Below are 55525 nucleotides of genomic sequence, written 5' to 3'. Positions count from 1 at the left end.
GCACGAAGTCCAGATCGCAACCTTCATCCGGGTTATCCAGGTTGATGGTTGGCGGAACAGCCTGATCGCGCAGCGCAAGGATAGAGTAGATAGATTCTACTGCACCCGCTGCACCCAACAGGTGACCGGTCATGGATTTCGTCGAGCTCACCATTACGCGGCTGGCGGATTCACCGAAGATAGACTTAACAGCCTGTGCTTCTGCTTTATCGCCAGCAGGTGTAGAGGTACCGTGGGCATTGACGTAGCCAATCTGAGCTGGAGTGATACCCGCATCGCGGATGGCGTTAGCCATCGCCAGCGCGGCACCAGCACCATCTTCCGGTGGTGACGTCATGTGATAAGCATCGCTGCTCATACCAAAGCCAACGATTTCAGCATAGATTTTGGCGCCACGTTTTTTCGCGTGTTCGTACTCTTCCAGCACGATCATCCCGGCACCGTCACCCAGCACAAAACCATCACGGTCTTTATCCCACGGACGGCTCGCCGCCTGAGGATTTTCGTTACGGGTAGACAGCGCACGCGCTGCACCAAAACCACCAACACCCAGTGGGGTACTGGCTTTTTCAGCACCGCCCGCTACCATCGCATCGGCATCACCATAGGCGATAATGCGCGCAGCCTGACCGATGTTATGCACACCAGAGGTACAGGCGGTAGCAATGGAAATGCTTGGGCCACGGAGCCCGAACATAATGGTCAGGTGACCTGCCACCATGTTAACAATCGTTGACGGAACGAAGAATGGGCTAATCTTACGCGGGCCACCGTTCATCAGAGATGTATGGTTTTCCTCGATTAGGCCAAGACCGCCAATCCCGGAGCCAATAGCGGCACCAATGCGGGTTGCGTTCTCTTCCGTAATGACAAGGCCAGAATCCTGCATGGCCTGAACGCCAGCGACAATTCCATATTGAATGAAGGCATCCATCTTGCGCTGTTCTTTGCGCGAGATGATCTCTTCACAGTTAAAATCCTTTACTAAGCCAGCAAATTTCGTTGCATAGGCGCTAGTATCGAAATGGTCGATTAGGCTGATGCCGCTCTGACCGGCAAGGAGAGCTTTCCAGGTGGACTCTACGGTATTGCCGACAGGAGACAACATGCCAAGTCCGGTCACAACTACACGACGCTTAGACACGTTTGTCCTCCAGGGAGGGATAAAAAGGGATTCGTGGGACTAAAAAAGATAAAACTCAGGCGGTCGAATGACCGCCTGGAGATGTTCACTTACGCCTGGTGACCGTTGATGTAATCAATGGCAGCCTGAACGGTGGTGATTTTCTCAGCTTCTTCGTCCGGAATCTCAGTATCAAACTCTTCTTCCAGAGCCATTACCAGCTCAACGGTGTCAAGAGAATCTGCGCCCAGGTCTTCAACGAAGGAAGCGGAGTTCACAACTTCTTCCTGCTTAACGCCCAGCTGTTCGCCGATAATTTTCTTAACGCGTTCTTCGATAGTGCTCATACTCTTAAATTTCCTATCAAAACTCGCTTTCGCGATGGTTTTCGTAGTGTATAAAATGTTGAAAAATTTGCAACTAAATCCCGGCAGGTCTTACCACGATTTTACGTTATTTTGAGGCCATTTGCCCTAATAACGCAAATATTTTCGATCGTGATTAAACCATGTACATCCCGCCGTTGACGTGGAGGGTCTCACCAGTGATGTAACCCGCTTCGTCAGAGGCTAAAAATGCAACCGCACTGGCAATTTCTTTAGGGTCGCCAAGACGGCCCGCAGGAACTGCTGCCAGTGTACCCGCACGCTGATCATCGGTCAGCGCACGCGTCATGTCCGTTTCAATAAAGCCCGGAGCAACAACGTTTACAGTAATACCGCGGGACGCAACTTCACGTGCCAGCGACTTACTGAAACCGATCAGGCCTGCTTTCGCCGCAGCGTAGTTAGCCTGACCAGCATTTCCCATGGTACCAACCACAGAACCAACAGTGATAATACGACCATGACGCTTTTTCATCATAGCGCGCATTACCGCTTTTGACAGACGGAATACAGATGACAGGTTGGTTTCGATAATATCGTTCCACTCATCATCTTTCATTCGCATCAGCAGGTTGTCGCGAGTGATCCCGGCATTATTTACCAGAATATCCACTTCGCCAAACTCTGCGCGAATATTTTCCAGAACAGATTCGATAGATGCCGGTTCGGTCACATTCAGTACCAGACCTTTACCATTTTCACCCAGATATTCGCTGATGGCTTTAGCGCCATTCTCGCTGGTTGCTGTACCAATCACTTTCGCGCCACGCGCAACCAGTGTTTCAGCAATTGCGCGCCCGATACCGCGGCTTGCGCCGGTGACCAGTGCGATTTTTCCTTCAAAACTCATGGTATTCCTCTTTTATTGCGAGAGTGCCGCTGACATCGCTTCCGGCTCGTTAATCGCCGAGGCAGTCAGGGTGTCAACAATACGTTTTGTCAGACCGGTGAGGACCTTACCAGGACCGACTTCATACAGATGCTCAACGCCCTGTGACGCCATAAACTCAACGGTTTTGGTCCACTGTACTGGGCTATAGAGCTGACGAACCAGCGCATTACGGATAGCGTCCGGTGCCGTTTCGCATTTCACATCGACGTTGTTCACAACGGAAATCGTCGGTGCGTTAAAGGTAATTTTTTCCAGCTCAACCGCCAGTTTGTCGGCAGCTGGCTTCATCAGCGCACAGTGAGACGGCACGCTAACTGGCAGTGGCAGAGCACGTTTCGCGCCCGCAGCTTTACAGGCAGCGCCCGCACGTTCAACCGCTTCTTTATGACCGGCGATAACCACCTGGCCTGGCGAGTTGAAGTTGACCGGAGAAACAACCTGGCCATCAGCTGACTCTTCACATGCTTTAGCGATAGACGCATCATCAAGACCGATAATCGCAGACATACCGCCTGTGCCTTCCGGTACAGCTTCCTGCATGAACTTACCGCGCAGTTCAACCAGACGTACAGCATCAGCAAATGCGATCACGCCTGCACAGACCAGCGCAGAGTATTCACCCAGGCTGTGACCTGCGAGCAGCGCTGGCGCTTTACCGCCCTGCTGCTGCCAGACACGCCACAGCGCGACAGACGCGGTCAGCAGTGCTGGCTGCGTCTGCCAGGTTTTGTTCAGCTCTTCAGCAGGCCCCTGCTGAGTCAACGCCCACAGATCATAACCCAGTGCATCAGAAGCTTCACGGAAAGTCTCTTCGATTACCGGATAGTTTGCTGCCATTTCAGACAACATCCCAACGGTTTGAGAACCCTGTCCCGGGAACACAAAAGCAAATTGCGTCATCTTTTTAATCCTTATACTAGAAACGAACCAGCGCGGAACCCCAGGTGAACCCGCCACCAAAGGCTTCAAGCAAGACCAGCTGGCCCCGTTTGATTCGTCCATCGCGTACCGCTTCATCAAATGCGCAAGGTACCGACGCCGCAGAGGTGTTGCCGTGACGATCCAGGGTCACGACAACGTTATCCATCGACATGCCCAGCTTTTTCGCTGTTGCACTGATAATGCGCAGGTTCGCCTGATGCGGAACCAGCCAGTCGAGCGCGGAGCGTTCAAGATTGTTCGCTTCCAGCGTTTCATCGACAATGTGAGCCAGTTCAGTCACTGCCACTTTGAACACTTCATTACCCGCCATGGTCAGGTAGATGGAGTTGTCCGGGTTAACGCGATCCGCGTTAGGCAGGGTTAACAGCTCGCCGTAGCTACCGTCAGCATGTAAATGTGTGGAGATGATACCCGGTTCTTCGGACTGCCCAAGCAGTACTGCGCCCGCACCATCGCCAAAAATAATAATGGTCCCGCGATCTTCCGGGTTGCAGGTACGTGCCAGCACGTCAGCACCGATAACCAGCGCGTGCTTCACAGCACCGGATTTAACATATTGATCGGCTATGCTCAGTGCATAGGTAAAACCTGCACAGGCTGCGGCAACATCAAACGCCGGGCAACCTTTAATGCCCAGCATGTTTTGAATCTGACATGCGGCACTTGGGAAGGCGTGCGTCGCGGACGTCGTTGCTACCACGATCAAACCAATCTGTTCTTTATCAATGCCAGCCATTTCAAGCGCACGTTGTGCAGCTTCATAGCCCATAGTGGCAACGGTTTCGTCTGGCGCGGCAATACGACGTTCACGGATACCTGTGCGCGTGACAATCCACTCGTCAGACGTATCTACCATTTTTTCCAGATCGGCGTTGGTTCGCACTTGTTTTGGCAGGTAGCTGCCGGTACCTATAATCTTCGTATACATGTACGCTCAGTCACTTTTAGCTAATACAGATTCCAGGCGAGCGGCAATCCGCTGTGGGACTTGTCGCTGCACCGCCTGCACTGCCTGTTCAATCGCGACGGAAAAAGCTCGCTGATTGGCCGCACCGTGACTCTTAATCACAATACCGCGCAATCCTAACAGACAGGCGCCATTATACTGGTCGGGGTTGAGGTGACTGAATCGCCGCGTCAGGCTTTTTTGTAACCAACGCTTCAATAAAATCAGCCACCAGGACCTTTTTTTTCCTTCGCCCTGCGATTTGAGCAGCGAAAGGAACATTCGAACGACCCCTTCCATGGTTTTTAACGTTACGTTACCGGTGAACCCATCGCACACCAGCACATCGGTTTTGCCGGTGAGCAACTCATTGGCTTCGAGATAACCAATATAGTTGATAGAAGGCACCTGTTTTAACAATTCCGCGGCTTCGCGAATGTTATCCAGACCTTTTGTCTCTTCTTCACCAATATTCAGTAACGCAACACGGGGATTGTTGATCCCGACAACTTCTTCTGCCAGCACCGATCCCATGACGGCAAACTGAGCCAGCATTGTACTATCACAATCAACGTTAGCGCCCAGATCCAGCACCACCGTTTTGCCCTTTTGCTGATGCGGTAACACCGTCACCAGCGCCGGACGCTCAATGCCCTCTATCGGCTTGAGCAATAATTTCGACAGCCCCATCAGCGCACCGGTATTCCCGGCACTGACGCAAGCCTGAGCTCGCCCTTCTTTTACCAGCTCCAGCGCCATTCGCATAGAGCTGCCACGGCTATTGCGAATAGCCTGCGATGGCCGGGCATCACTGGCAATAACTGACTGCGCAGGAATAATCTGCAGACGCGAACGTTGTTCGAAGTCAGCTTTTGCAAGTAATGGCGTGATTGTGTCGGGATTACCGACTAAAAGAAGTGTGAGTTGCGAATTAGAATTCAGTGCCTGCAATGCTGCAGGCACTGTCACAGAAGGGCCAAAATCGCCCCCCATGACATCTAACGCCAGGGTTAGACGTGTCAAGGTGTCGTCACTGCCTGGTTTGGTGTTTCCCCAGTTGCCTGGGGAAATCCTCACTAAGCTTCATCACGCTTGCGCGTAATTACTTAGTGATTACCTTGCGGCCACGGTAGAAACCGTCAGCAGTGATGTGGTGACGCAGGTGTTTCTCACCAGAAGTCTTGTCTACAGACAGGCTGGTAACTGCGGTCAGCGCGTCATGGGAACGACGCATGCCACGTTTGGAACGGGTTGGTTTATTCTGTTGTACGGCCATGGACCTTACTCCTCAATTACTTACGCTTTAAGCTGGCTAATACGGCAAATGGGTTTGGTTTTTGCGCTTCATCAGGCAGTTCCCCAAAGACCATGTCCGCCTCGGACACTTCACAGTGTTCAGAATCATGCACCGGAACAACTGGCAAGGAGAGGATGATTTCATCTTCAACCAGAGCCAGAAGATCGATTTCACCGAATTCGTTAACCTCAATCGGCTCATACGCTTCCGGGAGTGCTTCAGCCTGTTCGTCAGAACGAACCGGACTAAAACAATACGTTGTGTGAACATGCTGTACAAACGGTTTCCCGCAACGCTGACACGCGAGCGTTACCGTCACCTTTGCATCACCGGTTAAAACGGCAAGGCGCTGGTTATCGATAGCGAACGACATGGAGCATTCTACATCACTGTCCACACTGACTACGGATTCGGCAATACGCTCTGCCTGATCGGAAGAATAGATTCCTTCGTAATCGAGGCGTTTCTGAGCCGTACGAACCGGATCAAGAGTCAGGGGTAATTTTACCTTTTGCATAGGGCGCGCATATTAACTTTGTAACGTCATATAGTCAAAGAAAAAGGCAACCAGGGCTGCCTTTTGCCAATTATTCGCACACATTGCGGCCTGTAGTTTAAAATGGCTGGCATCGATACGCTATATCTGGTGATAAAAATATGCCAAATCTCGTTCTCGCGTCCACTTCACCCTACCGTCGAATGTTGCTGGAAAAACTCGGTATCCCGTTCGAATGTGCCGCACCGGCCGTTGACGAAACCCCACAATCAGGTGAGTCACCACGGCATCTGGTCACACGTCTGGCGCAGGAGAAAGCCCAGTCTCTGGCTGCTCGTTACCCTGCCCATTTGATTATAGGCTCCGATCAGGTTTGCGTACTTGATGGTGTCATCACCGGAAAACCGCATACCGAAGAGAATGCCATCCAGCAGTTGATGAGCGCACGCGGCAATATCGTTACCTTTTATACGGGCCTGGCGCTGTATAACTCGGCCTCTGGCCATCTGCAAACCGAATGCGAGCCTTTCGATGTGCACTTCCGCCATCTCAGCGAGCAAGAGATTGTGGATTACGTACGTAAAGAACGGCCGCTGAACTGTGCAGGCAGTTTTAAAAGTGAAGGGTTGGGAATTGCGTTGTTCGAAAGACTGGAAGGCCGCGACCCTAACACGCTGGTCGGTTTGCCGTTGATTGCGCTTTGCCAGATGTTGCGGCGTGAGGCGTTAAATCCGCTGAGTGCGTGATTTAACCTTCGCTGCCTGATGCCCTCACCCCGGCCCTCTCCCACAGGGAGAGGGTGCAAACATTAAAAACGACAACTTCGTTGCCGTTTTACTTTTACCTTAGCCGCGCAAAACTTTCAGGCAGCGTTTCAGCTGTTCGTCCAGCGGCGCTTCAACACGCATCACCTCACCCGTCCCCGGATGGGTAAATTTCAGCGCAGCGGCATGAAGGAACAGGCGCGATAACCCGGTGCCTGCCAGCTGTTTGTCGAACTCCCTGTCGCCGTAACGGTCGTCAAACGCGATAGGATGCCCGGCATATTGCGTATGCACGCGGATCTGGTGCGTACGGCCCGTCACCGGGCTACAGCGCACCAGCGTGGCAAACTCAAAACGCTCTTCGACTTTAAAACGCGTCTCAGACGGTTTGCCCTCCTGGTTAACGCGAACAATGCGTTCGCCGCTTTGCAGGATATTTTTCAGCAACGGTGCCTGAACCACTTTCATATGGGACTGCCACTGACCACGCACCAGCGCCAGGTAATCCTTCTGCATTCCTTTATCACGCAACTGCTCGTGCAGGGAACGTAACGCAGAGCGCTTTTTCGCTACCAGCAACACGCCAGAGGTATCACGGTCGAGGCGATGCACCAGCTCAAGGAAACGCGCTTCCGGTCGCAGGGCGCGTAGGCCTTCAATTACGCCAAAACTCAGACCACTGCCGCCGTGTACCGCCGTACCCGATGGCTTGTTCAGCACCAGGATGTGATCGTCTTCATATAAAATCACATCGCTAAGGGCCGCGACTTTCTGCAATTTTGGTGAAACCGCCTCTTCTTCACGCTCGGCTACACGTACCGGTGGAATACGGACTTCATCGCCCGCTTCGAGTTTATATTCAGGTTTCACGCGTTTTTTGTTCACCCGCACCTCGCCCTTACGCAAGATGCGATAAATCATACTCTTTGGTACGCCTTTCAGTTGGGTACGCAAAAAGTTATCGATACGTTGCCCCGCTTCATCATCGGTGATGGCAACCATTTTTACGGCTGGAGTCTCTGTTTTCATGGTTGGCGATTCTAAATATCGTCACGCATTAGCGCCACTCATTTTTCTATGCTTATATTTACTTTTATCCGGCACGCTTTCTTCGTGCGCAATCGTTTTGGTGGATATTAGACCAATCGCTTCGCTGAAGTGGAGAAACTGTGAGTAACCGGGTGATAATTGGTAAAAGTCATCTTGCTATAACCCGGCGAGCAGTGGAATAATGAAGCCGTTTTCCGTGTTAAATCCTGGTTAAGTAAGGATACTGACGGAATGACCAATTTTGTCTGACCGATCATCCACGCAGCAATGGCGTAAGACGTATTGATCTTTCAGGCAGTTAGCGGGCTGCGGGTTGCAGTACTTCCCGGTATAAGGATTGTTCTCTGGAGAGTTTTACCCAGGCAATTCCCCTGATAATTGCGCTGTGTTTCCGTATGAAACACAGGCAACCGACACTCTGCGCCTCTTAAGCGAGCGACAACCGTGAGGTTGGCGACGTGAATAGACACGAGGCCATCGGTTCATACCCCGGAAAGCGTCACCTTGCCCGCAGCTTTGTCGTCAATGTAAGAATAATGAGTAAGTTACGATGAAAAGAATGTTAATCAACGCAACTCAGCAAGAAGAGTTGCGTGTCGCCCTTGTGGATGGGCAGCGCCTGTACGATCTGGATATCGAAAGTCCTGGACACGAACAGAAAAAAGCGAACATTTACAAAGGCAAAATCACCCGCATTGAACCAAGCCTTGAAGCTGCATTCGTCGATTACGGCGCTGAGCGTCACGGTTTCCTTCCTCTTAAAGAAATTGCTCGCGAATACTTCCCTGCCAACTATAACTCCCACGGTCGCCCGAACATCAAAGATGTGCTGCGCGAAGGACAGGAAGTTATTGTTCAGATTGATAAAGAAGAACGCGGCAATAAAGGCGCTGCGCTGACCACCTTTATCAGCCTGGCAGGAAGCTATCTGGTACTGATGCCAAACAACCCGCGTGCGGGTGGTATCTCTCGCCGTATCGAAGGTGACGACCGTACCGAGCTGAAAGAAGCGCTGGCAAGCCTTGAGCTGCCGGATGGCATGGGACTTATCGTTCGTACCGCAGGCGTAGGCAAATCTGCCGAGGCCTTGCAGTGGGACTTAAGCTTCCGCCTGAAGCACTGGGAAGCTATCCAGAAAGCAGCTGAAAGCCGCCCTGCTCCATTCCTGATCCACCAGGAAAGTAACGTTATCGTGCGTGCTTTCCGTGACTATCTGCGTCAGGACATTGGCGAAATTCTGATTGATAACCCGAAAGTGCTTGAGCTGGCTCGCCAGCACATCGCTGCACTGGGTCGTCCGGATTTCACCAGCAAAATCAAACTGTACACCGGTGAAATCCCGCTGTTCAGCCATTATCAGATTGAATCCCAGATCGAGTCCGCCTTCCAGCGTGAAGTGCGCCTGCCATCCGGTGGTTCTATCGTTATCGATACCACTGAAGCGCTGACCGCAATCGACATCAACTCCGCACGTGCAACGCGCGGTGGCGATATCGAAGAAACGGCCTTCAACACCAACCTTGAAGCAGCCGATGAAATCGCCCGCCAGTTGCGCCTGCGCGACCTGGGTGGCCTGATTGTTATCGACTTCATCGACATGACCCCTGTACGCCACCAGCGCGCGGTTGAAAACCGTCTGCGTGAAGCGGTACGTCAGGACCGTGCGCGTATCCAGATTAGCCATATCTCTCGTTTTGGCCTGCTGGAGATGTCACGTCAGCGTCTGAGCCCATCACTGGGTGAGTCCAGCCATCACGTCTGCCCACGCTGTTCTGGTACAGGTACCGTTCGTGACAACGAATCACTGTCCCTGTCGATTCTGCGCCTGATTGAAGAAGAAGCGCTGAAAGAGAACACCAAAGAAGTCCACGCCATTGTTCCGGTGCCGATTGCCTCTTACCTGCTGAACGAAAAACGTGCCGCAGTCAGTGCAATTGAGGCGCGTCAGGGCGGCGTACGCTGCATCATCGTGCCAAACGACCAGATGCAGACCCCGCACTACCACGTGCTGCGCGTCCGCAAAGGCGAAGAAACCTCGACCCTGAGCTACCTGCTGCCTAAGCTGCATGAAGAAGAGATGGCCCTGCCATCTGATGAAGAGCCTGCCGAGCGTAAACTGCCTGAGCAGCCTGCATTAGCGACCTTCATCATGCCGGAAGCACCACCGGAAGCCGCACTGGAAAAACCAGCTGCGAAACCTGCGGTTCAGAAACCTGCACCTGAAGCGGCGAAAGCACAGCCTGCTCAGCCAGGTCTTCTGGGTCGTTTCTTCGGCGCACTGAAAAAGATGTTCGCAGGCGAAGAAGCACAGCCAGAACAGCCGCAGGAAGCACCGAAAGAAGCGAAGCCAGAGCGTCAGCAGGATCGTCGTAAGCGTCAGAACAACCGTCGCGATCGCAATGACCGTAACGATCGTAGCGATCGTAACGAGCGCCGTGATAACCGTTCCGACAACAACGAAGGTCGTGAGCAACGCGAAGACAACCGCCGCAACCGTCGTGAGAAACAACAGCAAAACGTTGAAGATCGCGAAATTCGCCAGCAGGCGGGCGATGAGTCTGAGAAGAGCAAACAACGCGACGAGCAACAGCCTCGCCGTGAGCGTAATCGTCGCCGTAACGACGACAAGCGCCAGGCTCAGCAGGAAGTTAAAAACCTGAACCGCGAAGCCCCTGTTGAACAGCAGGAGACCGAGCAGGAAGAACGTACTCAGGTTATGCCGCGCCGTAAACAGCGTCAGCTGGCTCAGAAAGTTCGTTTCGCGTCAGAGCAAACGGAAGAGACCGCAATTGTCGCGACTGAAACCGTTGCTGAAATCGCGCCGAACACCCAACTGGCTAAAGTAGACCTGCCAGCCGTGGTCGACAACAGCGCAGAGCAGGATGAAAACAGTGAAGGCCGTGATAACGCAGGGATGCCACGTCGCTCCCGTCGTTCTCCGCGTCACCTGCGCGTAAGCGGCCAGCGTCGTCGTCGTTACCGTGATGAACGTTACCCAGGCCAGTCGCCAATGCCGTTAGCCGTAGCCTGTGCTTCCCCGGAAATGGCCTCTGGTAAAGTCTGGATCCGCTATCCGGTTGCACGTCCAGAGCAACTGGTTGAAGAAGCGGTTGTGGCTGAAGAGATCGTTGCTCCAGTTGAAGCCGTAAAGGAAGTGGTAACAGAAGCCGCGACCATTGTTGAGCCTCAGGCTGTTGAGAGTGCTCCTCATGCCGTTGCCGTGGAAACAACCCATCCAGAAGTGATTGCTGCGCCAGTTGCTGACGCTGTACACATCATCGCGGAAGAAGACACTGTGGTTGCTGAGCAGGTAGCAGAAGAAGTTGAACCTGCCGCACCGGTTGAAGAGATCGTTGAAGCGGTCGCTGAAGACGTGGTGACCGAAGCCCCCGTTGCCGTAGAGGTTAACGCTGAACCGGCACCTGTTGTTGCCGAAGCCATCGCGCCAGAAGTGAAGCCTGAACCGGTTGTCGAAGCGGCTGCCCGTGCTCACGTTGCCACTGCGCCAATGACGCGTGCGCCAGCGCCAGAGTACGTGCCAGAAGCACCTCGCCAGAGCGACTGGGTTCGTCCGAACTTTAACTTCGACGGCAAAGGCTCTGCCGGTGGTCACAGTGCAACGCACCAGGCGACTGCACCGGCTACCCGCCCACAGTCTGTCGAGTAAGTCTGCGTAACATAATAAAAGCCGACCTTCGGGTCGGCTTTTTTATGGCTACTGCTCGGGTTTTCTCATGCCGGCGATGTCCGGCATCACCTGGCGCATCATCTCCAGAAAACGCCGCAGACGCGCCGGATAATAGCGTGACCATGGATACACCAGATGCACAGGTAACGCCGCAGGTTGCCAGCCAGGAAGCAAATGCACTAACCGCCCTTCCTGAATATCCTCTTTGACCGTCCAGCTTGAAACAACCGCCACGCCCAGCCCGCTCAGCACGGTATTGCGCGCCACATGCAGGCTGTCGGTACTCAGTCTTGGGGTGATGACAACTCGTGCGGGCAACTCAGAAACGCCATCAAATAACTCGACATGGCGCTGATAAAAAGTGTTGATCGCAATCCACGGCAGCGCAGAGAGATCTTCCGGGGTTTTCACGGGTGCAAACTGAGCCAGCAGCTCCGGCGATGCCACCACACAGCGCGGGACTTCCGCCAGCAGCACAGAAACGGTCGCCGGATCGATTTCAGCACCCACGCGGATGGCGCAGTCAAGATTATCGCTCAGAAAGTCGACCGATTTATCATTCAGCATCCACTCCACGGACAACTGTGGATAGCGCTGCAAAAATTGCGTGAGCGGTTTCAGAAGCTGATCCTGCCCGAAGGCATGGGGCGCACGAACCCGCAGCACGCCAACCGGTTCATCTTCGGTCTGCCCGACTTCATCTTCCAGCGCCAGCCAGCTATCAATCACCCGCCGGGCATGTTGATAACATCGTTCGCCATCATCCGTTAATTTGGTTGCATGGGTGGTACGTAGCAACAACCGGACACCCAGCACGGTTTCCAGAGATTGCAAACGTCGGCTGACTGTCGCCTGCGTTGTGCCAAGCAGCCTTGCTGCCGCCGACAACGAACCCGACTCCACGATGCGCACAAACGTCCGCATCAGCTCAACCCTGTCTATACGCTCAGTTCGCTTCATTATTTTTCTGGTAATACGTTTAACGTATAAGCGTTTTACCACCAGGCCGTCTACCACCACAAGGCTGACTGCGAAAAAATGTCCTCACACTATGACTGAGGAACGTCTTATGAACACAACAACTGCCACCCATGCCGTAAGCCGCTGGGTTATTTTTATGCTGGCGATGGGTGCCGGATTCAGCGTGGCATCCATTTACTATGCCCAGCCTCTGCTACCCCTGATGGGTTCAGACCTGCATCTGAGTATCGAAGGCATGGGTCTGGTACCGACGCTGACCCAGGCAGGCTATGCGCTGGGTATTCTCTTCCTGTTGCCGCTTGGCGATCGCCATGACCGCAGAACGTTAATCCTGATCAAAAGCGCCGCCCTGGCCCTCTTCTTACTGGGCTGTAGCCTGACCGGGCAGTTGCATTCCCTGCTGCTGGCAAGCCTGTTAATCGGGATGGCCGCAACCATGGCGCAGGATATCGTCCCTGCGGCAGCCATTCTTGCGCCGGAAGGCAAACAGGGGAAAACCGTGGGCACAGTCATGACCGGCTTGTTACTGGGTATTTTACTGTCGCGTACCGTCAGCGGCGTGGTGGGTGAAGCCTTTGGCTGGCGCGTTATGTATCAACTGGCCGCCGTCAGTATTGCCATTATCGGCGCGGCGATGTGGGCGGTACTGCCGCGTTTTGCGACCCACTCCACACTCAGCTATCCGGCACTGATGCGCTCAATGGAGCACCTGTGGCGTCGTTATCCGGCTCTGCGCCGTGCGGCGCTGGCTCAGGGTTTCCTTTCAGTGGCGTTCAGTGCGTTCTGGTCAACGCTTGCCGTGATGCTGTTTGAGCGCTATCACCTGGGCAGCGCGGTTGCCGGTGGGTTTGGTATTGCCGGTGCGGCGGGTGCACTTGCTGCACCGCTGGCGGGTGGCCTGGCAGATAAACTGGGCGCAGGTAAAGTCACCCAGCTTGGCGCAGTACTGGTGACCGTCTCTTTTGCTCTGATGTTCCTGATGCCTGCCCTTGGCACACACGGACAATTGTTCCTGATTGCGCTTTCCGCCGTCGGTTTCGACCTTGGCCTGCAATCGAGCCTGGTGGCGCACCAGAACCTGGTCTACAGCCTTGAGCCGCAGGCACGTGGTCGTCTGAACGCCCTGCTGTTTACGGTAGTCTTTATCGGAATGGCGCTGGGTTCAGTGGCGGGCACGAATATCTATTCCCTGGCGGGCTGGTCTGGCGTGGTCGCGCTGGCAACTCTGTGCGGCGCCATTGCACTGGTGATCCGCTTGATTGAAAGCGCCCGTGTGATCTCTGCTCAGGCTGAAGCGTTATAAAAAAATGCCCAATCCAGATACGGATTGGGCAGTCAAAACATGTCCAGTTTCGAGACATGTTCTAAGAGGTCAAGATGTTACTTGTTCAACTGGAACAGAGACATACCCTGCATATCGCTGAACGCTTTATAAGACGCCTGCAATGCCGCCTGCTGCATGGTGTAAGACGAAATCACCGAGTTCCAGTCAACGTCAACCAGGTCGCTCATCTGCTGAGTTTGTCCCAGCGCACGATCCTCGCCCAGCGTATCCAGTTTATCCAGCTCATTCAGCTTCGTACCCAAATCAGCACGCACCATCAGAACGTTATCCAGCGAGTTGCTCAGGCCACGGTTGGCTTTATCAATCGAAGCTGTCACGGCGTCAGCGGCAGTCTGGTCGTCGGTAACCGGGGTATTCAGCGCGGCAATGGCCGAATCCAGGATCTTAAACAGGTTCGTTTCCGGAGTACTGCCGTCAGGCTCTGGTTTTGCGTTGCTGGTGAACGTATCGAAAACTTCAGTGCCGGTATGGCTGATTTGCATGGTACGCGCCGAATCAACCTGCTGGCTGATTGGCGTCGAGCCGCCCTGGTAATCACCGGTCGTCGAATCAAAGGCCGGCGCTTCGGTTTTATAACCGGCAAAGATATAACGGCCATTACCTTCGGTGCTGTTCGCCAGGTTCATCAGTTGATCGCGTATACCCTGCAGGTCAGTTGCCAGCGAAGCGCGGTCGGTATCACTCAGCGTGCCGTTGCCCGCATAGACGACCTTTTCCTGCGCGCTCTGGATAGCCGATGTCACCTGCGACAACACGTTTTCTTCCAGAGAGACTTTGGTCGTGGCAAAGCTACGCGCCAGCGTAAACTGGCTGTTCTGGGCTTGCGCCTGAGACAGGACAACAGCCTGAGACGCGGCAATCGGGTCATCGGATGGGCGGTTTACACGCTTACCGGTAGACATCTGTTCGCCATACCCGAGCCAGAGACTCTGGGAGTTTGTCACTCCACGCATACTCTGCTCATACATCATTTGAGTGCTAATACGCATTTTTGACCCCGGTCTTAGCGAATATTGATTAACGCATCAAAGAGCGTGCTGGCAGTCTGAAGAACCTGCGCATTCGCGAGGTAATACTGCTGATAACGTTGCAGGTTGCCGTACTCTTCGTCCAGATTAACCCCGGAGATAGACTGCTGCTGTTTGGTCAGCTGCGTCACAACGTTGGTCTGCGTTTCGCTACTGGTTTTCAGCGATGCGGTGGTGCTACCTACCGTACTGACCAATGCAGCGTAAGCATCGTTGAAGGTCTTATTGCCACCAACCACTTTGGCGCTTTGCAGATCCAGCAGTTTTTGACCGTTGGTGTTATCGCTATTGCCACTGCCGCTGGCGGACGCCATTGCCAGTTTGGATTCGTCGCTAATCGCCAGGTCCATATTCATGATGACGTCGTTCACCGGCTTCACAACAAAGCTGTCTTTGGTGTTCGCAGAACCGCTGATGTTAACGTTCAGGCCGTCAAACGACAGGTTGCCGCTGCCATCAGGCGTTGCGGAGAAGCTGGTTTTGTCCGCCAGACGGGTTACCGTCCAGTTGGTGCCGTTGTATTCGACTTTGTAGTTAGTCGCCTGCACGGCGGAGCTGTCGGTTACGCTCGCCGTCACAGACGCACTGCCGGTATTTTTGCTGTTGCTCAGCACGGACGGAGAACCATAATCAAACAGTTTGCCGCCCGCATCGCCATTGGCATCAAACCCGGCTTCATGCTGTTTATTCATGGCATCGGCAAACGCCAGCGCCATCTGGTTCAGTGAGTTACGTGCTTTATCCAGATCCTGAGAACGGAAGGTTAACAACCCGCCCAAGGAACCGGTGGTGATCTGTTTTTCCGGGATCTCAACGTTGCCAGCGGCCGCATCCACATACGCAACCGTGATACGCGAAGGATCGGCGCTGGACTGAACCGCCGCCAGCTGATTCGCGGTGCTGCCCTGAACGAGGTTGTAACCGTTCGCGAAGGAGATGTTGTAGGTACCGCTATCCTGCACGGCCACTTCAACACCCACGATCTGGTTCAGGTTATTCACCAGCTGGTCACGCTGATCGAGCAGTTCGTTCGGAGATGAACCTGCCCCCACACCGGTCAGACGCGAAATCTGATCGTTGAGGTTCGCGATTTGTTTCGCGTAGGCGTTAATCTGGTCGACGCTGCTGGAAATAGAGGTATTAACCTGCTTATCCTGATCGCGCAGATACTGGTCGTTAACCTTGAACTGGTTCACCAGGCCATCAGCTTTGCCGAGCACCGTCTGGCGTGCAGCCGGGTCGTCTGCGTTACTGACCAGCGTTTGCAGGCTGGTAAAGAAATCCTGCAACGTCGTGGACAGCGAGTTCGTGGTATCAGACAGCACGTCGTCAATTTTCGACATCTGCTGATAACGCGTTGTCAGCCCGCTGTTCTGGGTATCTGCCGCACGCAGCTGGTTAGTGATGAATGCATCATACTCACGCTGTACACCGGAGACATAAACCCCGTTGCCAACCCAGCCACCGCCTGTCAGCGTGCTGTTAGAGGCTCCCAGAATGGTGTTCTGGCGAGTGTAACCAGCCACGTTGTAGCTTGAAATATTATTACTGACGGTATTGAGTGCCGCCTGTGCAGCACTGAGGCCACTCATGGCGCTGTTAATCAAACTGGACATGGGGGTTCCTTTTATACTTTCAGACACGAGTCCTGATGAAGGTTATCGGCAGCCTCCACCGGGACTTGAGAACTTTCAGAACAGATTTTCGAGATCTGTGCTATAGGCTTTGCTGACTTTCTCGCCCATCGATTTCAGCTGCTGGATCATGCTGGTAAGCTTACGCGCATAGTTTGGATCGGTGGCGTAGCCCGCGTTCTGCAATGCTTGCGCGCCCTGCTCCGGCGTTGCCGCCTGGGTCACCGCGTTATAGCGCGGGTTGCGGCTCAGCACGTTCACGTAATCCGACAGCGCTTCCAGATAAGAGCTGTACACACGGAATTTCGCTTTCACTTTCACGGCGGCGCCGTTTTCGTATTCCGTGGTGGTTATCTCGGTCGTTGGCCCTTTCCAGCTGGAATTGGCCTTAACGCCAAAGATGTTAAAGCTTGGCTCACCGTTTTCTTTACGGATCTGACGTTGTCCCCAGCCCGACTCCAGCGCAGCCTGCGCCAGAATCAGGTGATGAGGTACGCCGCTCTGCTCACTGGCAAGCCGCGCAGGCAGGGAAAGCTGCGCCAGGAAGTCTTTGCTATCACCGGACAGCGGCTCGTCGCTGTTATCAGTCGCCTTCGGCATCGCTTTACGCACCATCTGCGTCAGCGCCTGGTTCTGATAACTGGTCACCGTTTCCAGGTCGAACTTCATCGGCACCTGCTGCGGCTGCTCTTCCTGCGCCTGCACACCCTGTGCGGCTTCGGTCTGTTTCACAATCATGTCAGCCAGACCCAAGCCCTTCCCGGCCGTCATCTGCTGCGCAATCTGCTGGTCATACATGCTGGTATAGAGTCGCGTTGAATCGCTGCTGAAAATCCCGTCTTTCGGCAGGGTTTCACGCATACTTTTCAGCATCATCTGTACAAACATCCCTTCCACCTGGCGGGCGACCGGGCGAATGTTCGCCGACGGATCTTTACCCGCTTTGGTTTTCAGTTCGTTGAGCGACTGGGCATCCCAGGCGGCACTACTCAGCAGTTTGCTATCGGTCAGCATTAGATGATTTCCACTTTGGCACGCAGACAGCCTGCACTTTGCATTGATTGCAGAATGGACATCAGGTCTATCGGCGTTGCGCCCAATGCGTTCAGCGCACGTACCACGCTGTTCAGGTTGGCACTGGAGCGCACGCTTTGCAGCGAACCGCCGCTCTGGCGCATATCAATCTGGGTTTGTGGGGTCACTACCGTCTGGCCGCCACCAAATGGCGTATTCGGCTGACTGACGTTCGCGGAACGATTCACCGTCACCGAGAGGTTGCCCTGCGCCACGGCACAGCTATCCAGCATCACCTCGCGGTTCATGACCACAGAACCCGTACGTGAGTTAATAATGACTTTGGCATCCTGAAGCGGAACGTTCACTTCCATATTCTGGATATCCGCCAGCATCCGCACCTGGTTGCTGCTGCCCGTTGAAGTACGGATCTGCACGGTACGTGCGTCCAGCGCGGTTGCGCTGCCGTAGCCACGGCTGCGGTTGATGGTGTCGGCAATTTGCTGAGCCATCGTGAAGTCTTCATTATTCAGTTGCAGGTTAATGGTGTTACCGGAACCGAACTGGGTTGGCAGTTCACGTTCGATAATCGCCCCGCCGGTAATACGTCCGCCGTTGAGCTGGTTCACCTGCACGCTGCTGCCGCCTGCGGATGCACCCGCCCCGCCGACCAGGATGTTCCCCTGCGCCAGCGCATACACCTGGCTATCAACACCTTTTAATGGCGTCATCAGCAGCGTACCGCCGCGCAGGCTTTTGGCGTTCCCCATCGAGGAAACCACCACGTCAATGGTCTGCCCCTGACGCGCGAACGCCGGGTAGGACGCAGTGACCATCACCGCAGCCACGTTTTTCAGCTGCATGTTGGTGCCCGTCGGTACGGTAATACCGAGCTGGGAGAGCATGTTGTTTAAGCTCTGGGTGGTGAATGGCGTCTGGGTGGTCTGGTCACCCGTGCCGTCCAGCCCCACAACCAGGCCATAGCCAATCAGGGAGTTTTCACGTACGCCCTGGACGCTGGTCAGGTCACGAATACGATCGGCCTGAGCAAAGGTAGCCACCAGAGTCAGCACCGCTGCGAAGAGGAATTTAAACATGAGTCACCTCGCTTACATCGGCGATAAGTTAAGGAAGAAGCGTTGCAGCCAGCCCATATTTTGCGCTTCGTTGATGTAGCCGTTGCCGACGTACTCGATGCGCGCATCCGCTACCTGGGTGGACGGTACGGTATTGGTGCCGCTGATGGTGCGAGGGTTAACCACACCAGAGAAGCGGATGAACTCAGTGCCCTGGTTGATGGCAATCTGTTTTTCACCCACAACGTGTAAGTTGCCGTTAACCAGAACCTGGTCAACCGTCACCGTCAGCGTACCGCTGAAGGTGTTACTTGCGTTGGCGCCACCCTTACCGTTAAAGGTGTTACCGCCAGATGCATCAACATCGGCACGCGCATTGCCAAACAGGCCCTGCAGGTATCGTGGTACGGTGTCGAAGCCAAAATTGGTTTTGCCATCGCGGCTGGCATTCGCCGACGAGCTCTTGCTCGCACTGACGTTTTCCTGCAACACAATGGTCAGGGTATCGCCGACGTTACGTGGGCGACGGTCTTCAAACAGCGGCTGATAACCATAGTTAATCGGCTGCGCAGTCTGGAAAATGGAGCCGTTCACAACTGGCGCAGGGCCAGGAACGGGTTGGGCGGTAGTCGCACCCTCAACCAGTGGTTTAGACGGGATCCAGGCACAGCCGCTGAGAGTGACGGCCAGGACAGTCATAATCGGATAACGAAACGCCGCGTGTTTTTGCATTGCCTTCATCTTCGAAAACAGGGAGCCGGTGCGGCAGTTACCGCACCGGACTACACCTTAGAGTTGCGTCAGTTTTTGCAGCATCTGGTCGGTCGTCGACACTGCTTTACTGTTAATTTCATACGCGCGCTGAACCTGGATCATATTCACCAGTTCTTCCGCAACGTTAACGTTCGAGGTTTCGACATAACCCTGATACAGCAAACCTGCGCCATTCAGGCCAGGCGTGCTTTCATTTGGCGTACCAGAGGATTGCGTTTCGGTGTAGAGGTTCTCACCAATGCTTTCCAGACCGGTATCGTTCATGAAGGTGGTCAGGTTGAGCTGCCCTACCTGCACCGGGTTGGTCTGCCCCTGCTGCGTGACGCTGACCACACCATCACGTCCGATGGTGATGCTCAGGGCGTTTGCCGGGATAGTGATTGCAGGCTGAACCTGGAAACCACCTGCTGTTACCAGCTGGCCGTTCTGATCAACCTGGAAAGAGCCATCGCGGGTATAGGCAGAGGTTCCGTCAGGCAGTTGCACCTGGAAGAAGCCCTGGCCTTTGATCGCCACGTCTTTACTGTTGTTGGTCTGAGACAGGTTGCCCTGGCTGTGCAGACGCTCGGTCGCCACCGGACGAACACCGGTACCGATCTGCAAACCGGACGGCAGCGTGGTTTGTTCAGAAGACTGAGCACCTGGCTGACGAATAGTTTGATAAAGCAAATCTTCGAAAACGGCGCGCTGACGCTTGAAACCATTGGTACTGACGTTTGCCAGGTTGTTGGCAATCACGTCCATATTGGTTTGTTGTGCGTCCAGGCCCGTTTTCGCGATCCATAAAGAACTGATCATAGGAAGTCCTGTTAACTCATAGCCAGAAGTTGGTTAGCTTTGCTCGCGTTTTCATCAACGCTGCTGATAATTTTCATCTGCATTTCAAAACGACGGGCACTGGCGATCATATCGGTCATGGCTTCAACCGGTTTGACGTTACTGCCTTCCAGCACACCAGACATCACACGAATACTCGGATCAGCCTGTAATGTGGCACCGCGCGTGGCTTGCGTTGCCTGGGTCAGACGGAACATCCCGTCATCACCACGCTGCACTTCTTTGCCTTCCGCTTTAACCAGCTTCAGACGACCGACAGGCGCAACGGTGTTTGCCGGGTCACCTGGGTTTAATGCCGAGATGGTCCCGTCAGCAGCGATGGTCAGCTCTGAGCCTTCCGGTACGGTAAGCGGACCAGCTTCACCCATCACCGGGTGTCCCTGGATCGTCAGTTGCCCGGTAGCGCTCACCTGGATATTACCGTTGCGGGTATACCCCTCGCTGCCATCGGCAGTTTGCACGGCCAGCCAGCCGTCCTGCTGAAGTGCAACGTCCAGTGGACGCGAGGTGTAATCCATCTGACCCGGCGTCATATCCGCACCTGGTGTAGAAGCCGTTACCAGCGTACGCGTAGGTAACGACAGCCCTTCTACCGGCACGGCGCGCAGCGCATTAAGCTGCGCACGAAAACCCGGTGTAGAGGCGTTCGCCAGGTTGCTGGCGGTGACCGCCTGCTGATTGAGCGTCTGGCTTGCGGCGCCCATCGCTGTATATATTGCGTGATCCATTGCGCTTTCCTGTTAGCCGCTTAACGCAGGTTAACCAGCGTGTTGAGGATCTGATCCTGAGTTTTGATCGTCTGTGCGTTCGACTGATAGTTACGTTGAGCAACAATCATGTTCACCAGCTCTTTACTCAGGTCAACGTTAGAGGCTTCCAGGGCACCGTTGGTCAGCGTACCGAAGTTACCGGTTCCTGCTGTACCCAGCAGCGCAACGCCGGATGACTGGGTTGCAGACCAGACGTTATCGCCTTCAGACTGCAAGCCTTCGTTGTTGGCGAAGTTTGCCATCACGATCTGACCCAGAACCTGAGTCTGTTCGTTGGAGTAGTTACCCACAACGGTACCGTCATCGTTGATCTGATAGCTCACCAGGTCGCCAGGCTTGTAACCGTTCTGGGTGGTCGCCACAACGTTGTTGGAACCGGTGTTCTGCTGCATGGAGTTCAGGAAGCTCAGGTTGAACGATGCAGGGGTTGCGCCACTGACTGAATCGGTAACGATATTGATAGACGGGGTGGTGTTGGCGGTAGTAGCCAGTGACCAGGTTTCCGGCGTGGTGCCAAGCGCGGTGTAGTTATACACGCCTGCCAGGTTACCGTTGTTGTCAAAACTCATCTGCGCCGCTTTGTTCACGGCTGAGTTAGCAACGCTTGCATCCTGGGTATACAGATCCCATTTGTTATCAGCGGTTTTGACATAGTAAACGCTCATATTATGCTCGTTACCCTGGCTGTCATACACCGTGACCGAACCCTTCTTGTTGTAGCTGTCCGCGTTGGTCGGATCAAATGCCACTGTCGGGATATCGTCCGTGGAGTTCAGGTTGATCTGCTGCGTTGCGGTGGTGGTCGATTTCGCGGCCATCAGGGTATTCGGAATCGAAATAGGCTGTGGGTTCGCACCGGTCTGTACCGATGGTGGCGTACCCGCAACCGGGTAACCGGTCAGTTGCAGACCCTGCATGTTCACCAGGTTACGGTTTTCATCCAGTTTGAACTGGCCGTTACGGCTGTAGAACACGGAACCGTTCGCATCAACCATGCGGAAGAAACCGTTCTGGCTGATAGCCACATCCAGGCCACGACCGGTGTTGGTGGTGGTACCGTCGGTGAAGTCCTGAGTGATGCCAGCAACTTTAACGCCCAGGCCTACTTTGGAACCGGCAAACATATCTGCAAAAGAGGCAGAGCCGGATTTAAAACCGTAGGTCGCGGAGTTGGCGATGTTGTTGCCAATGACATCCAGGTTGGTGGCCGCAGCATTCAGGCCGCTGACCGCTTGAGAAAAGGCCATGACTTACTCCTGATAAGTGTTAAGGCTTAGATAATCTGCCGAACTTCGTCGAGTGTGGTGGTACCTGTGGTACCCAAATCCAGTTTGTTGCCGTCGCTACCTTTAATCACGCCCTGCACCAGCCCAAACTGAAGTGGCTGTGCAACCAGCTGAGTCGTCCCGTTGCTGGCCGCGATTGACACGGTGTAAGAACCGTTCGGCGCCGTAGAGCCATCGGTCACGCTGCCGTCCCAGGTAAAGGTATGAACACCGGCCGACAGTGCACCAATATCGATGGTGCGGACCACGGCTCCGGTGGAGTCTTTAATTGTGGCGGTAACTTTGTCGGCAGCCTGTTGCAGTTCCACGCCAAACGGAGTGGTAGAGGTGGATGTTGTGCCATCGGTGGTAGTGCTGCCAGCAAGCACCGTGGTGCCAGGGATCATGACACCGTGACCAATCAGGTTCGCCGCCTGAAGCGACTGGCTGTTATCGATCTGGCCGGATACTGAGCCCAGCGTGGTGTTGAGCTTTTCAATGCCGCTAACGGTACTGATCTGCGCAAGCTGCGTGGTCAGTTCGTTGTTCTGCATCGGGTTGGTTGGATCCTGGTTCTTCAGCTGTGCCACCAGCAGCGTCAGAAAGCTGCTTTGCAGATCGGAAGCACTGCTTCCCGTCAGGGAGCTGGAGCTGGTCGAGCTGGTACTGGTAACGCCCGAGTTAGTGGTGTCATTCACATTGACGGCGATGGACATGCGTGTCTCCTTTACTGGCCGAGAGTGAGTGTTTTGAGCATCATGCTCTTCACGGTATTAAGCACTTCGACGTTGGCCTGATAGCTACGCGAAGCCGACATGGAGTTGACCATTTCGCCAACCACATCCACGTTTGGCATTTTCACGTAACCACTGGCGTCGGCGAGCGGATTACCCGGCTCGTAGACCAGTTTGTCCGGTGCCTGGCTCTCTACCACGTCAGAGACTTTCACGCCGCCCGTCGCCGCGCCTGGCGCAGCATCGACCTGAAAGACAACCTGTTTTGCACGATAAGGCTGCCCGTCCGGGCCGGTCACGCTGTCGGCGTTTGCCAGGTTACTGGCCGCCACGTTCAGGCGTTTGGACTGCGCTGTCAGCGCCGAACCCGCGATATCAAAAATATTCAGCAAGGCCATGAATTAGTTGCCCCCCTGGAGGACGCTCATCATGCTTTTGATTTGTCCGCCGAGCACGGTCAGTCCTGTCTGATACTGAAGGCTGTTATCGGCAAACTGTGTACGCTCCCGGTCCATGTCTACGGTGTTACCGTCGAGTGAAGGCTGGTCGGGGACGCGATAAAGTAAGTCAGTGGTTGGCGCAGTCATCGCCTGAGCGGGAATATGGCGTGAGGATGTCAGTGCAAGCGCAACCCCTGTCCCTTCGGTACGTCCCCGCTCCATCACTTTTTTAAGCTCACTGGAAAAATCAATATCGCGCGCCTGAAACCCGGGGGTATCCGCGTTAGCGATATTGGCGGCTAAAATTTCCTGCCGCTGGGCGCGTAAATTGAGCGCTTCCTGCTGAAAACGTAAGGCAGCGTCGAGTTTATCGAGCATGTCTCCTCCGCTGATGGCAAAATTTCAGTTCACAGCTTAAATCTCAACCCGTCTGCCTTATCGACGGAATAAGCGCAAAATGCGTCGCTATTTATTGCGTTGATGCAAAACCACTGAAGGTAGAATCCTCTCAATTCTGAAAACGGTGGAACGTGCGATGCGAACATTGAGACATGGTCTTGCGGCAACCTTATTGCTTTTAAGCCCCTTTGTTCAGGCAGAAAATCTTCAGGCAACTGGCCTTAGCGACCAGCTGACGAGCTTCTTTGCCCAGCAACTGGCAGGCTTTAGCGATGACGTCACGGTTATCGTGCGCACACCGCCCAATCTGTATCCCTCCTGCGACCAGCCCTCTTTCAGCGTGACCGGCAGTGCAAAACTGTGGGGCAACGTAAACGTGCTGGCGCGCTGCGCCAATGAAAAACGCTATTTACAGGTTGCAGTTCAGGCGACGGGCAATTATGTTGTCGCCGCCCAGCCTATCGCCCGGGGAAGTGTGTTGCAGGCAGGCAGCGTGACGCTAAAACGTGGCCGCCTCGATCAGCTACCGCCGCGTACGATGCTCGATATAAATCAGGCGCAGGACGCCGTAAGCCTTCGCGATGTCGCCCCAGGTCAGGCCATTCAGCTGTCAATGCTGCGCCAGGCGTGGCGAGTAAAAGCCGGTCAGCGGGTGATGGTGGTTGCCAACGGAGATGGGTTTAGCGTCAACAGTGAAGGTCAGGCGTTAAACAACGCCGCCGTTGCACAAAATGCCCGTGTGAGGATGTCCTCAGGCCAGGTGGTTAGCGGAACTGTCGATACTGATGGGAATATTCTGATTAACCTATAATCTTTTTAAAGATTTCGCGGCGACTGCCGATAAATAATCAACTAATGATGATGTCAGGCGCAAACGCCGCGAACCCTCGATGAGGACAACACAATGAGCATTGATCGTACATCAGCCCTAAAACCGGTTAGCACTGTACAACCTCGCGAAACGAATGACGCTACGCCGCAGAAAACGCGTCTGGAAAAGCCATCGACTGCGAACAGCACCAGCGTCACCCTGAGCGACGCGCAGGCAAAACTGATGCAGCCAGGCAGCAGCGATATCAACATGGACCGTGTTGAATCACTGAAAACCGCTATTCGTAACGGCGAGCTGAAAATGGACACCAGCAAAATCGCTGATGCACTGATTCAGGAAGCGCAGAGTTTCTTACAGAGTAACTAACCGTATGAGTCGACTGCCAGAAATACTGGATCAAATGACGGTTGTCCTGAACGACCTGAAAACGGTAATGGATGCAGAACAACAACACCTGTCTTCCGGTCAGATCAACGGCAGCGCGTTGCAACGTATTACCGAAGATAAAAGCTCGCTCCTGGCGACGCTGGATTACCTGGAGCAGCAGCGACGCGCGGAACAAGATCCGCGACGCAGTGCAAACGATGAGATTGTCGAACGCTGGCAGACGATTACAGAAAAGACCCAGCACCTTCGCGACCTCAATCAGCATAACGGCTGGCTGTTAGAAGGACAGATCGTACGTAATCAGCAGGCGCTTGAAGTGTTGAAACCCCATAAAGAAACGGGGCTTTACGGTGCGGATGGTCAAACATCCAGTGCGAGAATTACGGGCGGGAAAAAGATTTCGATTTGACGTTTTAACGGCGAATCAGGGAACGGGGAGCACCATCTGGTGAACTCCCCTTTTGGCGTTTATGCCGTACGACGGGCAAACTCTTTCACTTTAAACCCAAGTACTGCAAGCGTTGCGAAGTAAGCCACAATACCGACCACCACCACGGCCATCAGACGCATCAGGCGATATGGCATCGTACCCTGTGCCCAGTCTGGCATCACGTACATCATGCCGAGTAACGCCGCCGACATCACCAGCACCGCAACCAGCAAACGCACCAGGAAACTCGCCCATCCCGGCTGCGGGGTAAAGATATCCTGCTTACGCAGTTGCCAGTACAACAGCCCGGCGTTCAGACAGGCCGCCAGACCAATCGACAGTGACAGACCGGCATGTTTCAGCGGGCCAATAAACGCCAGGTTCATGAGCTGCGTCATGATCAGGGTTACGATGGCAATCTTCACCGGAGTTTTAATGTCCTGACGGGAGTAGAAGCCCGGAGCAAGCACTTTAACCACAATCAGCCCCATCAGCCCCACCGAATAGGCCACCAGCGCGCGCTGGGTCATGGCGGCATCAAAAGCGGTAAATTTACCGTACTGGAAAAGAGAAACGGTCAACGGTTTAGCAAGGATCCCTATCGCCACCGAAGCCGGCAGCGCCAGCAGGAAGCACAGACGCAGCCCCCAGTCCATCAAACGGCAGTATTCATCATGGTTGCCGCTGGCGAAGCTTTTCGACAGCGATGGCAACAGGATAGTCCCCAGCGCAACACCCAGCACTCCTGACGGGAACTCCATCAGACGGTCAGCGTAATACATCCAGGAAACAGAGCCGGACACCAGGAAAGAGGCAAAGATGGTGTTGATGATCAGCGAGATCTGGCTGACGGATACGCCGAGGATCGCGGGGCCCATCTGCTTAATCACGCGCATCGCCCCGGCATCACGGAAATTAACGCGCGGCAGCACCAGCATCCCTATCTTTTTCAGATGCGGCAGCTGATAGGCCAGCTGCAATACACCGCCCACGGTAACCGCCCAGGCCAGCGCCAGTACCGGTGGGTTGAAATGCGGGGCCGCAAACAGCGCAAAGCCGATCATGCTGACGTTAAGGAATGTGGGCGCAAACGCCGGAACGGAGAAACGGTTCCAGGTGTTCAGAATAGCGCCGACCAGTGAGGCCAGCGAGATCAGCAGAATATAAGGAAAGGTAATGCGCAGGAGCTGGCTGGTGAGGGCAAATTTATCGGCCGTATCAGCAAAACCCGGCGCCGTCACCATAATCACCCAGGGGGCCGCCAGCATCCCGATAACGGTTACTACCGCCAGCGCCAGCGTCAGCAGGCCAGAGACATAGGAGACAAACACGCGGGTGGCATCTTCACCCTGCTTGCTTTTATATTCCGCAAGGATGGGAACAAACGCCTGTGAGAATGCCCCTTCGGCAAAGATACGGCGCAGCAAATTGGGCAGCTTGAACGCGACGAAAAAGGCGTCAGTGGCCATCCCTGCGCCGAAAACCCTCGCCACAATGGCATCGCGCGCAAAGCCAAGCACGCGGGAAAACATGGTCATCGAGCTGACTGCCGCCAGCGATTTTAATAAGTTCATTAACGTGAATTTCCAGAACCATACGGATTTGTAGGCCGGGTAAGCAAAAGCGCCACCCGGCAAAGCCAACAAGCGGCGCTTAGTCTAACCCGATTTCAACGAATTACTATCCGCAGATGTTACAGCGAGTTATTCACTCATGGCATCTCGCCAGAGCCTTTCCACAATACGCTGCGCAAGGATGGCCTGCTCGCCAGAGGTTTCCGGAACCGTCTGATTTTGCACGCAGGTGATAAAGTGACGCGCGCAACCGACAAAGCCACGTTGTTCGAGCGTACTCTGCCAGCCAGGAACAGGCTGCATCACCACACCGTTGCCCTTCTCTTCCCGCCACTCGCGCATATCGGTGATGTCATACAGTGCGCCATCGGTAACGGCCTGCACGGATTCCCGCTGGCTGCCCGCCCGGCGGTGCATACTGGTTGTCACCTGGAGATGATCCACCGAGAAGTGGTGTTCGGCATACACCATTTCACCCTGCTCGCTGGTTAACAGCGTTCCGCTTTTCAGCTGCGCATTGCCGTTAGTGAGCCACAGTGCGGTGTCCACAACATGCAGATAATCATCGAGCAACGTAAAGCGCAGGTCGTTCGGCCCAATGCTGTCAGTCCGGTGTTTGTCCATGCGCAGCGACGCCAGGGTGCCAGACTGGGCCTTGAGTTGCTGATAGAGCGGTGCAAAGCGACGGTTGAAACCGACCATCAGTTGCAGTTTTTTGCTGGCCGCAAGGTCGATCAGACGCTCGGCATCCTGCACGTTTTCCGCCAGTGGCTTATCCACGCAGACGTGCACACCGGCGTTCAGCAATTCGCTGACCACCTGATAGTGCGTTGAGGTTGAGGTATGCACAAACACCGCATCACAGTCGCGGGCTAAATCCAGCAGCGAGTTGGCATACGGGATGCGCCAGGTATCACAGATGCGCTGGGCTTTTTCGCGAGTGGGCGACCATGCCCCTTGCAGCGTCCAGTCCGTCGCTGCACCTAATACCGGTAACCAGGCTTTTTGAGCAATACCGCCAAGCCCGACCACTCCTACGCGTAATTTTGTCACCGTTAATCTCCCAAATGAGCAAGCAAGGCATCCAGACGCTGTTTAAGCCCAGCGACTTCCTCTTCAAGCGCTTCCACGCGCGCCGTCAGGCTGTCATTGCCCTCTGGTGCATCGGTTTCAGTAATACTCTCAAGCAGTTCCACCTCACCACTGAACAGGTGCATAAAGCGACTTTCACGCTTGCCAGGCTCACGCGCCAGGCGCTGTACGTAAGGGCCATCTTCGCGTGTCACCAGCCCTTCCAGCGTTTGCTCGACTTCCTGCATATCACTGAATTCATGCATTCGGGAGGCGCGTGAACGCAGTTCACCTGGGGTTTGCGCGCCGCGCAGCAGCAGCGTGGTGATCACCGCCACTTCTGCGCTGCTGAGTTTGAGATCGCCAAACTCAGAATTACAAAAACGTTGTTCGTACTTCGTCACCCGGTTGCCAAACCCGCTTACCGTGCGCAGATAATGCCGTTTGACCAGCGCGTCCAGAACATCCTGCACGTCGTGCTCACCGAGGTTCATCACCGGCTCGCGGTTGGTCTTTTGATTACAGGCCATGGTCACCGCATTCACTGAGAGCGGATATTGCTCTGGGGTGGTCACCTGCTTTTCAAGCAGGCAGCCAATGACCCGTGCTTCGGTGGCGGTTAACTGATATTTCATCTTTTCTCCTTAACGACCTGCTGTCCAGTCTGGGGTGGTTAACGCTGTCAGCACATGGTCACGCCATTCACCATCAATAAGCAGATAATCCCTGGCGTAACCTTCTTTCTCGAACCCTAAACGCGCCAGCAAATTTCCGCTGCGTTGGTTATGCGGCATATAGTTCGCCATGATGCGATGGATGTGTTGAGTGCGTTGCATGTAGCGAATTGCTGTGGTCAGCGCTTCAAACATTAACCCCTGACCTTGCCATTTCTGACCGATGGAATACCCGAGATAACAGGCGTGAAATGACCCACGCACGACGTTGGAAAAGTTAGCGATGCCCACGATCTCTTTTTCTTCCGGATCCAGCAGCGCAAAGTAGAAGGCACTACCTTGCTTGTGAAACTCCGTAATCATACTGAGCCGCGCCTGCCAGCCTGATGGATAGCAATGGCTCTCATCCCGAACGGGTTCCCAGGGTTTTAAAAACTGGCGATTCTCGGCGTAATAATCCGCCAGACGCCAGGCATCACGCTCATGCACCAGACGGACGACCAGCCTGTCCGTCGTCAGGCGCACTTTTGGCACATTACTGCGATAGCCAAACATCGATACCACTCCTTCCCGTCGCTTCTGCTCTACCCATTAGCTTTACTATACCTGCGCCTTTGCCGTCTGTGAAAACAGTGACATACCATTTTGACCTCTTTTCACATTTTTCGATGAGAAGTCTCTATCAAAGCACCCTTTTGATAAAAAAATATTGTTGCTGGCGGGGTGGGAAAAAGCCTGGCGACACCGCAGAATATTAGCGTGCTCACCTTCTTCTTTTCCCTGGAGGGGAAATGTCCCGCGTATCACAGGCCAGGAGCCTGGGTAAATATTTCCTGCTAGTCGATAACATGCTGGTCGTGCTCGGCTTTTTTGTCGTTTTTCCACTTATTTCGATTCGTTTTGTCGATCAAATGGGCTGGGCGGCATTAATGGTCGGTATCGCGCTGGGTTTACGCCAGTTTGTCCAGCAAGGGCTGGGCGTATTTGGTGGGGCTATCGCTGACCGTTTTGGTGCCAAACCAATGATTGTCACCGGGATGTTGTTACGCGCGGCAGGTTTCGCCACGATGGGCATTGCGCATGAACCCTGGCTGCTGTGGTTCTCCTGCTTCCTTTCCGGTATCGGCGGAACCCTCTTCGATCCCCCGCGAACGGCACTGGTGGTCAAGCTGATCCGCCCGAACCAGCGTGGCCGCTTCTTCTCTATTCTGATGATGCAGGATAGCGCCGGTGCGGTGGTTGGCGCGCTGCTGGGTAGCTGGTTGCTGCAATATGATTTTCGTCTGGTGTGTGCCACCGGCGCCGTGCTCTTTATTCTGTGTGCAGCCTTTAACGCCTGGCTGCTACCTGCGTGGAAATTATCGACGGTAAAAGCCCCGGTGCGTGAAGGGCTGAGCCGCGTGCTGCGTGACAAACGCTTCGTCACTTATGTACTGACGCTGACGGGCTACTATATGCTCGCCGTTCAGGTCATGCTGATGCTGCCCATCATGGTGAACGATATTGCTGGTTCACCCGCGGCCGTCAAATGGATGTACGCCATTGAAGCCTGCCTCTCCCTGACGCTGCTTTATCCGATTGCCCGCTGGAGCGAGCGCCGGTTCCGTCTTGAGCATCGGCTGATGGCCGGGCTACTGCTGATGACCCTGAGCATGATGCCGATTGGGCTGGTAAGCACCTTGCAGCAGCTCTTTATGCTGATATGCACCTTCTACATCGGTTCGATAATCGCCGAACCGGCGCGTGAAACGCTGAGTGCCTCCCTGGCAGACGCCCGCGCCCGCGGCAGCTATATGGGGTTCAGCCGTCTTGGGCTGGCCTTTGGCGGCGCGCTGGGCTATGCCGGCGGCGGCTGGCTGTTTGATGCGGGCAAAGCGCTGAATCAACCGGAGCTTCCATGGATGATGCTGGGCGTGGTGGGCTTTATTACGCTTCTTGCATTGTGGTGGCAGTTCAGCCAGAAACGCAGCGCGAGCGGGATGCTCGAGCCTGGCGCATAACCTCTCTGTCTGGCGGGAGCACTCTCCCGCCCTTCTTTATCAGTTTTTTCTGCTGGTTTCTGCTATATCTCGCTGACATACTGACGCATCAGGACAGAAGCGCCGATATTTTTTTGAGGAACTCCATGAAGAAGATCGTCATTGCCGCAGCATTTGTCGTTAGCGGCCTGCTGGTGGGTTGTAACCAGCTTACGCAATATACCGTCAGTGAGCAGGAGATTAATCAGGCGCTGGAAAAGCATAACAACTTTTCAAAAGACATTGGCGTGCCGGGCCTTGCCGACGCGCATATTGTGCTGAGCAAGCTCACCAGCCAGATTGGGCGCGAAGAGCCGAACAAAGTCACCCTTTCCGGTGATGCAGACCTGGACATGAATTCCCTCTTCGGCAGCCAGAAAGCGAATATCAAACTCAAGCTCAAAGCACTGCCAGTCTTCAATAAAGAGAAAGGCGCCATCTATCTGCAAGAGATGGAAGTGGTGGATGCGGTGGTTTCACCCGATAAGATGAAACCGGTGATCCAGACCCTGATCCCCTATCTGAACCAGTCGCTGCGCAGCTATTTCAACCAGCAGCCGGCCTATGTTCTGAGCGAAGACAAGAGCAAGGGCGAATCGCTTGCCAAAAAATATGCAAAAGGGATAGAGGTGAAACCGGGAGAAATCATCATTCCATTCACCGATTAACCCCAGGGGCGCTCAGGCGCCCTTTTTTTTACGGAAATGTGTGCAAACGAAAACGTTTCCGCTTATGATTTGTGTCCGGCAAAAACAGCCATCCCAATGACTGATTCCTGACAAGCCGGAGCTCATCCATGACTGCACAACCCCAGGTTCTTAAAATCCGCCGCCCTGACGACTGGCATATCCATCTGCGTGATGGCGATATGCTGAAAACCGTCGTGCCTTATACCAGCGAAATTTATGGCCGCGCGATTGTTATGCCTAACCTGGTTCCGCCAGTCACCACCGTCGATGCCGCCATCGCGTATCGCCAGCGTATTCTTGATGCCGTCCCTGCGGGCCATGATTTTACCCCGCTGATGACCTGCTATCTGACGGACTCACTCGACCCGAACGAAGTGGAGCGTGGATTTAACGAAGGGGTGTTCACCGCTGCGAAGCTCTACCCGGCCAATGCGACCACCAACTCCAGCCACGGTGTGACCAGTATCGACGCCATTATGCCGGTACTGGAAAGAATGCAGAAACTGGGGATGCCGCTGCTGATCCATGGTGAAGTTACCCACGCCGATATTGATATCTTCGACCGTGAAGCCCGTTTTATTGAAACTGTGATGGAGCCGCTGCGTCAGCGTCTGCCTGCACTGAAAGTGGTGTTTGAGCACATCACCACTAAAGATGCTGCCGAATATGTTCGCGATGGCAATGAGTTTATCGCCGCCACCATTACCCCACAGCATCTGATGTTTAACCGTAACCACATGCTGGTAGGCGGTGTTCGTCCGCATCTGTACTGCCTGCCAATCCTCAAGCGCAATATCCACCAGCAGGCACTGCGCGAGCTGGTAGCAAGTGGCTTCGACCGGGCCTTCCTGGGTACCGATTCCGCGCCACACGCGCGTCATCGCAAAGAAGCGAGCTGCGGCTGCGCGGGCTGCTTCAACGCACCAACGGCACTGGCCAGCTACGCCACTGTGTTTGAAGAGATGAACGCGCTGGCGCATTTTGAAGCCTTCTGCTCTCTGAACGGCCCACGTTTCTATGGCCTGCCTGTCAATGAAACCTTTATCGAACTGGAGCGCACCGCGTACCAGGTTGAAGAGGCTATTCCGCTGACTGATGACACGCTGATCCCATTCCTGGCGGGTGAAACTGTGCACTGGACCGTTAAACGCTAAAAATATCAATGCCCCTTGTTGTCAAACCCATAATATACCTGTATAAATAAACAGTATATTACACAGGGGGCATTTATGCGTATTGAAGTTACCATCGCCAAAACAACCGTTCTGCCTGCTGGCGCGCTTGATGCGCTTGCCGGCGAATTATCCCGCCGTATTCACAGCAGTTTCCCGGAAAACGAGGGTGCCGTAACGGTACGTTATGCTGCCGCGAACAACCTGTCCGTCATTGGTGCTGCGAAAGAAGATAAAGATCGCATCAGCGAAATCCTGCAAGAAACGTGGGAAAGTGCTGACGACTGGTTCATCACCGATTAAATCTTGCTCCCTCATTGTGTTTTTTTGCCGGGTCGCCCCGGCTTTTTTTTATCTGCTATCCGGGATCCGGGATAGTTCAAAATAATTGTGTGTCTTCTTAAAAAAACGTGAACAAGATGGTGTTTTATTGTTCGAACAATCCTAAAACACAGAAAAATGTGTTGCCAGCTATTTATTTTTCCCGTCATAACCCTTATTTATTGATATACTGAAGTTGCTTCAGATAAACATGTATTGAACCTCAAAGTCGTTGTCTTCTAACACGTATTAAGGGGGTTATCATGGAAAAGAATAGTGAAGTCATCCAGACCCATCCTCTCGTTGGCTGGGATATCAGTACCGTAGATAGCTACGATGCTTTGATGCTGCGTTTGCACTACCAGACCCCGAATCAACCAAACCGTGAAGAAGCGGAAATTGGACAGACGCTGTGGCTTACCACTGCCGTCGCACGTCAGTTTATTTCTATTTTGGAAGCAGGTATTGCAAAAATAGAATCTGGCGACTACCAGGAAAATGAGTATAAACGGCATTAACCTTATGCCTACTTTTCACTCAACAGGCACCCTCGCGGTGCCTTATTTATTTCTCCCTTGTATAACCCCCTGATGTTAATTACTCTGCTAACAACGTATTGGCTTAAGAGATACCCATGAAATACGACTTAATCATTATAGGTAGCGGCTCCGTTGGTTCTGCGGCAGGTTATTATGCAACGCAGGCTGGCCTTAACGTTCTGATGATAGACGCCCATCTTCCTCCGCATTCTGAAGGCAGCCATCACGGTGATACACGTCTGATTCGCCACGCTTATGGCGAAGGTGAACGCTATGTGCCCCTGGTGCTGCGTGCCCAGACGCTTTGGGATGAACTGGCCACCCTCACCGAAGAGCGCGTCTTTGACCGTACGGGCATTATCAACCTCGGGCCTGCCCGCTCCACGTTTCTGGCCACAGTCGAACACAGCGCACGCGAGTTTAATCTTGATGTCGAAAGTCTGGACGCCGAAGCCATCATGAAACGCTGGCCGGAGATCCGCGTTCCTGATGATTACATTGGGCTGTTTGAAGCCAACTCCGGGGTATTGCATTGCGAGACGGCCATCAAAACCTGGGTTTCGCTTGCCGAAAAAGCCGGATGCGCCCAGCTATTTAACTGCCCGGTGACTGCCATTACCCATCATGACGATGGTGTCACCGTCAGCACCCAGGAAGGCGACTATTCTGCTTCGCGCCTGCTTATCAGCGCCGGCACCTGGGTCACAAAATTGCTGCCTGACCTGCCGGTACAGCCTGTACGTAAAGTCTTCTCCTGGTTCCAGGCGGATGGCCGTTACAGCAGCCAGAATAAATTCCCGGCCTTTACCGGCGAGTTGCCCAATGGCGATCAGTTCTACGGCTTCCCGTCAGAAAAAGACGCGCTCAAGATTGGCAAACACAACGGCGGGCAGGTTATCTCTGAACCTGAAGAGCGTAAACCTTTTGGCGCTTACCCGACTGACGGTTCTGAAGCCTTTGCGTTCCTGCGAAATATCCTGCCCGGCATCGGCGGCCTGCTCTACGGTGCAGCCTGCACCTATGACAACACCCCCGATGAAGATTTCATCGTCGACACCCTGCCTGGCCATGACAACACGCTGCTTATCACCGGGCTTAGCGGCCACGGGTTTAAGTTTGCCTCGGTGCTGGGCGAAATCGCTGCACAATTTGCGCAGGGGATCGAGCCACAGTTTGATCTGACGCCCTTCTCGCTCTCGCGTTTTAACGGATAATACGCCCACAGGCTCCGAAGATTCGGAGCCTGTGTTTTATCACTACACTTCGCGGGGTATTATGCGCAAAATAGTTGGCTACCTTATCAATAATATCCGCGAGCATTTAATGCTCTATATTTTATTGTGGTCACTGCTGGCAATCATCGATTTTGTTTATATTGTATTTTATTGAAAAGAAACACTGACAATAACTGACATTACTTTATATTAATTTAATTAACCGAATTTTTGATTCATATATCAACATCTGGCCCCATGATAAACCAACCGTTAATTGCACGAACACACTGAATTACATCACCTCATCATTTTCAAAATCACTGAAATAAATTAAATAAATATCCTTATTCAGTTATTTAAGTTGCAATATCTTTTTACACAGTCCATTTTTACCGTTCTGTTTATTACGAATGGTAATATTTATGCAACTGCGAAATTCGTCTTCGCGCTACGGCATTATATCCATGTGCTTGCACTGGGGATTTGCGCTGGCGATTTATGCCATGTTCGGTCTTGGACTCTGGATGGTGACGCTCAGCTATTATGATGGCTGGTATCATCAGGCACCTGAGTTGCATAAAAGCATTGGCATTCTGCTGATGATGGGACTCGTTTTCCGCGTGTTATGGCGACATATCTCTCCGCCACCGCCTGCGCCGCAAAGCCACGGTAAATTCACGCGCCTTAGCGCAAAAGGGGCACATATTGCCCTCTATGCCCTGCTCATCGCCATTCTAGTGAGTGGGTATCTTATCTCCACGGCGGATGGCAAGCCGGTCAGCGTCTTTGGTCTTTTCGACATTCCCGCCACACTGACGGATGCCGGCTCACAGGCCGACATCGCGGGCGTTGTTCATCTGTGGCTTGCCTGGAGCATCGTTATCTTTTCAGTCCTTCACGGGCTTGCTGCGCTCAAACACCACTTTATTGATAAAGACGATACGCTGAAGCGGATGCTCGGCCGTTCGTCAGTTGACTCTGGAGCATAAAATGAAAAAACACCTGTTGGGTATCGCGTTAGGTTCGCTGTTATTTACCGCCGGTTCTGCGGTGGCGGCTGATTATAAAATTGATAAAGAGGGCCAACATGCCTTCGTCAATTTCCGTATTCAGCATCTTGGATATAGCTGGTTATATGGCAGCTTTAACGATTTCGATGGCACATTTCGATTTGATGACAAAAATCCCGCCGCGGATAATGTTAATGTCACCATTAATACCAACAGCGTGAATACTAACCATGCTGAACGTGATAAGCATCTGCGCAGTGCCGATTTCCTTAACGTAACCAAATTCCCACAGGCCACATTCACCTCAACAGAGGTGAAGAAAGCAGGAGAGAAACTGGATATTACCGGTAATCTCACCCTTAACGGCGTCACAAAACCGGTCACGCTTCAGGCAACGTTAATCGGCCAGGGTGATGATCCATGGGGCGGTAAGCGTGCAGGTTTCGAGGGCACAGGGAAAATTCACCTGAAAGACTTTAATATCACCACGGATTTAGGCCCGGCGTCCCAGGATGTCGAATTGATTATTTCTGTGGAAGGTGTTCAGCAGAAGTCGTAATAATGCAGCCCGGTGAATCAACGTACCACCGGGCTTATTTCTTTATTCCGGGTCAGGAATACCCAGTTTGGTATTCAGGCGACCGCGGGATTTATTAAAGATCTTGTTGCCGTTTTCACGGCCCGCGCGACGGCGACGTTGCTCTTCTTCAGGCAACATGCTCTCTTCGCTGCACAGCTCGCTACAACAGTTGTGGTACTTCTCAGCACAGGCCGGACACTGGATGAACAGCAGATGGCAGCCATCGTTTTTGCAGTTCGTGTGAGTGTCGCACGGCGTGCCGCACTGGTGGCAGTGCGAAATCACATCATCTGAAATCCGCTCGCCCATGCGCTCGTCGAACACAAAGTTCTTGCCGATAAAGCGTACCGGCAGCCCTTGCTCACGGGCACGACGAGCATACTCAATGATGCCCCCCTCAATGTGCCAGACTTTATTAAACCCATTGTGTTTCATCCAGGCGCTGGCTTTTTCGCAGCGAATACCGCCGGTGCAGTACATAACGATTTTTTTATCTTTATGTTCCTGCATCATTTCAACGGCTTTCGGCAGCTGTTCACGGAAGGTATCCGCCGGGATTTCCATTGCGTTTTCGAAATGGCCCACTTCGTATTCGTAGTGGTTACGCATATCGATGAACACCGCCTCCGGGTCGTCCAGCATCGCATTCACTTCGGCCGCTTTGAGGTATTCCCCCACATCGCCCGCATTAAAACTCGGGTCGTCGATACCGTCCGCAACAATGCGCTCACGGACTTTCATACGCAGCACCCAGAACGATTTACCGTCATCGTCCAGCGCAATATTCAGACGCAGGTCGTTCAGCGCGGGATCAAACGCATAGAGGAATTCGCGGAACGCATCGACTTTGCTTTCAGGGATGCTGATCTGCGCATTGATACCTTCACGTGCCAGATAGACGCGTCCGAACACATTCAGCGCGGTGAATGCCTGGTAAAGTGTATCGCGGGTCGCTTGTGGATCGTTGATGGTGAAATATTTGTAGAATGAGATTGTCGTGCGCGGTTCGGTTTCAGCCAACATACGCTCTTTTAACATCTCATTCGATACGCGGTTGTGTAACACTGGCATGGTGTACAAGTCCTGCAATCGTTAAGAGTAAGAAAAATCGGTCGGCATCATATAGCAAACAAAGACAATTTACATCCATACAATTTGCGCTACATTTCACTCAGTCATAATTATTGCACGCAACATTTGCTGCATTAACGCTCGATTCGATGACAGACATTTTGGCTAAGCCTTAAAAAATGAGACAATAAGACCTTCAGGACGTAAGAAAACAGGACAGACATGACCCAGCTACCGAAATTTACTGCCGCCCTTTTGCATCCCCGTTATTGGTTAACCTGGCTTGGTATTGGCTTTTTGTGGTTGCTTGTCCAACTCCCTTATCCGGTCATTTTCCGTCTGGGCAAAGGTTTGGGTCGTATCGCGCAGATATTCATGAAACGTCGCGCCAGAATTGCCTACCGCAACCTGGAGCTCTGCTTTCCGCAAATGAGCGAGTCAGAGCGCCATGATATGGTTGCCAGAAATTTCGAATCTGTGGGCATGGGGCTAATGGAAACCGGTATGGCATGGTTTTGGCCCGATAAGCGCATGGCACGCTGGACCGAAGTAGCCGGAACCGGTATGGAGCCAGTGCATTCGCTTCAGGAGAATCAGACCGGGGTACTGTTAATTGGTGTGCACTTTCTGACGCTGGAAATCGGCGCGCGCATGTTCGGAATGCAGGCGCCTGGCATTGGCGTTTACCGCCCGAATGACAACCCGGTGATCGATTTAGTGCAGACCAATGGTCGGATGCGCTCAAACAAAAGCATGATCGACCGTAAGGATCTGAAAGGGATGATCCGTGCGCTTAAGTCCGGTGAAGTTGTCTGGTATGCCCCGGACCATGATTACGGTCCGCAAGCCAGCGTGTTTGTCCCTTTCTTTGCGGTCGACGAAGCCGCAACAACAACCGGCACCTGGATGCTGGCGCGGATGTCCAAAGCGGCTATCGTTCCCTTTGTCCCGCGCCGTAAACCTGACGGTTCAGGCTATCAGTTAATCATGCTGGAACCGGAAATGACACCGCCGCTGGACGATGCCGAAACTACGGCAAAATGGATGAATGGCGTTGTTGAACAGTGCATTATGCTCGCTCCGGAGCAATACATGTGGCTGCATCGCCGCTTCAAAACCCGCCCGCAAGGTGTCCCCTCACGCTATTAATCCAGTGCGGCCGCAGTGGCCGCATTTTGTTTTAGCTTTAAAAGCTCCCCGACATTGCAGCAATCATAACCCAGGCGCATAATTAGCAGGCTTATTACCTCTACCTTATCGTGCGCTGCACCTCGTTATGCGGATTGTTATGTCACCCTCAGATGCCCCCATAAACTGGAAACGTAACCTCGCGGTTGCCTGGCTTGGCTGTTTTCTCACTGGTGCAGCATTCAGCCTGGTGATGCCTTTCCTTCCCCTCTACGTGGAGCAGCTTGGCGTAACGGGCCACAGCGCGCTGAATATGTGGTCAGGTCTGGTATTCAGTATCACCTTCCTGTTCTCGGCGATTGCCTCACCATTCTGGGGTGGTCTTGCCGACCGTAAAGGGCGAAAAATCATGCTGTTGCGTTCCGCGCTTGGCATGTCCATCATCATGGTGCTGATGGGCATGGCGCAGAACGTCTGGCAGTTCCTGATATTGCGTGCATTGCTGGGCCTGCTGGGTGGTTTTGTGCCCAATGCAAACGCACTTATCGCCACGCAAATTCCTCGGCATAAAAGCGGCTGGGCACTGGGGACGCTGTCAACCGGTGCGGTGAGCGGCGCGCTACTGGGGCCACTTGCGGGTGGCTTACTGGCAGATAGTTACGGTTTGAGACCGGTCTTTTTCATCACCGCCAGCGTGCTGTTCCTCTGTTTTATCGTCACCCTGCTCTGTATCCGGGAAAATTTCACCCCGGTTGCCAAAAAAGAGATGCTCCATGCCAGGGATGTTCTGGCTTCACTGAAAAACCCGAAACTGGTATTGAGCCTGTTTGTCACCACCATGATAATCCAGGTCGCGACCGGCTCTATTGCTCCGATTCTGACGCTCTACGTGCGTGACCTGGCGGGCAATGTGAATAATATAGCCTTTATCAGCGGGCTTATTGCTTCTGTCCCCGGGGTTGCCGCGCTGCTGAGTGCGCCGCGTCTGGGAAGACTGGGCGACAAAATTGGCCCGGAGAAAATCCTGATTTGCGCGCTGGTTATCTCGGTATTGTTGCTCATCCCGATGTCGATGGTGCAATCCCCGTGGCAGCTCGGCGTACTCCGCTTCCTGCTGGGTGCCGCAGATGGCGCACTGCTTCCCGCGGTTCAGACCCTGCTGGTTTATAACTCCACCAATCAGATCGCCGGGCGTATTTTTAGCTATAACCAGTCGTTCCGTGATATCGGCAACGTCACCGGGCCTCTTGTCGGCGCAGGCATTTCTGCCAGTTTTGGTTTTCGCGCTGTGTTTATCGTGACGGCTAGTGTGGTCCTGTTTAACGCCATCTATTCCTGGTTCAGTTTATCGAGAGCATTGCGTCCTGCTCCCGGCGAGCAGGTTGAAAAAAATAGTCCTGCCCGCGAATAAGACGAAGGCGTGACGGCATATTTTCGTATTCATACTTGCAGGATCTGATAATCAGCTATTCTTTCCCTGAATACCTTCTCGAAAACAGGGAGAAACCGATGACCATGTACGCCACACTGGAAGAAGCTATTGATGCCGCTCGCGAAGAGTTCCTCGCCGATAATCCTGGCATTGAGGAAGAAGACGCTGACGTGCAACAACTCAATATTCAAAAATATGTCCTCCAGGATGGGGATATTATGTGGCAGGCCGAATTCTTCGTTGATGACGGTGACGAAGGAGAGTGTTTGCCGGTATTGAGTGGTGAAGCTGCGCAGGCCGTCTTCGATGGTGACTATGACGAGATAGAACTGCGTCAGGAATGGCTTGAAGAAAACACCCTGCACGAGTGGGATGAGGGCGAGTTTCAGCTCGAACCTCCGCTGGATACCGAAGAGGGGCAAACCGCAGCAGATGAGTGGGACGAGCGTTAAGCGTCGTTTTATTCGTAAGGGCCGTGCTGCGCGTCTATCGGTAACAACAGCGTATCAAAGACCAGAGAGAACGGTAAATCGAGTACGGTCAGATAACGCCAGGCTGAATCGCGGACATCCCATTTCACGCCCGGGTAATACTGATTCCCGTGGCCTTGCCCTGGAATGGTGCGGCTGATAATACTGCCGCAGCCGCTAAGCAGCATCGCCATCATGGCTACAATGACTATTTTCATTCATTACCTCATAAAAAAATACCGGCCTCTCAGCCGGTATTTTACTTGCCGGGTAGCGTGCAGCGTTCCCGGCCATCCTTAAAACTTACTTCGCTTTCAGCGCCAGCGGATTAAGCTTCAGCGTTTTGTAGTAGCTTACCCAGGAGGAATATTTCTCCGGAGCAGACCACACACGATAGTGAAGCCTCGCCATGGTGACCGGATCGCTCAACAGGACCAGACGACGGTCACGGTGCAGTTTTTCCGGCGTTTCGTTCAGCGCCTGCTCAACGTGGCGATCGCGGGCAATTTCCAGCACCTGGCTTGCACGGTGACGAGCTGTTGCCATCGCAGTTGCCAGGGCGTTGAATGACGGGTTAAACACCGCGTGCATAAAGCCATCATCCAGCGAGCGATTACGGTTCATCTCCAGGAAGCGGTCAGTGTCCACCAGCACCTGCGGCGGTGAATACTCTTCCGGGATCAGGAACAGTTTCCAGCGTTTGGTACGCAGACCCACCGTTGAACGGCTGGACACCACGGACACAAATGGCGACAGGATCAGCGAGAAGACAATCGGTGCCAGCCAGAACAGGAAACGCAGATCCAGCCATGCCATGCCCACTGCCCACACCAGTCCTAACAGCAGCTGTGAACCATGACGCATAAAGGCTTCGCTCCACGGGGTAGAGTCGTCGTCACGCTGTGGAGAATTCCAGACCACTTCCCAGCCCAGGAACGCGCTGACCACAAACACGGTGTGGAACAGCATACGAACCGGCGCCAGCAGCACAGAGAACAGCACTTCAAGCAGCAACGACACCGTCACGCGGAAGAAGCCGCCATACTCTTTCGACCCTTTGCACCAGATCAGAATGATGCTGAGCAACTTCGGCAGGAACAGCAGAACCATGGTTGAGGCGAACAGCATAATCGCCAGCTCAGGACGCCACTGCGGCCACACCGGGAACAACTGGCGCGGTTGCAGGAAGTACTGCGGTTCTGTCAGGGCGTGCACCACCTGCAACGCTGTAGAGAGCGCCAGGAACATAAACCACAGCGGCGCTGACAGATACGACATAACGCCGGTCAGGAATACTGCACGGTGAACCGGGTGCATCCCTTTTACCAGGAACAGACGGAAGTTCATCAGGTTACCGTGGCACCAGCGACGGTCACGCTTGAGTTCATCCAGCAGGTTCGGCGGCAGTTCTTCGTATGAGCCCGGCAGATCGTAGGCAATCCAGACGCCCCACCCTGCACGACGCATCAGCGCAGCTTCCACGAAGTCATGCGACAGGATAGATCCCGCGAACGAGCCTTCACCCGGCAGCGGCGCAAGCGCACAGTGTTCAATGAACGGCTTCACGCGGATAATCGCGTTATGCCCCCAGTAGTGGGATTCACCCAACTGCCAGAAGTGCAGACCCGCCGTGAACAGCGGCCCGTAAACACGAGTTGCGAACTGCTGGCAGCGCGCATAAAGCGTATCCATACCGGACGCTTTTGGTGAAGACTGAATAATACCGGCGTTCGGGTTGGCTTCCATCAGACGCACCAGGCCAGTCAGACACTCACCCGTCATCACGGAGTCAGCATCCAGTACAACCATGTAGCTGTACTGATTACCCCAGCGGCGGCAGAAGTCATCGATGTTTCCGCTTTTACGCTTCACACGACGACGGCGGCGGCGATAGAAAATCTGACCTTCGCCCTGTACTTCTGCAATCAACTCCATCCAGGCTTTTTGTTCTGCCACGCAGATATCCGGGTTGTAGCTGTCGCTGAGGATATACACGTCGAAATGCTCTGCGTTACCGGTCGCCTTTACGGACTCCCAGGTGGCGCGCAGACCCGCGAATACGCGATCAACGTCTTCGTTACAGATAGGCATGATCAGCGCAGTACGGTGCTCGGGATTTAGGGGTTCATCCCCGACCGTCGACGCAGAAATGCTGTATTTGTCCCGTCCCATCAGCAGTTGCAGGAAGCCCATCAGCGCCGTCCAGAAACCGGCGGACACCCAACAGAACAGCACGGCAAACAGAAGAAGGATGCCACTTTGCAGGATATACGGCAGCAGCTGCATAAAGGAGACCCACAGATCCTGCCCTGTCATATCCGCAGGGTTGATCAGCGCCCAGCCCTGATAAGGCAGGATGGTCTTCATGTACCAGGTTGCCACAACCGTCTGTGCCAGCGTCAGCAGCAGCAGAATGTAACGGCGAATCGTCCCGACGGTACGCCATTTTTGCTCGGCGGCTTGCTGCTCTTTCGTCAGACGAGAGAGATAGCGCGGCGCAACTTCACGCCCACGCAGACGATCCCAGAAGCGGCCCACCGGGTTGGTGCGCCACGGGTCCGGGAACATAGAAGAACGCGTTGCTTTCGGCATAGCCTGAAGCTGCTCGCGGCCTTCGTCGTCTTTAACCAGCTGCCCTTCTGCCAGCGAGTCTGGCCATGCTTGCTCCAGACGCGCCTTCACTGACCCCAGTGGCGTATCATCATCACGGGTAAACTGATGATGTTCACCATCCAGCGCGGTTTGCACCGCGCGGATGTCGCTCTTGGGCAGTGCCGCTTTTTCAATATCGCTCAGCGGCATGGCATCAATATATTCAGTTGTATTATTCATTGGCAGGTAGCTGATAGCTCCAGGTTTCGCTCAGCGGCTGATCGTCACTGACCAGCGCAGCGCGCATTTCAGTCGTCTGTTTCGGATCTTTCACTTTCACGCGCAGGGTTAAACGCCACCCTTTCGTTACTGGGTTGTAACGCACGGTATTTTCGACAATTTCACCGTTATCACCAATGCTTGCCTGTGCCGTCACTGCCGTGTCAGGGGACAGTTTCTTCATATCCTGACCAGCAAAGTCCACAACAAACGCGAGCGTGCCGTCAGGCTGACGGATAAGATTAGACTGCTTCACATCGCCAGTAGAGCGACGGGTCTGCATGACATAGGCGTTATCCGGTGCGTGCAGTTTGTCTTCGTCACGGCTGAAGGTAATGGTGTACTTGAAGTTCATCTCTTTACCGGATTCCGGGAGTTGATCCGGCGTCCAGTAAGCGACGATGTTGTCGTTGGTTTCATCGTTGGTTGGAATTTCAACCAGCTCAACCTTCCCTTTACCCCAGTCACCTTTCGGTGTTACCCACGCGCTTGGACGCAGATCGTAACGGTCGTCCAGGTCCTCAAAGCGTGAGAACTGACGGCCACGCTGCAACAGACCAAAGCCCTGCGGGTTTTCCATCGCGAAGCTACTGACTGCCAGATGTTTCGGGTTGTTCAGCGGACGCCAGATCCACTCGCCGTTACCGGCATGAATAGAAAGACCGTTGGAGTCGTGCAGTTCCGGGCGGAAGTTGGTCGCCGGAGACGGCTGGTTCGGCCCAAACAGGAACATGCTGGTTAATGGTGCAACGCCCAGTTTGCCCACTTTATCGCGCAGATAGACCTTAGACTGCACGTCAACAACCGTGTCACGCCCTGGCATAATGACAAAGCGATACGCACCTGTCGCACGCGGGGAATCCAGCAGTGCATAGATGGTCAGACGCTTATCCGCAGGTTTTGGACGTTCAATCCAGAATTCGCGGAAGCGTGGGAACTCTTCACCTGATGGCAGCGCGGTATCAATGGCCAGACCACGCGCAGAAAGCCCGTACACCTGCCCCGCACCAATGACGCGGAAATAGCTGGCGCCAAGCATACTGACGATTTCGTCGTTTTTATCTTTGCTGTTGATTGGGTAAAGCACTTTGAAGCCGGCAAAGCCAAGGTCTTTCACCGTGTCTTTGTCATGCTGTACATCGCCAAAATTGAAGTAATCCGGGTTGTACTTGATTTTACGCACCGAGCTTGCCGTCACTTCATTGATGGCAACCGGCGTATCGAAGTACATACCTTGATGATAAAACTCAAGCTTGAACGGGGTCTTGATATTGCTCCAGTACGCTTTATCGTGATTGAACTGGATCTGCTGATAGTCCGCATATTTCATATCGCGGAAAACGGAGGGCAGGTTACTTTTCGGCGCTTCGTAGCTCTTGCCAGCCATCGATTTTGCCTGTTTTGCGACGTCATCGATGTTAAAGGACCAGGCCGATGAGGTATACAGGGACAACACGACTGCTGCACCTAACCAACGCATTTTCATCATTTGTGGTTTATGTTTCATAATAAGTAAGCACTTCCCCCTTTGTGTGCTTATATCGATCCGATCCATTTTAATGGAAACTCAGGCAATCCGACAACATAATCACCGCTTTGTTCAGCTCGCTGGCTCAGGGATTAAGCAAGTGGAAGAACCCACTTTTCACTTTGCGTGCTTATCCTGGAGACAGGGTGTCGGTCTTGGTGTAGGGTTGGCCTCGAATGTAACCATTATGAGTCTTAGGGATAAGACGAAAAGTCTGAGAATGCACAAAGTTATATGAGCACTACTATACCTGTACAACGTGAATATTTCCTCGACTCGATCCGGGCATGGCTGATGCTATTGGGGATCCCTTTTCACATTTCACTGATTTACTCAAGCCACACCTGGCACGTTAACAGTCTGGAGCCCTCCTGGTGGCTCACCCTGTTTAATGACTTTATTCACGCCTTCCGGATGCAGGTGTTTTTTGTCATTTCCGGCTATTTTTCCTACATGCTGTTTTTGCGTTATCCCATTAAACGCTGGTGGAAAGTGCGCGTCGAGCGCGTGGGTATTCCGATGCTCACGGCCATTCCGCTGCTGACGCTACCGCAGTTCATCATGTTGCAGTATGTCAAAGGCAAGGCCGATGGCTGGCAAAATCTGTCGTTGTATGAAAAGTACAACACGCTGGTGTGGGAGCTAGTGTCCCATCTGTGGTTCCTGCTGGTTCTGGTGGTGCTGACGACAATCAGCGTGCTGATTTTTAGCCGTTTACGTCACCACCTGAGCACTCAAGCCGACACCTTCTTCGCCAGTATTACGCTTGGGAAACTGTCGCTGCTCTTTTTATTGCTGGGCATCGCGTATGCCGCGGTGAGGCGTACTCTCTTTATTGTCTATCCGCCTATCCTCAGCGACGGCCTGTTCAACTTTGTGGTTATGCAAAGCCTGTTCTATATCCCCTTCTTTATGATTGGGGCGCTGGCATTTGTTTATCCAAAGCTGAAAGCCCTCTTTACCACCCCTTCCCCGTGGTGCGCGATTGGCGCGGCAGTGGCCTTTGTCGCCTATCTGTTGAACCAGCGCTACGGCAGTGGCGATGCGTGGATGTATGAAACGGAAAGCGTGATCACCATGCTTCTGGGCCTGTGGATGGTCAATGTGGTGTTTGCTTTAGGCCATCGTCTGCTGAATTTCAAATCCACCCGGGTGACCTATTTCGTCAACGCTTCATTATTCATTTATCTGGTGCATCATCCGTTGACGCTGTTCTTCGGGGCATATATTACCCCGCATATTGCCTCAAATACGCTGGGCTTTTTCACCGGGCTGGTGTTTGTGATTGGGCTGGCACTGGTGATGTACGAAATTCATCTGCGGATACCGCTGCTGCGCTTCCTGTTCTCGGGTAAGCCTCAAACTAAAGCATAAACAACCAGCGGCGCCTTCAGGGCGCCGCTGCTGTATTCAGGCATCAAACTCCTGCCCGCGCTGAGTAAGAAGCCGCTGGTACAGATGGGCGGTGTCTTCATCAAAACAGACAAAGAACACCTGTTCGGGCATCGGTTTCAGGGAGAGGTAACGATAGACCGTGTCCACCGCAATCGCCGCCGCCGCGGCTTTGGGATAGCCATACACGCCGGTACTGATTGCCGGAAAGGCCATGGTCTTATAGCCGTTATCGGCCGCCAGGCGCAGGCAGTTGCGATACGCATCTTCCAGGATCCGCGCCTCATGATGTTCTCCGCCATGCCATACCGGCCCCACGGTATGAATCACCGCTTTGGCGGGTAGATTACCTGCAAGGGTGATGACGGCGTGGCCTGGGGGGCACTCTCCTTGCTGCTGGCGCACGACTTTGCACGCCTCAAGTAACTGCGGGCCGGCAGCACGGTGAATAGCACCATCCACACCTCCCCCGCCCATGAGTGATGGGTTAGCAGCATTGACTATGACGTCAACGTGCAATGTCGTGATATCACCGTGGATAACTTCTATTTGCGGTTTCATAAACACCCTCTGCGACCCGCCTTTTTATTAAGTGTATCGCACTGGGGTTGGGAGAAAAAACTATTGCGGGAAAAGCTCTCCCGCCAGAGGGCAGGAGAGCATGAGATCAGCGGTAATCAATCTGCACAATGGCCAGCGATTTTTCAGGGTTGAGGTACTTCATGCTAACTGAAGCCAGATTGGGGTAAGCACTCTGGCCGTTCAGGGCATCGCTATAGCTCAGCACACGCGTCTGCATCCGGTTATTCTCCGGGCAAGACATGGAAAGTTGTTGAGGTCTGGCAGAGATTTCGCAGGGGTCGGACACGACTGCACCACGAAAATGGATGACTCCGCCGTTAACGAAGGTTGCTGAAAATGCGGGGTTCAGCGCGGCAGAAATCGCCAGACCAAGCCCTGTGATGAATTGAAATGCAGATCTGGTCACGATAATACTCCTCAATGAAAGTCGTCCTTGAGGGGTAAAAACACTCCATGGTGGCAGGCAACGCACAATGAAACATATTTGCAACATCAGCTCATTGTTGATAACAGCATAGTGATAAGAATCCGTTGCCGCCAGCCCTTTCAATTCATTGATTTATTGAATAATTAGAGCACACTGCCTGGCGGCGACCACTGCTGCGATAAATGGAGCGCTTTCCCATCAGAAACAGTCACCGTTATCTTCACGGTATCCCCTGCATCGATATTTAAACTCAGGCGCGTTAAATCAATCGTCTGATTAGCGGGTATCGAGACGGTATTTTGTTGTTGTGACGTACTTTGACCGCCCTGCCCTTGTCGCATAGAAAGCACCTGGACCTGGCATTCGCACGGCTCAGTCAGGATGACCTGCGGAATAATGGTCGTCATATTGCCTTGCTGGGAGGTTTTAAACGTAATTTGACTGGAGAGCGCAGCGAGGAGAATTAAGGTTTGCATGATGGACTCCCGAAAAAAAACAGGGCATATGCCCTGTTTTTTTGTAGCACAGATTTCAGTATTAGTACTGATGAGCTGACACGTGGTTACCAATACCAACCTGAGTAACACTTACAGAAGAGTTAGAAGCAGTCTGGTCAACGGATGCACCGTTCAGGCCACCGTACTGGCTAACAGTCATAGTGGAGTCTTTGCTGTTCCACTGATCGAGTGTTGCACTGTTACCAAAACCATTCTGAGTCAGGGAGATAGTACTGTCGTCAGAGCCTTGTCCAACATCTGCACCATTACCGCCACCAGTCTGGCTAATATTCATAGTTGAATTTCTTGCATCCGATTGCAAGGCAACAGCTGAGTTGCCGCCACCGCTCTGGTAGATATTCATGGTTGAATTTGGACCACCATAACCACCATGGCCATGATCGCCCCAACCGCCTTGATTAATAAGACCCGCCATAGCACTACCAGAAACTACGATTGCTGCAAGTGCTGCCACTTTGATAAATTTCATGGTAAAACCCCCATCGGATTGATTAAAGTCGCCGCTAAATAACTAGCGTTGAATAACGCGAATGGCCATTTGCGACTGTTTCTGCACTACAACTGCGGTTTTCTGCGTACCGTACTGCGTAATACTCGCCCTATTACCCGACCCTTGCTGGATAATTTTTGCCGTATTACCGTATCCATCCTGCGAAATATCAGCATCATTCGCGTAGCCGCTCTGAGCGATATATGCATAATTATAAGTCCCTGATTGATCAACTCTCGCTCTGTTGCCGACTCCATCCTGAGTAACAATGGACAGTAATTTAGAACCGTCCTGGCGCACCTGGGCGTCATTATATGCGCCCTTCTGACCAATAATGGCTGCCTGATTTAATGAGGAACGACTTAATTCATTAACCGCGAAGTTGTATTCAGTATTGGCTAAATCTGAACCCGCCGCGGTTACAAATCCAGGCACACCCAGAAATGTAAACATCACAAATAACGATATGTTTTTCATGTTGTCACCCTGGACCTGGCTATACACAAATCGTAATGTGACTTCGTGTTAACGCATTTCTTAATTTGTTAACGCGTCGTTACGGTGAAGAGTATGTCTGCCGAAACATTTTAAATATCTCACCCGCGAGTCTTATTTTTATTCTTCGTTTCACCTCAAAGTATTAATTAATGCCAAAAAACGCTGTAATCAGTGCAGCTTAGTTTTTGTAAAAATATTTCCATGGCAAAGGTTGTACAACGAGGCAACGGCCTGTCCACCCTTTCCAGCCCGCACGCTTCACCCGCTGCCGGGATCATAATTTACACAGTACGTGACACGAGGCATGTTTTCTTAAGGACACAACCCCCTCATTCGAAGGCTTAGGATTTTTCCTGAACTCATACCTTGCGGCTGTGTTTACGAAATAATTAATATTTTTTAAAATCAAAATGATATAAATATTTGTATGATTTTTAAAATGTGTGCAGTGTTATTATCATGTACAACTTTCCTATCAAAACTGAACAATAGAAATGTGTGATTTTCACAAATTAATATTAATTTTTACATTATGTTACATGTTTAACACTTGCTTTAAAGTTTGTAAAAGCTAGATTGAAATCAGATGTACGAAATTTGTTTTATATTTACCTCCCCCTGGAGGTTATGGTCTGATTCTACACACAGCAGTGCAGCATCTGTCAGTACTTCTGGTGCCCCTTAATTTTAATTAAAGGGGCAACTGTCAGGTGTCATAAAAAAGTGGGGTTTCATCATGTATAATGAAGTCCATAGTTTACATGGTCATACATTACTGTTGATCACAAAACCTTCTTTGCAAGCGACAGCTTTATTACAGCATTTAAAGCAATCATTATCACTGAACGGGAAATTGCATAATATTCAACGTTCTTTTGACGATATTGCTCCTGGCAGCATTATTCTTCTTGATATGATGGAAGCTGATAAAAAGCTTATTCATTACTGGCAAGATAATTTAAGCAGGAAAAACAATAATATCCGTTTGCTATTATTGAACACTCCTGATGAGTATCCTTTCAGAGACATTGAAAACTGGCCGCATATCAATGGCGTTTTTTACGTCACTGAAGAAGAAGATCGCGTGGTAGAAGGGTTGCAGGGCATATTGCGAGGTGAATGTTATTTCTCGCAAAAACTTGCCAGCTACCTCATCACGCACTCTGGTAATTACCGCTATAACAGTTCAGAGTCCGCACTGCTGACGCATCGCGAGAAAGAGATCCTGAACAAGTTGCGCATTGGTGCTTCAAATATTGAGATCGCCCGTTCGTTATTTATCAGCGAAAATACGGTTAAGACGCACCTTTATAATCTTTTCAAGAAGATAGCTGTTAAAAACCGAACTCAGGCGGTTTCATGGGCAAACGATAACCTCAGGCGTTAATACCATGAAACGCACGTTGAGTTGGATTGCCGCAGCAGGCTTTCTGCTTGCTGCCGGGAACCTTCAGGCCGTTGAAGTGGAGATTCCCGGATTGTTAACTGACCATACGGTGTCATCTGTTGGCCACAATTTTTATCGTGCCTTCAGTGACAAGTGGGAAAGTACTTACCCTGGTAACATAACAATCAACGAACGGCCCAGTGCACGATGGGGAAGTTGGATAACGATAACGGCTAATCAGGACGTTATTTATCAAACGTTTTTATTCCCAACGAAAATAGACTTCGATAAAAACGTAGCCTTAGCTCTGGCACAAACTGAAGAGGCTATAAATCGCCTGCAAATAGACAAAGCGCTATTAAGCACACGCGATTTAGCAAAAGACGAGTTCTAGCGACCCTATATCCGGAGGCTGTCATGCGTATTGCACATGCAGTTATTTCGTTAATGCTAATTACACCTTTAAGCTGGGCCGGAAATATGACGTTCCAGTTCCGTAACCCTAACTTTGGCGGTAACCCCAACAACGGGGCATTCATGTTGAATGAGGCGCAAGCCCAAAACTCCTATAAAGATCCGAGTTATAAAGACTACACCGTTGACACGCCGTCAGCGCTGGATAACTTCACCCAGGCTATCCAGTCCCAGATCCTGGGCGGTTTGTTAACCAACATCAATACTGGCAAGCCCGGCCGAATGGTGACTAACGACTTTATTGTCGATATTGCCAACAAGGATGGGCAGCTTCAGTTAAATGTGACGGACCGGAAAACTGGAAAAACATCGACCATCCAGGTTTCTGGCCTACAAAGTAACTCGACAGACTTCTGAACAACATCAAAATAAGGACAACGATCATGCAGCGCTTCCTGATATTTGTTGCAGTGTGCTTATTGAGCGGTTGTTTAACTGCTCCACCAAAAGAAGCTGCAAAACCTACATTAATGCCTCGGGCTCAGAGTTATCGTGATTTAACCCATTTGCCAGCACCAACCGGCAAAATATTTGTCTCGGTTTACAACATCCAGGATGAAACTGGACAATTTAAACCGTACCCTGCCAGTAACTTCTCGACTGCTGTACCGCAGAGTGCCACCGCAATGCTGGTCACCGCGCTCAAGGATTCTCACTGGTTCATCCCGCTGGAACGTCAGGGACTTCAGAACCTGTTGAATGAACGCAAAATCATTCGCGCCGCTCAGGAAAATGGTACCGTCGCGAATAACAACCGGATGCCTTTGCAATCGCTTGCCGCAGCCAACGTTATGATTGAAGGTTCGATTATCGGCTACGAAAGTAACGTTAAATCAGGCGGCGTGGGCGCACGTTACTTCGGTATCGGGGCAGATACGCAATATCAGCTCGATCAGATAGCCGTTAACCTGCGCGTGGTGAACGTCAGCACCGGTGAAGTGCTGTCATCCGTGAACACCAGCAAGACCATTCTCTCGTATGAAGTGCAGGCTGGGGTATTCCGCTTTATTGACTACCAGCGTTTACTGGAAGGTGAAATTGGTTACACCTCCAACGAACCGGTCATGATGTGTCTGATGTCAGCCATCGAAACTGGCGTTATATTCCTGATTAATGACGGTATCGACCGTGGCCTGTGGGATCTGCAAAACAAAGCCGATGCACAAAACCCGGTTCTGGTGAAATACCGCGATATGTCGGTTCCTCCGGAATCCTGACAGGAAGCGCATAAAAAAGGCGAGATGATTATCTCGCCTTTTTTTATTCACTCACGGCCGTGGTGTTTTGCGCTTTTTCGCGTCGGGCTGCAAGCCATAGACCGCTGTTCTTCATGGCATAGCCAAACAGTAAGCCCACTGCCAGCGACGGCACCACCAGCTTCCAGTCGCCCTGCCCCGCAAATGTCGCACAGGCGCCAATAAAGGTGCCCGGCACAAACGACAGCAGCATTTGCTTTGCCTGAATACACATCAGAAATGCCACAACGCCGGTCATTACGTAGCCTAAGATCTCGACGTGCGGCGCCAGCGCGCTGCCTTTCATAATGACCAGCGCCCAGATAACACCACTCATCAACGTGCAGGCAGAGATAAACAACCCTTTAATGCCGCCCTGAGGGCAGGCAAAGTAAGCCGTGCAGCCCAGAAACCCGGCCCAGCTTAATAGCCCGAGAGATACCGCCACCCATCCCCATAAACCGGAGAGAATGCCCGTTGTAATTGCAATGCAGAGTAATATGTTCATGGCGCGCATCTTAGCAGATACGCACCATAGAAATGCGATCAGAAGCACATTATGTGCACGTTGAAATGTATCGTTGCAGAAATTATGTGATCTAAATCACTCTTCATTCTCTTCCTGAAGATCGTCCCACATGGCCGCAATGGCATCGCGGGTCAGCGGCGCCAGAGTTCTCCAGAATGGTGATGTGGCGTGCGCTTCCACTTTGCCGAGGAACGTACCGCACCACGGCAGCAGGAACTCTTCAAACAGCGTTTCGATAGCTTCACTTTCATCATCGCCAGACTGATCTTCAATCCAGGACGCCGCAAGAAGCAACGTGCCAAAGTGGTCAGCCGGAGTCTCTGCCAGCGGCATCCCGCGCTCAGTCAGAAAAGTGCGAACGTCAGCTTCGGTTGCCCCTTCTTCCCACGCTGAACGATACGGCGCCACGCGGCACTCTTCACCCACGAACAACGCGTTGTAATCCGCAGAAACCTGCTGCATGTCGCAGCTTTTTTGCAGACGCTCCAGCAGCTCATCCTGTTCCAGCGGCCAGTTTTGCGCCAGCTTACCTTCCTGGATCATCGTATACAGCGGAACCAGCAGCGGGTCTTGCGGCTGACGGTAGAACAGGGTACCCAGCACGCGGCAAAGGATGGAGAACTCATTCATTTTTTTATTCCATTACACAATTAAAGATCGGCAAATTCATCAATACGCGGCATCCCGCGCGATTCCAGGAAGTCAAGCATCCGGCGTGGGGTCACGTTCAGGATCCGCTCTTCCGGGAAACCAACATCATTAAGCACTTTCAGGCACTCGCTGAAATCGCCAAGCGTAAAGGCGGTGTGCGAGTCAGACCCAAGCGCGACCATACCTCCTGCATCACGCACCGCCGCAGCCACTTCACGGCAGTTGGCCTCGCTGCCTTTGCGCGAATGAACAAAGGAGGAGTTATTAATTTCCAGGGCAACGCGATGTTTTGCTGCCGCCTGAGCAACAGCCTGAATATCAATCGGGTATTTAGGGTTGCCCGGATGGCTGATGATATGCACGTTGCCGCTGGCAATCGTCGCGATCATCGCCTTTGTATTGGTTTCTTTATCCTGTGGAGCGAAAACCGGCTCATGGAAGCCCGCAATAATCAGATCCAGCGAGGTCAGCATCGGGCCGGTGCAGTCGATTTCACCGTCTGTATTCTTGATGTTCGCTTCGATGCCACGAAGTATCCCAACACCTTCGACCAGGCGTGGCCAGATGCGCATATTCACAAAATGCCAGTAGTGCGGAGCATCAGCCATATCAGGACCATGATCGGTAATCGCAAAAAGCTTGATGCCTTTTAGCTTTGCTTGCGCGATGTAGTCATGGAGGGTGCTATAGGCATGGGTACTGGCGACGGTGTGCATGTGCAGGTCAACGGGATACATCTTTCTCTCCTCTGCTGTTTTTCCCAAGGATAGCAGTTATCAGCGGCGAATATTAGCAAAAACCCGGCTAACGCCGGGTTTCTCTTAGTAACCGCGCTGTCTGTCGACCTGCCCGGTAACGGTGTTACCCTTCTCCATCTCACTGATGGTATGGGAGATATAAGCTACGGCCTCTGCCGGACGGGTTACTGCGGCAACGTGCGGCGTCATCGCCACGCGGGGATGCGCCCACAGCGGGCTTTCCGTTGGCAGCGGTTCACGGCTGTAGACATCCAGCATCGCGCCTTTGAGTTTGCCGCTGTCCAGCGCCGCCAGCAGATCAGACTCGACCAGATGAACACCGCGCGCCAGATTCATTAAATAGCTCTGATCCGCCAGTTGGTTCAGCAGCGCTTTGTTGATAATCCCCACTGTTTCCGCCGTATTAGGCAGCAGGTTAATCAGCACGCGAGTGCCTTTCAGGAACGCCGGGAGTTCGTCTGTTCCGGCAAAGCTTTCTACGCCAGGATAATCTTTACGGCTGCGGCTCCAGCAACGCAGAGGGAACCCCCACGGGGCAAGTGCTTCTGCCACTTTTGAACCAAGCACACCAGCCCCCAGAATGCCGATGGTAAAATCTTCGCGGTGATAATCCGGCAGCGGTTCCCAGTGGGATTGCTGTTTGAAGGCCTGATAATCGTCAAAACGACGGAACCAGTTCAGCACCTGGCTCACGGCATATTCCTGCATTTGCTGACCCATTCCGGTATCTTCCAGACGGAACAGCGGGATATGTTCAGGTAACATCTCTGGATGCGCTTTCAGCTTGCTCAGGATCGAATCCACACCGGCCCCAAGCGCAAAGACGGCTTTAAGTTCACGGCCCTGGAGCATCTCTACCGGTGGATGCCACACCAGCGCGTAGTCGGCATGTTCATGATCGCCCCGCTTCCACTCGCGAACGCGCGCGCCCGGCAATGCTGCCGACAGTGCATTAATCCAGTAAGCCGTATCAAAAGTAGGGTGATAAAAGATAATATCCATAGCGATTCCTGCCTTTTATTGCGCGATTTTATTTTCGTTTTCAACTGGATTGCCAGCATAACAAATTTACTGGCATTTGCGTTGTTGATAAAAAAACCGCTTTCAGCACATTTCGGAATCAGGTTGTTTGAAGTTTGTCTAAACACGCTAATTAACTGAAAAAGTTGATTGACGGCAGTTCGGGTTTTCCTTACATTAGCGCCCGTCCCAGCAACAACGGGATGACAATATGGTGAGGTGTCCGAGTGGCTGAAGGAGCACGCCTGGAAAGTGTGTATACGGCAACGTATCGGGGGTTCGAATCCCCCCCTCACCGCCATATTTGAGATGAGAGCTCGTACGAAAGTACGGGCTTTTTTCTTTTATATTCTCCGAAAGGGGGGATGAGAATCCCCGACCGGGGTTCGACAACTGGCGCAGCCAGTTGGACAGACTGAGAGCGTAGCGAACAGGCTGCCCGAAGGGCGAGCAAAGCGAGTCAATCCCCCCCGGTGCTATATGCGACCCGGTGCGGTCTTATCCCCACAAAAAAACCGAGCACGGACGGCCCCCTCACTTCTTTGGCGCGATGGGGAATATACAGCTAAGGTAGTCATTCCGTTCACTTTATGTTCCTTGTTACTCTGTCACCCCATAACACGTGAACGTGCCAGGGTGGCTCAGTCGCCACCCCCCTGGCAACCCGGG

Annotated in this window: 61 protein-coding genes and 1 tRNA gene (1 of these 62 cut by a window edge); 24 read left to right on the top strand and 38 right to left on the bottom strand. The window is 52.9% G+C overall.

Annotated elements, in window-relative coordinates:
• The 8 genes from fabF to yceD form a co-directional block, all read right to left on the bottom strand.
• Positions 1-1144 carry the 5' portion of a beta-ketoacyl-ACP synthase II gene (gene fabF, locus M987_RS14170; RefSeq protein WP_014069788.1) on the bottom strand. 98 nt of this gene lie to the left of the window's left edge, so 1144 of the gene's 1242 nt are visible here — the first part of the coding sequence; its start codon is at positions 1142-1144; its stop codon lies beyond the left edge, outside the window.
• An 89-nt stretch (positions 1145-1233) separates the two neighbouring features.
• Positions 1234-1470, bottom strand: coding sequence for an acyl carrier protein (acpP, locus tag M987_RS14165; RefSeq protein WP_003857954.1), 237 nt, complete (start codon positions 1468-1470; stop codon positions 1234-1236).
• A gap of 154 nt (positions 1471-1624) precedes the next feature.
• A complete protein-coding gene (gene fabG / locus M987_RS14160; RefSeq protein ID WP_014069787.1) occupies positions 1625-2359 on the bottom strand; it encodes a 3-oxoacyl-ACP reductase FabG in 735 nt (244 codons plus the stop codon).
• Positions 2360-2371: 12 nt separating this feature from the next.
• On the bottom strand, positions 2372-3301 hold the full coding sequence (gene fabD, locus M987_RS14155; protein ID WP_014069786.1) for an ACP S-malonyltransferase: 930 nt from the start codon (positions 3299-3301) through the stop codon (positions 2372-2374).
• Positions 3302-3317: 16 nt separating this feature from the next.
• Positions 3318-4271 (bottom strand): beta-ketoacyl-ACP synthase III, encoded by a 954-nt coding sequence (locus M987_RS14150; protein WP_014069785.1) that lies wholly within the window; start codon positions 4269-4271, stop codon positions 3318-3320.
• A gap of 6 nt (positions 4272-4277) precedes the next feature.
• Positions 4278-5312, bottom strand: coding sequence for a phosphate acyltransferase PlsX (plsX, locus tag M987_RS14145; RefSeq protein WP_176408551.1), 1035 nt, complete (start codon positions 5310-5312; stop codon positions 4278-4280).
• A gap of 79 nt (positions 5313-5391) precedes the next feature.
• Positions 5392-5565 (bottom strand): 50S ribosomal protein L32, encoded by a 174-nt coding sequence (gene rpmF / locus M987_RS14140; protein WP_003857964.1) that lies wholly within the window; start codon positions 5563-5565, stop codon positions 5392-5394.
• A gap of 16 nt (positions 5566-5581) precedes the next feature.
• Entirely contained in the window at positions 5582-6103 is a 522-nt protein-coding gene (gene yceD, locus M987_RS14135; protein WP_014069783.1) for a 23S rRNA accumulation protein YceD, read from the bottom strand.
• 140 nt (positions 6104-6243) lie between these two features.
• Between yceD and M987_RS14130 the strand changes: the two genes are divergently transcribed.
• Positions 6244-6828, top strand: a complete 585-nt coding sequence (locus M987_RS14130) for a Maf family protein (protein ID WP_014069782.1) — start codon at positions 6244-6246, stop codon at positions 6826-6828.
• Between the two features lie 99 nt (positions 6829-6927).
• Here M987_RS14130 and rluC read toward each other — a convergent pair whose 3' ends face one another.
• Positions 6928-7875, bottom strand: coding sequence for a 23S rRNA pseudouridine(955/2504/2580) synthase RluC (rluC, locus tag M987_RS14125; protein WP_041162037.1), 948 nt, complete (start codon positions 7873-7875; stop codon positions 6928-6930).
• Positions 7876-8446: 571 nt separating this feature from the next.
• On the opposite strand from rluC, the gene rne reads away from it, so the two are divergent.
• Positions 8447-11563: a ribonuclease E gene (rne, locus tag M987_RS14120; RefSeq protein WP_014069781.1), complete on the top strand. Its 3117-nt coding sequence runs from the start codon at positions 8447-8449 to the stop codon at positions 11561-11563.
• Positions 11564-11611: 48 nt separating this feature from the next.
• On the opposite strand, the gene M987_RS14115 is transcribed toward rne, so the two are convergent.
• On the bottom strand, positions 11612-12544 hold the full coding sequence (locus M987_RS14115; RefSeq protein WP_014069780.1) for a LysR family transcriptional regulator: 933 nt from the start codon (positions 12542-12544) through the stop codon (positions 11612-11614).
• Between the two features lie 109 nt (positions 12545-12653).
• Here M987_RS14115 and M987_RS14110 point away from each other — a divergent pair, with 109 nt between their 5' ends.
• Entirely contained in the window at positions 12654-13868 is a 1215-nt protein-coding gene (locus tag M987_RS14110; RefSeq protein WP_014069779.1) for an MFS transporter, read from the top strand.
• Between the two features lie 77 nt (positions 13869-13945).
• Here the strand turns inward: M987_RS14110 and flgL are convergent, their stop codons facing one another.
• The 11 genes from flgL to flgB form a co-directional block, all read right to left on the bottom strand.
• Positions 13946-14899: a flagellar hook-associated protein FlgL gene (gene flgL, locus M987_RS14105; RefSeq protein WP_014069778.1), complete on the bottom strand. Its 954-nt coding sequence runs from the start codon at positions 14897-14899 to the stop codon at positions 13946-13948.
• 14 nt (positions 14900-14913) lie between these two features.
• Entirely contained in the window at positions 14914-16554 is a 1641-nt protein-coding gene (flgK, locus tag M987_RS14100) for a flagellar hook-associated protein FlgK (protein WP_014069777.1), read from the bottom strand.
• Between the two features lie 75 nt (positions 16555-16629).
• Positions 16630-17586, bottom strand: a complete 957-nt coding sequence (gene flgJ, locus M987_RS14095; protein ID WP_014069776.1) for a flagellar assembly peptidoglycan hydrolase FlgJ — start codon at positions 17584-17586, stop codon at positions 16630-16632.
• The gene (locus tag M987_RS14090; protein ID WP_014069775.1) at positions 17586-18683 is read right to left on the bottom strand and encodes a flagellar basal body P-ring protein FlgI; all 1098 of its coding nucleotides are present in this window, start codon (positions 18681-18683) and stop codon (positions 17586-17588) included. Before M987_RS14090 ends, flgJ begins: the two co-directional genes overlap by 1 nt.
• A gap of 12 nt (positions 18684-18695) precedes the next feature.
• A complete protein-coding gene (gene flgH / locus M987_RS14085; RefSeq protein ID WP_014069774.1) occupies positions 18696-19394 on the bottom strand; it encodes a flagellar basal body L-ring protein FlgH in 699 nt (232 codons plus the stop codon).
• A 57-nt stretch (positions 19395-19451) separates the two neighbouring features.
• The gene (flgG, locus tag M987_RS14080) at positions 19452-20234 is read right to left on the bottom strand and encodes a flagellar basal-body rod protein FlgG (protein ID WP_014069773.1); all 783 of its coding nucleotides are present in this window, start codon (positions 20232-20234) and stop codon (positions 19452-19454) included.
• Positions 20235-20245: 11 nt separating this feature from the next.
• Positions 20246-21001: a flagellar basal body rod protein FlgF gene (locus M987_RS14075; protein ID WP_014069772.1), complete on the bottom strand. Its 756-nt coding sequence runs from the start codon at positions 20999-21001 to the stop codon at positions 20246-20248.
• Between the two features lie 20 nt (positions 21002-21021).
• Positions 21022-22290: a flagellar hook protein FlgE gene (flgE, locus tag M987_RS14070; RefSeq protein ID WP_014069771.1), complete on the bottom strand. Its 1269-nt coding sequence runs from the start codon at positions 22288-22290 to the stop codon at positions 21022-21024.
• 26 nt (positions 22291-22316) lie between these two features.
• Positions 22317-23024 carry a flagellar hook assembly protein FlgD gene (gene flgD, locus M987_RS14065; RefSeq protein ID WP_014069770.1) on the bottom strand — a complete coding sequence of 236 codons (708 nt, stop codon included), beginning with the start codon at positions 23022-23024 and terminating at the stop codon, positions 22317-22319.
• Between the two features lie 11 nt (positions 23025-23035).
• Positions 23036-23440 (bottom strand): flagellar basal body rod protein FlgC, encoded by a 405-nt coding sequence (gene flgC / locus M987_RS14060; protein WP_014069769.1) that lies wholly within the window; start codon positions 23438-23440, stop codon positions 23036-23038.
• Positions 23441-23443: 3 nt separating this feature from the next.
• Positions 23444-23860 carry a flagellar basal body rod protein FlgB gene (gene flgB / locus M987_RS14055; protein WP_014069768.1) on the bottom strand — a complete coding sequence of 139 codons (417 nt, stop codon included), beginning with the start codon at positions 23858-23860 and terminating at the stop codon, positions 23444-23446.
• Between the two features lie 157 nt (positions 23861-24017).
• Here flgB and flgA point away from each other — a divergent pair, with 157 nt between their 5' ends.
• The 3 genes from flgA to flgN all read left to right on the top strand — a co-directional run bounded on the left by flgA (position 24018) and on the right by flgN (position 25509).
• Positions 24018-24692: a flagellar basal body P-ring formation chaperone FlgA gene (gene flgA, locus M987_RS14050; protein ID WP_014069767.1), complete on the top strand. Its 675-nt coding sequence runs from the start codon at positions 24018-24020 to the stop codon at positions 24690-24692.
• A 93-nt stretch (positions 24693-24785) separates the two neighbouring features.
• Positions 24786-25079: a flagellar biosynthesis anti-sigma factor FlgM gene (gene flgM, locus M987_RS14045; protein WP_014069766.1), complete on the top strand. Its 294-nt coding sequence runs from the start codon at positions 24786-24788 to the stop codon at positions 25077-25079.
• A 4-nt stretch (positions 25080-25083) separates the two neighbouring features.
• Entirely contained in the window at positions 25084-25509 is a 426-nt protein-coding gene (gene flgN / locus M987_RS14040) for a flagella biosynthesis chaperone FlgN (protein ID WP_014069765.1), read from the top strand.
• Positions 25510-25568: 59 nt separating this feature from the next.
• On the opposite strand, the gene murJ is transcribed toward flgN, so the two are convergent.
• From murJ to rimJ, 4 genes are all read right to left on the bottom strand, one after another.
• Positions 25569-27104 carry a murein biosynthesis integral membrane protein MurJ gene (gene murJ / locus M987_RS14035; protein ID WP_014069764.1) on the bottom strand — a complete coding sequence of 512 codons (1536 nt, stop codon included), beginning with the start codon at positions 27102-27104 and terminating at the stop codon, positions 25569-25571.
• A gap of 129 nt (positions 27105-27233) precedes the next feature.
• Positions 27234-28157 (bottom strand): Gfo/Idh/MocA family protein, encoded by a 924-nt coding sequence (locus M987_RS14030; RefSeq protein ID WP_014069763.1) that lies wholly within the window; start codon positions 28155-28157, stop codon positions 27234-27236.
• Positions 28158-28159: 2 nt separating this feature from the next.
• A complete protein-coding gene (locus M987_RS14025; protein WP_014069762.1) occupies positions 28160-28810 on the bottom strand; it encodes a YceH family protein in 651 nt (216 codons plus the stop codon).
• A gap of 9 nt (positions 28811-28819) precedes the next feature.
• The gene (gene rimJ, locus M987_RS14020; RefSeq protein ID WP_014069761.1) at positions 28820-29404 is read right to left on the bottom strand and encodes a ribosomal protein S5-alanine N-acetyltransferase; all 585 of its coding nucleotides are present in this window, start codon (positions 29402-29404) and stop codon (positions 28820-28822) included.
• Between the two features lie 236 nt (positions 29405-29640).
• On the opposite strand from rimJ, the gene mdtH reads away from it, so the two are divergent.
• The 9 genes from mdtH to M987_RS13975 all read left to right on the top strand — a co-directional run bounded on the left by mdtH (position 29641) and on the right by M987_RS13975 (position 36374).
• Positions 29641-30849, top strand: coding sequence for a multidrug efflux MFS transporter MdtH (mdtH, locus tag M987_RS14015; protein ID WP_014069760.1), 1209 nt, complete (start codon positions 29641-29643; stop codon positions 30847-30849).
• 125 nt (positions 30850-30974) lie between these two features.
• Positions 30975-31535 carry a lipoprotein gene (locus M987_RS14010; protein ID WP_014069759.1) on the top strand — a complete coding sequence of 187 codons (561 nt, stop codon included), beginning with the start codon at positions 30975-30977 and terminating at the stop codon, positions 31533-31535.
• 128 nt (positions 31536-31663) lie between these two features.
• Positions 31664-32710 carry a dihydroorotase gene (gene pyrC, locus M987_RS14005; protein ID WP_014069758.1) on the top strand — a complete coding sequence of 349 codons (1047 nt, stop codon included), beginning with the start codon at positions 31664-31666 and terminating at the stop codon, positions 32708-32710.
• Between the two features lie 75 nt (positions 32711-32785).
• The gene (dinI, locus tag M987_RS14000; RefSeq protein ID WP_014069757.1) at positions 32786-33031 is read left to right on the top strand and encodes a DNA damage-inducible protein I; all 246 of its coding nucleotides are present in this window, start codon (positions 32786-32788) and stop codon (positions 33029-33031) included.
• A gap of 281 nt (positions 33032-33312) precedes the next feature.
• Positions 33313-33567, top strand: coding sequence for a biofilm formation regulator BssS (gene bssS / locus M987_RS13995; RefSeq protein ID WP_014069756.1), 255 nt, complete (start codon positions 33313-33315; stop codon positions 33565-33567).
• Positions 33568-33683: 116 nt separating this feature from the next.
• On the top strand, positions 33684-34802 hold the full coding sequence (gene solA / locus M987_RS13990; RefSeq protein WP_014069755.1) for an N-methyl-L-tryptophan oxidase: 1119 nt from the start codon (positions 33684-33686) through the stop codon (positions 34800-34802).
• A gap of 61 nt (positions 34803-34863) precedes the next feature.
• The gene (locus M987_RS13985; RefSeq protein ID WP_041162036.1) at positions 34864-34977 is read left to right on the top strand and encodes a DUF2770 family protein; all 114 of its coding nucleotides are present in this window, start codon (positions 34864-34866) and stop codon (positions 34975-34977) included.
• Between the two features lie 250 nt (positions 34978-35227).
• Positions 35228-35794, top strand: a complete 567-nt coding sequence (locus M987_RS13980) for a cytochrome b (protein ID WP_014069753.1) — start codon at positions 35228-35230, stop codon at positions 35792-35794.
• A gap of 1 nt (position 35795) precedes the next feature.
• The gene (locus tag M987_RS13975; RefSeq protein WP_014069752.1) at positions 35796-36374 is read left to right on the top strand and encodes a YceI family protein; all 579 of its coding nucleotides are present in this window, start codon (positions 35796-35798) and stop codon (positions 36372-36374) included.
• A gap of 42 nt (positions 36375-36416) precedes the next feature.
• Here the strand turns inward: M987_RS13975 and trhO are convergent, their stop codons facing one another.
• Positions 36417-37466 (bottom strand): oxygen-dependent tRNA uridine(34) hydroxylase TrhO, encoded by a 1050-nt coding sequence (trhO, locus tag M987_RS13970; RefSeq protein WP_014069751.1) that lies wholly within the window; start codon positions 37464-37466, stop codon positions 36417-36419.
• A gap of 222 nt (positions 37467-37688) precedes the next feature.
• On the opposite strand from trhO, the gene M987_RS13965 reads away from it, so the two are divergent.
• From M987_RS13965 to M987_RS13955, 3 genes are all read left to right on the top strand, one after another.
• Positions 37689-38615 (top strand): Kdo(2)-lipid IV(A) acyltransferase, encoded by a 927-nt coding sequence (locus M987_RS13965; RefSeq protein WP_014069750.1) that lies wholly within the window; start codon positions 37689-37691, stop codon positions 38613-38615.
• A gap of 139 nt (positions 38616-38754) precedes the next feature.
• Positions 38755-40005, top strand: coding sequence for a multidrug efflux MFS transporter MdtG (mdtG, locus tag M987_RS13960; RefSeq protein WP_014069749.1), 1251 nt, complete (start codon positions 38755-38757; stop codon positions 40003-40005).
• Positions 40006-40103: 98 nt separating this feature from the next.
• A complete protein-coding gene (locus M987_RS13955; RefSeq protein WP_014069748.1) occupies positions 40104-40478 on the top strand; it encodes a MysB family protein in 375 nt (124 codons plus the stop codon).
• Positions 40479-40486: 8 nt separating this feature from the next.
• On the opposite strand, the gene M987_RS13950 is transcribed toward M987_RS13955, so the two are convergent.
• The 3 genes from M987_RS13950 to mdoG all read right to left on the bottom strand — a co-directional run bounded on the left by M987_RS13950 (position 40487) and on the right by mdoG (position 44874).
• Complete coding sequence (locus M987_RS13950) at positions 40487-40714, bottom strand: YceK/YidQ family lipoprotein (protein ID WP_014069747.1); 228 nt, start codon at positions 40712-40714, stop codon at positions 40487-40489.
• An 85-nt stretch (positions 40715-40799) separates the two neighbouring features.
• Positions 40800-43328, bottom strand: coding sequence for a glucans biosynthesis glucosyltransferase MdoH (mdoH, locus tag M987_RS13945; protein ID WP_014069746.1), 2529 nt, complete (start codon positions 43326-43328; stop codon positions 40800-40802).
• Positions 43321-44874 (bottom strand): glucans biosynthesis protein MdoG, encoded by a 1554-nt coding sequence (mdoG, locus tag M987_RS13940; protein ID WP_041162035.1) that lies wholly within the window; start codon positions 44872-44874, stop codon positions 43321-43323. The genes mdoH and mdoG overlap by 8 nt, the downstream gene beginning before the upstream one ends.
• Positions 44875-45129: 255 nt before the next feature.
• Here mdoG and mdoC point away from each other — a divergent pair, with 255 nt between their 5' ends.
• A complete protein-coding gene (gene mdoC / locus M987_RS13935) occupies positions 45130-46269 on the top strand; it encodes a glucans biosynthesis protein MdoC (protein ID WP_014069744.1) in 1140 nt (379 codons plus the stop codon).
• 36 nt (positions 46270-46305) lie between these two features.
• Here the strand turns inward: mdoC and ymdB are convergent, their stop codons facing one another.
• The 5 genes from ymdB to csgB all read right to left on the bottom strand — a co-directional run bounded on the left by ymdB (position 46306) and on the right by csgB (position 48781).
• Positions 46306-46848 (bottom strand): O-acetyl-ADP-ribose deacetylase, encoded by a 543-nt coding sequence (ymdB, locus tag M987_RS13930; protein WP_014069743.1) that lies wholly within the window; start codon positions 46846-46848, stop codon positions 46306-46308.
• A gap of 106 nt (positions 46849-46954) precedes the next feature.
• On the bottom strand, positions 46955-47275 hold the full coding sequence (locus M987_RS13925) for a type 1 fimbrial protein (RefSeq protein ID WP_014069742.1): 321 nt from the start codon (positions 47273-47275) through the stop codon (positions 46955-46957).
• Positions 47276-47439: 164 nt separating this feature from the next.
• Positions 47440-47772 (bottom strand): curli assembly chaperone CsgC, encoded by a 333-nt coding sequence (gene csgC / locus M987_RS13920; RefSeq protein ID WP_014069741.1) that lies wholly within the window; start codon positions 47770-47772, stop codon positions 47440-47442.
• Between the two features lie 61 nt (positions 47773-47833).
• Positions 47834-48283 (bottom strand): curli major subunit CsgA, encoded by a 450-nt coding sequence (gene csgA / locus M987_RS13915; RefSeq protein WP_014069740.1) that lies wholly within the window; start codon positions 48281-48283, stop codon positions 47834-47836.
• A 42-nt stretch (positions 48284-48325) separates the two neighbouring features.
• Positions 48326-48781 (bottom strand): curli minor subunit CsgB, encoded by a 456-nt coding sequence (csgB, locus tag M987_RS13910; RefSeq protein WP_014069739.1) that lies wholly within the window; start codon positions 48779-48781, stop codon positions 48326-48328.
• A gap of 757 nt (positions 48782-49538) precedes the next feature.
• Here csgB and csgD point away from each other — a divergent pair.
• The 4 genes from csgD to csgG are packed head-to-tail and all read left to right on the top strand — an operon-like array spanning position 49539 to position 51880.
• Positions 49539-50189 carry a biofilm master transcriptional regulator CsgD gene (gene csgD / locus M987_RS13905; protein ID WP_014069738.1) on the top strand — a complete coding sequence of 217 codons (651 nt, stop codon included), beginning with the start codon at positions 49539-49541 and terminating at the stop codon, positions 50187-50189.
• Between the two features lie 4 nt (positions 50190-50193).
• A complete protein-coding gene (gene csgE, locus M987_RS13900; RefSeq protein WP_014069737.1) occupies positions 50194-50583 on the top strand; it encodes a curli production assembly/transport protein CsgE in 390 nt (129 codons plus the stop codon).
• Positions 50584-50606: 23 nt separating this feature from the next.
• Positions 50607-51020 carry a curli production assembly/transport protein CsgF gene (csgF, locus tag M987_RS13895; RefSeq protein ID WP_014069736.1) on the top strand — a complete coding sequence of 138 codons (414 nt, stop codon included), beginning with the start codon at positions 50607-50609 and terminating at the stop codon, positions 51018-51020.
• A 26-nt stretch (positions 51021-51046) separates the two neighbouring features.
• On the top strand, positions 51047-51880 hold the full coding sequence (gene csgG, locus M987_RS13890) for a curli production assembly/transport protein CsgG (RefSeq protein WP_014069735.1): 834 nt from the start codon (positions 51047-51049) through the stop codon (positions 51878-51880).
• A 43-nt stretch (positions 51881-51923) separates the two neighbouring features.
• On the opposite strand, the gene M987_RS13885 is transcribed toward csgG, so the two are convergent.
• From M987_RS13885 to ghrA, 4 genes are all read right to left on the bottom strand, one after another.
• Positions 51924-52406: a DUF1097 domain-containing protein gene (locus tag M987_RS13885; protein WP_074392857.1), complete on the bottom strand. Its 483-nt coding sequence runs from the start codon at positions 52404-52406 to the stop codon at positions 51924-51926.
• Positions 52407-52502: 96 nt separating this feature from the next.
• Positions 52503-53057, bottom strand: a complete 555-nt coding sequence (locus tag M987_RS13880) for a TorD/DmsD family molecular chaperone (RefSeq protein WP_014069733.1) — start codon at positions 53055-53057, stop codon at positions 52503-52505.
• Between the two features lie 20 nt (positions 53058-53077).
• The gene (locus M987_RS13875; RefSeq protein WP_014069732.1) at positions 53078-53815 is read right to left on the bottom strand and encodes a phosphatase; all 738 of its coding nucleotides are present in this window, start codon (positions 53813-53815) and stop codon (positions 53078-53080) included.
• 84 nt (positions 53816-53899) lie between these two features.
• Positions 53900-54838 (bottom strand): glyoxylate/hydroxypyruvate reductase GhrA, encoded by a 939-nt coding sequence (ghrA, locus tag M987_RS13870; protein ID WP_014069731.1) that lies wholly within the window; start codon positions 54836-54838, stop codon positions 53900-53902.
• Between the two features lie 231 nt (positions 54839-55069).
• Between ghrA and M987_RS13865 the strand changes: the two genes are divergently transcribed.
• Positions 55070-55157, top strand: a tRNA-Ser gene (locus M987_RS13865).
• Positions 55158-55525: the final 368 nt, after the last annotated feature.

The organism is Enterobacter soli ATCC BAA-2102 (assembly GCF_001654845.1).
Classification (GTDB): Bacteria; Pseudomonadota; Gammaproteobacteria; order Enterobacterales; family Enterobacteriaceae; genus Enterobacter; species Enterobacter soli.
Note: the sequence above shows the minus strand (reverse complement) of the source record. Positions and strands in the feature narration are given on the sequence as shown.

Excerpts from the sequence above, each read along its gene's own strand:
- acpP (WP_003857954.1), bottom strand. The coding sequence starts at position 1,470 with ATGAGCACTATCGAAGAACGCGTTAAGAAAATTATCGGCGAACAGCTG.
- fabG (WP_014069787.1), bottom strand. The coding sequence starts at position 2,359 with ATGAGTTTTGAAGGAAAAATCGCACTGGTCACCGGCGCAAGCCGCGGT.
- fabD (WP_014069786.1), bottom strand. The coding sequence starts at position 3,301 with ATGACGCAATTTGCTTTTGTGTTCCCGGGACAGGGTTCTCAAACCGTT.
- M987_RS14150 (WP_014069785.1), bottom strand. The coding sequence starts at position 4,271 with ATGTATACGAAGATTATAGGTACCGGCAGCTACCTGCCAAAACAAGTG.
- rpmF (WP_003857964.1), bottom strand. The coding sequence starts at position 5,565 with ATGGCCGTACAACAGAATAAACCAACCCGTTCCAAACGTGGCATGCGT.
- yceD (WP_014069783.1), bottom strand. The coding sequence starts at position 6,103 with ATGCAAAAGGTAAAATTACCCCTGACTCTTGATCCGGTTCGTACGGCT.
- M987_RS14130 (WP_014069782.1), top strand. The coding sequence starts at position 6,244 with ATGCCAAATCTCGTTCTCGCGTCCACTTCACCCTACCGTCGAATGTTG.
- rluC (WP_041162037.1), bottom strand. The coding sequence starts at position 7,875 with ATGAAAACAGAGACTCCAGCCGTAAAAATGGTTGCCATCACCGATGAT.
- rne (WP_014069781.1), top strand. The coding sequence starts at position 8,447 with ATGAAAAGAATGTTAATCAACGCAACTCAGCAAGAAGAGTTGCGTGTC.
- M987_RS14115 (WP_014069780.1), bottom strand. The coding sequence starts at position 12,544 with ATGAAGCGAACTGAGCGTATAGACAGGGTTGAGCTGATGCGGACGTTT.
- M987_RS14110 (WP_014069779.1), top strand. The coding sequence starts at position 12,654 with ATGAACACAACAACTGCCACCCATGCCGTAAGCCGCTGGGTTATTTTT.
- flgL (WP_014069778.1), bottom strand. The coding sequence starts at position 14,899 with ATGCGTATTAGCACTCAAATGATGTATGAGCAGAGTATGCGTGGAGTG.
- flgK (WP_014069777.1), bottom strand. The coding sequence starts at position 16,554 with ATGTCCAGTTTGATTAACAGCGCCATGAGTGGCCTCAGTGCTGCACAG.
- flgJ (WP_014069776.1), bottom strand. The coding sequence starts at position 17,586 with ATGCTGACCGATAGCAAACTGCTGAGTAGTGCCGCCTGGGATGCCCAG.
- M987_RS14090 (WP_014069775.1), bottom strand. The coding sequence starts at position 18,683 with ATGTTTAAATTCCTCTTCGCAGCGGTGCTGACTCTGGTGGCTACCTTT.
- flgH (WP_014069774.1), bottom strand. The coding sequence starts at position 19,394 with ATGCAAAAACACGCGGCGTTTCGTTATCCGATTATGACTGTCCTGGCC.
- flgG (WP_014069773.1), bottom strand. The coding sequence starts at position 20,234 with ATGATCAGTTCTTTATGGATCGCGAAAACGGGCCTGGACGCACAACAA.
- M987_RS14075 (WP_014069772.1), bottom strand. The coding sequence starts at position 21,001 with ATGGATCACGCAATATATACAGCGATGGGCGCCGCAAGCCAGACGCTC.
- flgE (WP_014069771.1), bottom strand. The coding sequence starts at position 22,290 with ATGGCCTTTTCTCAAGCGGTCAGCGGCCTGAATGCTGCGGCCACCAAC.
- flgD (WP_014069770.1), bottom strand. The coding sequence starts at position 23,024 with ATGTCCATCGCCGTCAATGTGAATGACACCACTAACTCGGGCGTTACC.
- flgC (WP_014069769.1), bottom strand. The coding sequence starts at position 23,440 with ATGGCCTTGCTGAATATTTTTGATATCGCGGGTTCGGCGCTGACAGCG.
- flgB (WP_014069768.1), bottom strand. The coding sequence starts at position 23,860 with ATGCTCGATAAACTCGACGCTGCCTTACGTTTTCAGCAGGAAGCGCTC.
- flgA (WP_014069767.1), top strand. The coding sequence starts at position 24,018 with ATGCGAACATTGAGACATGGTCTTGCGGCAACCTTATTGCTTTTAAGC.
- flgM (WP_014069766.1), top strand. The coding sequence starts at position 24,786 with ATGAGCATTGATCGTACATCAGCCCTAAAACCGGTTAGCACTGTACAA.
- flgN (WP_014069765.1), top strand. The coding sequence starts at position 25,084 with ATGAGTCGACTGCCAGAAATACTGGATCAAATGACGGTTGTCCTGAAC.
- murJ (WP_014069764.1), bottom strand. The coding sequence starts at position 27,104 with ATGAACTTATTAAAATCGCTGGCGGCAGTCAGCTCGATGACCATGTTT.
- M987_RS14025 (WP_014069762.1), bottom strand. The coding sequence starts at position 28,810 with ATGAAATATCAGTTAACCGCCACCGAAGCACGGGTCATTGGCTGCCTG.
- rimJ (WP_014069761.1), bottom strand. The coding sequence starts at position 29,404 with ATGTTTGGCTATCGCAGTAATGTGCCAAAAGTGCGCCTGACGACGGAC.
- mdtH (WP_014069760.1), top strand. The coding sequence starts at position 29,641 with ATGTCCCGCGTATCACAGGCCAGGAGCCTGGGTAAATATTTCCTGCTA.
- M987_RS14010 (WP_014069759.1), top strand. The coding sequence starts at position 30,975 with ATGAAGAAGATCGTCATTGCCGCAGCATTTGTCGTTAGCGGCCTGCTG.
- pyrC (WP_014069758.1), top strand. The coding sequence starts at position 31,664 with ATGACTGCACAACCCCAGGTTCTTAAAATCCGCCGCCCTGACGACTGG.
- dinI (WP_014069757.1), top strand. The coding sequence starts at position 32,786 with ATGCGTATTGAAGTTACCATCGCCAAAACAACCGTTCTGCCTGCTGGC.
- bssS (WP_014069756.1), top strand. The coding sequence starts at position 33,313 with ATGGAAAAGAATAGTGAAGTCATCCAGACCCATCCTCTCGTTGGCTGG.
- solA (WP_014069755.1), top strand. The coding sequence starts at position 33,684 with ATGAAATACGACTTAATCATTATAGGTAGCGGCTCCGTTGGTTCTGCG.
- M987_RS13985 (WP_041162036.1), top strand. The coding sequence starts at position 34,864 with ATGCGCAAAATAGTTGGCTACCTTATCAATAATATCCGCGAGCATTTA.
- M987_RS13980 (WP_014069753.1), top strand. The coding sequence starts at position 35,228 with ATGCAACTGCGAAATTCGTCTTCGCGCTACGGCATTATATCCATGTGC.
- M987_RS13975 (WP_014069752.1), top strand. The coding sequence starts at position 35,796 with ATGAAAAAACACCTGTTGGGTATCGCGTTAGGTTCGCTGTTATTTACC.
- trhO (WP_014069751.1), bottom strand. The coding sequence starts at position 37,466 with ATGCCAGTGTTACACAACCGCGTATCGAATGAGATGTTAAAAGAGCGT.
- M987_RS13965 (WP_014069750.1), top strand. The coding sequence starts at position 37,689 with ATGACCCAGCTACCGAAATTTACTGCCGCCCTTTTGCATCCCCGTTAT.
- mdtG (WP_014069749.1), top strand. The coding sequence starts at position 38,755 with ATGTCACCCTCAGATGCCCCCATAAACTGGAAACGTAACCTCGCGGTT.
- M987_RS13955 (WP_014069748.1), top strand. The coding sequence starts at position 40,104 with ATGACCATGTACGCCACACTGGAAGAAGCTATTGATGCCGCTCGCGAA.
- M987_RS13950 (WP_014069747.1), bottom strand. The coding sequence starts at position 40,714 with ATGAAAATAGTCATTGTAGCCATGATGGCGATGCTGCTTAGCGGCTGC.
- mdoH (WP_014069746.1), bottom strand. The coding sequence starts at position 43,328 with ATGAATAATACAACTGAATATATTGATGCCATGCCGCTGAGCGATATT.
- mdoG (WP_041162035.1), bottom strand. The coding sequence starts at position 44,874 with ATGAAACATAAACCACAAATGATGAAAATGCGTTGGTTAGGTGCAGCA.
- mdoC (WP_014069744.1), top strand. The coding sequence starts at position 45,130 with ATGAGCACTACTATACCTGTACAACGTGAATATTTCCTCGACTCGATC.
- ymdB (WP_014069743.1), bottom strand. The coding sequence starts at position 46,848 with ATGAAACCGCAAATAGAAGTTATCCACGGTGATATCACGACATTGCAC.
- csgC (WP_014069741.1), bottom strand. The coding sequence starts at position 47,772 with ATGCAAACCTTAATTCTCCTCGCTGCGCTCTCCAGTCAAATTACGTTT.
- csgA (WP_014069740.1), bottom strand. The coding sequence starts at position 48,283 with ATGAAATTTATCAAAGTGGCAGCACTTGCAGCAATCGTAGTTTCTGGT.
- csgB (WP_014069739.1), bottom strand. The coding sequence starts at position 48,781 with ATGAAAAACATATCGTTATTTGTGATGTTTACATTTCTGGGTGTGCCT.
- csgD (WP_014069738.1), top strand. The coding sequence starts at position 49,539 with ATGTATAATGAAGTCCATAGTTTACATGGTCATACATTACTGTTGATC.
- csgE (WP_014069737.1), top strand. The coding sequence starts at position 50,194 with ATGAAACGCACGTTGAGTTGGATTGCCGCAGCAGGCTTTCTGCTTGCT.
- csgF (WP_014069736.1), top strand. The coding sequence starts at position 50,607 with ATGCGTATTGCACATGCAGTTATTTCGTTAATGCTAATTACACCTTTA.
- csgG (WP_014069735.1), top strand. The coding sequence starts at position 51,047 with ATGCAGCGCTTCCTGATATTTGTTGCAGTGTGCTTATTGAGCGGTTGT.
- M987_RS13885 (WP_074392857.1), bottom strand. The coding sequence starts at position 52,406 with ATGAACATATTACTCTGCATTGCAATTACAACGGGCATTCTCTCCGGT.
- M987_RS13880 (WP_014069733.1), bottom strand. The coding sequence starts at position 53,057 with ATGAATGAGTTCTCCATCCTTTGCCGCGTGCTGGGTACCCTGTTCTAC.
- M987_RS13875 (WP_014069732.1), bottom strand. The coding sequence starts at position 53,815 with ATGTATCCCGTTGACCTGCACATGCACACCGTCGCCAGTACCCATGCC.
- ghrA (WP_014069731.1), bottom strand. The coding sequence starts at position 54,838 with ATGGATATTATCTTTTATCACCCTACTTTTGATACGGCTTACTGGATT.